We start from the raw sequence: 57671 nt of genomic DNA on the forward strand, positions 1-57671 counted from the left end.
CGGGGCGAGGCGCGCGCCGCCGGCCTGCTGTACTCCAGCGACCAGGATGCGCGTGCGCCGGGCGCCAGTCATCCCGACGGCGTGCTGTGGGATTTCGGCCCGGACCCGCTGAAGACCTGGGATCAGCTGGGCGCCGTGCGCCAGCGCGCGCTGGCCAGCTTCTCGCCAGACGTGCTGCCGGACGCCCGCCAGATCGGCGAGCTGGAAGCGCGCCTGGTCCCAGTCTACCTGTTGCAGCGCTATCAGGGCGAAGCGGTGGCGCGCTTGATCGCTGGCGGAGAGTTCGATTACACCAGCGCTGGCGACGTCAAGTCAGGTATCGCGAAAGCTGGTGTGCGCACCACGCCAGCGGCCGTGCAGCGCCAGGCCATTGCGCGCTTGACTGACACGCTGCGCGCCGAATATCTGGCGTTGCCGGCCAATGTGCTGGACGTGCTGACGCCACCGGCTGCCGGCCATGAACGCAGCCGCGAATACTTCCTGACCCGTATGGACTCGGTATTCGATGCATTCTCGATCGCCGAAGCCGGCGCCGCGCAGACCACCGGCTTCCTGCTGGACGCCGGCCGCCTCAATCGCCTGGCCTGGCAGCACGCGCGCGACGCGCAGCAGCCGGGCGTACAGGATGTGCTGGTGCAATTGCTGGACAAGACCTGGAAGCGCGCCACGGTGCCGGCCAGCGTCGTCGGCGGCGAAGCGGTACAACTGTCTGCCAACTGGGTGGTGCTGGACAGCATGCTCGGCCTGCTAGGCACCGGTAAGCTGCATCCGCAGGTGGCGGCGGAAGTGCGGCAGTCGACGGTGGAGTTATCGCAGTGGCTGCAGAAAAATCCGGGCAAGGGCGTCACCGCCGCCAGCCGCAAACAGGCAGCCGAGCACATCGCCGCCTACATGAAAGATCCGCAAAGCGTGAAGCTGCGCAGCGGCTGGCCGGTTCCCCCTGGTGCGCCGATTTGAAGCTGGGCGCACCAAAATAATGCCTTGCTTTAGTGCGCACCGGGCCGGTGCGCATTTTTGCACCATTTGAAAATTCATTGAAATCAATCACTTAAAAATTGCACCAAATTGGAACGATTATTGCTTCTTGGATTAAACGTTTTTAATTTTTGCATTGTTTTGGGGAGTGATCTTGATGGATGCACACAAAGACGGCGCCAACGCGTTATTTATTCTGCTCGGCGCCATCATGATACTGGCCATGCACGCCGGCTTCGCCTTCCTGGAGCTGGGCACGGTGCGCAAGAAAAACCAGGTCAACGCGCTGGTGAAGATCCTGGTCGATTTCGCGGTGTCGACCATTGCATACTTCTTTATTGGCTACAGCATTGCCTATGGCATCAATTTCTTCTCCTCAGCCGATGTCCTGGCGGACAAGAACGGCTACGAGCTGGTCAAGTTCTTCTTCCTGCTGACGTTTGCGGCGGCGATCCCGGCGATTATCTCCGGTGGCATTGCCGAGCGCGCGCGCTTTCACCCGCAGACCATCGCTACTGCCTTGCTGGTCGGCCTGGTCTATCCTTTCTTTGAAGGCATCGCGTGGAATGGCCGCTTCGGCATCCAGGATTGGCTGACGCATACCTTCGGCGCCGCCTTCCACGACTTTGCCGGCTCGGTGGTGGTGCATGCTGTAGGCGGCTGGATCGCGCTGCCGGCGGTACTATTGCTGGGCGCACGTCGCGGCCGTTATATGAAGAACGGTGGCATGGCGGCGCATCCGCCATCGTCGATTCCCTTCCTGGCGCTGGGCGCCTGGATTCTTACTGTCGGCTGGTTCGGCTTCAACGTGATGAGCGCGCAGTCGCTGGACAAGATGAATGGCCTGGTGGCGGTGAACTCGCTGATGGCCATGGTCGGCGGCACGCTGGTGGCGCTCATGATGGGCAAGAATGATCCCGGCTTCGCCTACAACGGCCCGCTGGCCGGCCTGGTTGCCGTTTGTGCCGGCTCGGACCTGATGCATCCTCTGGGCGCCCTGGTAACTGGCGGCATCGCCGGTGCGGTATTCGTCTGGATGTTCACGCTGGCGCAAAACAAGTGGAAAATTGACGATGTGCTGGGCGTGTGGCCGTTGCACGGCCTGTGCGGCGCCTGGGGCGGCATCGCTGCTGGCATCTTCGGCCACGAGGCGCTGGGTGGAATAGGCGGCGTGTCGCTGTGGTCGCAGTTGGTCGGCACGCTAATGGGCGTGGCGATTGCGTTGTTGGGCGGCTACATCGTCTATGGATTGCTGAAAGCCACGATGGGCCTGCGCCTCGATCCGGAACAGGAATTTCAGGGGGCTGACTTGGCTATCCATCGCATCAGCTCGACACCAGAACGCGAAGCGGATTAGCTGTCAAGTTGATGAAAAGAAATTTTTTATTGTGTTGATTTCAATTGACAACTTGCTAAAGTTCAATGGATACTTAAATGGAAGTAAAACCATATTAATATGCATTCAAAGGTAACCACATGAACAAATTCTTTCGCGCGCCTCTAGCGTTTGCTTTCGCCGTCGGCATGATGTCGTCGGCTCAAGCAGTAAACTATGTTTCTGTTGCGGGCAACGACATCACATTCTATTACGATGCTGATTTTTGGGGCCTGAACGCGGGATCGGTAAGCGGGAATTCGATTTCATTTGGCGTCGATCCATCCTACTCCTTGCTCGCCAAGGTCGCGAGCAACAAGCCTGCTGGTACCAATGTCCAGACTTACGCTGACAGCGCATCCGCTGCAGTGATTGCTGTGGCACACAATGGTTATGTGCTGAATTCGGCCGTTGGATTCAATCTGCAAGGTAGCTATGGCGGCGTCAACGGCGGCTCCGCAATGACCACGACGGCCGGCGGCGATATTTACGGTGGTACGTTCGCGAGCGGAGTGTTCAACTCGGGCAACTACATCAATTCATACAGCGTCGGTTTTGCCAGCGACGCCCAGTCGCCAGCGGCTGGTAATATCAACGTGTCGCAATCCGGTGGCGACAATGGCATCCAATACTCTGCGTTGGGACTGGACGCCCTGATTTACGCTAACGTGTATCAACATGGCCCAGGCAACCTCTCGCTGGACGTGGCCTCGGCACGCTATGAATTTTCCGTTTCGGCAGTTCCAGAGCCGGAAACCTATGGCATGTTGCTGCTGGGACTCGGTGCGCTAGGCTTCATCGCCCGCCGCAAGCGCTCGGCTTGAGCGCTTGACGCCGCTGGCGTTCGTTAGCGGTGAATTACTATCAGCAGTGCCTTCGCTTCAGTTTTGCCGACGTTGCGAATGATGTGCTGCTGATCGGCTGGGTAGCGCGCGGTCGCTCCCAGCTTCACTTTCTTCTTACTCGTCCCCACCTCCAGTTCGACTGAGCCGTGCAGCAGCGTCAAGTGCTCCTGCGCGCCCGGATCGTGGCCTTGCGAGGCCAGTTCGCCGCCCGGCGACAGTGTCAGTTCATACCATTCATATTTGCTAGCCAGTTCCAGCGGCCCCAGGATGCGTAACACGTAGCCGGCGTGCAGGCCGGGCAGCGTGGGCGTCTCATGTGCCTCGACTACGCGGATGGTTTCCGTCGGCCGCTCGCTGGTGGCCAGCAATTCGCCGATCTGCACGCCCAGGGCGTTGGCCAGCCGCCAGGTAATCGCGATGGTCGGATTGGCCTTCTCGCGTTCTATTTGCGATAACATGGACTTGGAAACGCCGGCGATGCGCGACAGGTCTTCGAGCGTCAGGCCACGCGCCAGGCGCAGGCGTTGCAGGGCGGCGCCGACTTCCGGCGGGGCATTATTTGGGGCAGGTGTTGTCATTGTTATTGGGTTGCGGAGTTCACTGGATCGCTATAAAATTCAATATATCGAATTTGAATTCGACATAACGAATTTCGCATAAGATAGTGAAATCGTATCACACACAAGGACCATCATGAGCGATCAAAAAAGCAACTTCTACAGTGGCCTCCAGCAGAATCTGGAACAATTGCGCGAGCAGGGGCTGTACAAGCCGGAGCGCGTGCTGGCGTCGCGCCAGGGCTCGGAAGTGGTCAGCGAAGATGGTCGCACCCTGATTAATATGTGCGCCAACAACTACCTCGGCCTGTCGGGCCAGGAGTGGGTGGCGCAAGCCTCCATCGACGCAACCGAAAAGTACGGCTACGGCCTGTCGTCGGTACGCTTCATCTGCGGCACGCAGACTGTACACAAGCAGCTGGAGCAGGCGATCTCCAAATTCCTCGGCACCGAAGACACGATCCTGTACGCAGCCGCCTTCGACGCCAACGGCGGCGTGTTCGAGCCGCTGTTCGACGAAAACGACGCCATCATCTCCGATGCGCTGAACCACGCGTCGATCATCGACGGCATCCGCCTGTGCAAGGCGGCGCGCTTCCGCTACGCCCACAACGACATGGCCGACCTGGAGCAGCAGCTGCAAGCCGCCGCCGACAAGCGCCACAAGATCATCGTCACCGACGGCGTGTTCTCGATGGATGGCACGATTGCGCAACTGGACCAGATCGTGGCACTGGCCGACAAGTACGGCGCGCTGGTGATGATCGACGAATGCCACGCCTCCGGCTTCATGGGCAAGACCGGCCGTGGCACGCACGAGCACCACAATGTGGTCGGCAAGATCGACATCATCACCGGCACGCTGGGCAAGGCGCTGGGCGGCGCCATGGGCGGTTTTACCTCCGGCCGCAAGGAAGTGATCGAGATGCTGCGCCAGAAATCGCGGCCATACCTGTTCTCCAACACGCTGGCGCCATCGATCGCCGGCGCCTCGCTGGCGGTGCTTGAGCGCTTGTCCTCGTCGACCGAGCTGCGCGACCGCCTGCACGAAAATACCGCCTACTTCCGCAAGGAGATCGAGCGACTTGGCTTCACCATCAAGCCAGGCACGCACCCGGTGGTTCCTGTGATGCTGTTCGACGCGCCGGTGGCGCAAAAGTTCGCCGCCCGCATGTATGAGCTAGGCGTGCTGCTCAGCGGCTTCTTCTACCCGGTGGTGCCGATGGGCCAGGCGCGCGTGCGCGTGCAGTTGTCGGCCGCGCATACCCGCGAGCAGCTGGACACCGTGCTGAAAGCATTCGAACAGGCTGGCCGCGAACTGGGCCTGCTGAAGAACTAAACATCAGGAACAATGAAATGAGTCAGCAAAAAATTCTCGTCATCGGCGCCAATGGCCAGATCGGCAGCGAACTGGTGGAAGCACTGGCGGCGCAGCACGGCGCGCAGAACGTCATCGCCAGCGATGTCTCTCCCACCAACCTGTATGGCGCGGCGCGCTACACCACGCTGAATGTGCTGGATAAGCAGGCGCTGTGCGACCTGGTTACGTCAGAAGGCGTCACCCAGGTCTACCAGCTGGCGGCGATGCTGTCGGCCACCGGCGAAGCGGCGCCGCTGAAAGCGTGGACGCTGAACATGGACGGCCTGTTGAACATCCTGGAAGTGGCGCGCGAGCGCGGCACCATCGGCAAGCCGCTGAAAGTATTCTGGCCGTCGTCAATCGCCGCCTTCGGCCCGAACACGCCTGCCGCCGATACACCGCAGTTGACGGTGATGGACCCGACCACCATCTATGGCATCAGCAAGCTGGCCGGCGAGCGTCTATGCGAATACTACTTCCTGAAGTATGGCGTTGACGTGCGCTCGATCCGCTACCCAGGCATCATCAGCTACAAATCGCCTCCGGGTGGCGGCACCACCGATTACGCCATTGCGATCTTCCACTCGGCGCTGCGCGGCGAGCGTTATGAATGCTTCCTCGGTCCGCAGACCACGCTGCCGATGATTTACATGCCCGACGCCATCCGCGCCACCATCGAACTGATGGACGCGCCGGCGGAGCTGGTGAAAGTGCGTTCCTCGTACAACGTGGCCGGCGTGTCGTTCAATCCGGAACAGCTGGCGGAAGCGATCACCCGCAAGCTGCCGGACTTCAAAATCGCCTACAAGCCAGATAGCCGCCAGGCCATCGCTGACTCCTGGCCGCAAAGCCTGGACGATGCCGCCGCCACCGCAGACTGGGGCTGGAAAGCGCGCATCGGCGTGGATGAAATGGTTGACAGCATGCTGGCCAATATCGACGTCAGCCTGGGCAAGGCCGCCTGAGAGCGCGCCGCCAACGAGAAAGAGAGAGACAACAGATGGACATGAGCGTTTTTGATTTATTCAAGATCGGTATTGGTCCATCGAGCTCACACACTGTGGGCCCGATGGTTGCCGCGCGCCGGTTTTTGCAGGACAACGCTCCGCTGGATGACGTGGCCGAAGTGAAGGCCGAACTCTATGGCTCGCTGGCGCTGACCGGCATCGGCCACGCTACCGACAAGGCCGTGCTGCTTGGTCTGATGGGCGAAACGCCGCAAGGCGTCAATCCAACGCAGGTAGACGCGCAACTGGCCGCCGCCGAAGCGGCCGGCCAGCTCGCGCTGCTCGGCCAGCACGCCGTGCCGTTCAAGCGCGGCACGCATCTGGTCTTCCACATGGCCGAATCGCTGCCGGAGCACCCGAACGGCATGCGTTTCACGCTGACGCGCAAGGATGGCGGTGTGTCCAGCAAAGTGTATTACTCGGTCGGTGGCGGGTTTATCCGCGAAGAGGGCGAGGAAGCGACGGCGGTTGCGACGGTTGCCGTGCCTTACCCGTTCGGCACCATGGACGAACTGCTGGCGCACGGCGTGCGCAGCGGCCTGACCATCCCGCAGATGCTGCGCGCAAATGAGTGCGTCCGCATCAGTGACGAAGAGCTGAATGCCGGTCTGGATAAAATCTGGCGCGTCATGCGCGACTGCATCACGCATGGCCTCGAAACACCAGGGCAACTGCCGGGTGGCTTGAACGTCAAGCGCCGTGCCGCCAGCTTGTGGACGCAAGCGCAAGCCAACGCCGGCAATCCAAACAGCCTGCCGCACGATGCGCTGCATCAGGTGAGCCTGTACGCGATGGCGGTCAACGAGGAAAACGCCGCCGGCGGCCGCGTGGTCACCGCGCCGACCAACGGCGCGGCCGGCATCATCCCCGCCGTGCTGCGTTACTACGCGGAAGACTGCAAGCCGAGCGACCCGGCCACCGGCGTGCGCAACTTCCTGCTGACCGCTGCGGCCATCGGCATGCTGTGCAAGCGGAATGCTTCGATCTCCGGTGCCGAAATCGGCTGCCAGGGTGAAGTTGGCGTGGCCTGCGCCATGGCCGCTGCCGGCCTGGTGGCGGCACTGGGCGGCAGCAATGGCCAGATCGAGAACGCCGCCGAAATCGGCATCGAACATCATCTGGGCATGACCTGCGATCCCATTGGAGGGCTGGTGCAAATTCCCTGCATCGAGCGCAACGGCATGGGCGCCGTCAAGGCCATCACGGCCGCCTCGCTTGCTCTGAAAGGTGACGGCACCCACTTTGTCAGCCTGGACGAAGTCATCGAAACCATGCGCCAGACCGGCGCCGACATGCAGGCCAAATATAAAGAAACCTCGCTAGGCGGCCTGGCGATACACGTCATCACCGTCAATCACGCTGCCTGCTGAGACAGCGGTCCTTCAGCATAAAACATGAAATTGCCTTATAGTCACTAGCGTGAATAAGCGGTGAGAATAAGAATCATGTTGATTGCGATGAAAATCTGGTTGCGGTGCCTGTTGATAGCGCTGCTGGTAATTGGTACTGCAAACGCGCAGACGAGTGATTCCGCCGCCGGCGCCAGGCAGTTGTGGCAGTTGATCGACTACGTCGCGGTCGACTACGGTGGTGCGGTGGAAAACGGCAAGGTGGCAAGCACTTCCGAATATGCGGAAATGCTGGACTTCACCGACAACGCCGCCAGGCAGGCCGCAAGCTTGCCGCCGCATGCCTCTCAGTCGGCGGTGGTGGTGGCGGTTGCCGACCTGCGGGCGGCCGTCATGGCCAAGGCGGATGCGTCCGACGTGAAACGCCTGGCGCATCGGGCCAATGCCTTGCTGATTGCCGCCTATCCGATTCCGGTAGCGCCGAAAGCGTTGCCGGATCTGGCGCGTGGCGCGGCGCTGTATGCCGCGCAGTGCGCCTCCTGCCACGGTGTGAGCGGACATGGTGATGGCGCGCTGGCGGCATCGCTGGAGCCCAAGCCGATCGCCTTCTCGGATGCCGAACGCGCGCAGTCGCGCAGCCTGATGGCGCTGTACCAGGTGGTGTCGCAAGGTGTGGAGGGTACGTCGATGGCCAGCTTCGCCGCGTTGCCGGAAGCCGAGCGCTGGGATCTGGCATTCTTCATCGGCAACCTGTCCTTTGATGCTGCAGCCCGCTCACGCGGGGAGAAACTGTGGAAGGATGACCAGGCGCTGCGCGCGCAATTCCCGGATCTGGCCGCAGTCACCACGCTGACGCAGGAAGCCATCGCCGCGAAAATCGGTATGGAAAAGGCGCGTGATCTGACTGCCTACCTGCGCAGCCAACCCGCGCAGGCCGAAGCAAGCAAAGCAAACGGCCTGGCGCTGTCGCGTACGCGCCTGGCGGAAAGCCTGACCGCCCTGCATGCGGGCGACCGCGCCGCAGCGACCACACTGGGCTTGTCCGCTTATCTGGACGGCTTCGAGCCTATCGAGCCGGTAGTCGGCGCCCGTAACAAGTCGCTGCTCGTTGCCGTCGAAAGCGCCATGCTGGCGTATCGTTCGGCAGTCGGCAATGGCGATGTCGCCCAAGCTGACGCCGTCGGCAAGGAGCTCATGCAGCTCTTCACATTGGTCGAGGCCGAACTGGGTGATGCCAAGGCTGACCCGATGACCACCTTTGTCGGCGCGCTGACCATCCTGCTGCGCGAAGGCGTTGAGGCGCTGCTGATCGTGATTGGTATCATCGCCTTCCTGCGCAAGGCGCAGCGCAAGGACGTGATGGTCTATGTCCACGCCGGATGGGCGGGCGCGCTGGCGGCCGGTGTGCTGACCTGGGTGGTGGCGACCTACCTTGTGACGATTAGTGGCGCCAGCCGTGAAGTCAGCGAAGGCGTGGGTTCGGTGTTTGCCGCGCTGGTCTTGTTGAGTGTCGGCCTGTGGATGCACCAGAAGAGTAGCGCCGGCCGCTGGCAAGAATACCTGAGCGAGAAGCTGTCGGCGGCGATGAGCCGCAAGACCGCATGGAGCTTGTTCGCGCTGTCCTTCATCGCCGTGTACCGCGAAGTGTTCGAGACGGTGCTGTTCTACTCCGCGCTGGCAGCGGATGGCAACGGCAGCGCTCTGCTGGGCGGTTTTGCCGCAGCGGTGGTGTTGTTGGCGATCATCGGCTGGGTGCTGCTGCGCTCCAGCGCGCGTATGCCGATCGGGAAATTCTTCTCCTGGACCTCTGGCTTTGTTGCTGTGCTGGCGGTGATCCTGATGGGCAAAGGCGTGGCGGCCTTGCAGGAAGCCGGCTGGGTCGGCGTCACGCCGGTCAGCTTCCCACGCATCGACATCCTGGGCGTGCTGCCGACCGCCGAAACGCTGGGCACGCAAGGCTTGGTGCTGCTGATTTTGCTGGCCGGCTTTAGCTTCAACCGCTTCGCTGCACCGCGCCGCGTGAAGACTTAATTTTCCAGCAGGGCGCGGAAGGCGTCCGCCGCGAGCGGCTTGCTGAAGTGGTAGCCCTGCATCTCGTCGCAGTCCTGCTCGCGCAGGAACTCCAGCTGCTCCATGGTTTCCACGCCCTCGGCGATGGTGGTCAAGCCCAGGCTGCGCGCCATGTTGATGATGGCGCTGACGATGGCCTTGTCCTCGGCGTCGGTGCTGATGTCGCGCACGAAGGACTGGTCGATCTTCAGCTTGTAGACCTTGAACTTCTTCAGGTGGCTCAGCGACGAAAAGCCGGTGCCAAAATCGTCGATCGACATGCGGATGCCGCGGTCGTGCAGCTGGTTCATGGTGGCGATGGCGCCTTGCGGGTCCTGCACCGCCACGCCTTCTGTCAGCTCCAGTTCCAGGTATTCGGGCGGCAGGCCTTCTTCGTACAGGATCTGCGCCACGTGCGAGGGCAGGTCGGCGGTGCGGAACTGGATCGCTGACAGGTTCACCGCCATGACCAGCGGCGGCAGGCCGGCATCCAGCCAGTCGCGCGCCTGGCGCACCGCCTGGCGCAGCACCCAGTCGCCAATCGGGATAATGAGGCCGCTTTCCTCGGCCGCCGGAATGAATTCGGCTGGCGATACCGCGCCCAGCTCCGGTGTGGTCCAGCGCAGCAGTGCTTCTGCGCCGATGATGCGACCGGTTTTCAAGGACACCTGCGGCTGGTACACCACGTGCATCTGTTCGCGCTCCAGTGCATAGCGCAGCGCGTTCACTACTTGCAGGTGGCGCGCGGCGCGCTGCTGCATGGCGGCGGTGAAGAAGCGGAAGTCGTGGCGGCCGGCGCGTTTTACCTGGTACATGGCGGCGTCCGCCCGTTGCAGCAGGGTTTCCACATCCATGCCATCTTCCGGATACATGGCTATGCCTATCGAGGCCGATACCTTCAGATCGTGCAGGCCCACGGTGTAGGACTTGCCGGTCATGTCCAGCAGCTTGCGGGCGACGTCGCTGGCTTCGCTGCTGCCAACATTGCGCAGCACGAAGATGAATTCATCGCCGCCCAGACGCGCCACCAGGTCGCCGTCGCGCAGGCAGCTGGTCAGGCGCAGCGCCAGTTCGGACAGCAGCGAGTCGCCCACCGTGTGGCCCAGCGAGTCGTTGATGTCCTTGAAGTGGTCCAGGTCCAGCATCATCAGCGCCATCGGCGTGCGGCTGGTGCGGGCCTGCTCCAGCAGATGCCGCGCGCGCTCATGCAATTGCGAGCGGTTCGGCAGGCCGGTTAGCACGTCGTAATGCGCCAGGTAGTGCACGCGCTGGTCGGCTTGCTGGCGCACTGTTTCGCGGTCGAAGTTTTTCAGCGCAAACTCGATATCCAGCGTCATTTCCAGCAGCAGCTCGCGGACGTCGTGATCGAAGGCGTTGAGGGTGCTGGAGTAGGGCGCGAAGAAGCCGATGATCTCGCCGTCGCGGCGCAGCGGGATCGCCGCCGACGACGCCCAGCCATAGCGCGTGCCATGTGCGTGCCAGTAGGCCGTCTCCGGCGCGTGCTGATAATCCTGGCACCAGTACGGCTGGCCGCTGTGGTAGGACAGGCCAATCGGCCCGCGCCCCTCTGGCGTGCCTGGATCAAGCGATACCTCCAGCTGGTCGAGATACTCGATGCCGCCGCCAAACGAGGCAGCCACGTTGATGCGGCCATGCTCCTTGTCGATCAGGCCGATCCATGCCATCGCCATGCCGCCGTGGCTGACCACGTCGCGGCAGATGCGCTCAAACAGTTCGGCCTCGCTGTGGCTGCGCACGATGGCCTGATTGCACTGGCTGAGCGCCGAGTAGAGGCGGCTGATGCGCTGGATGCGTTCCAGCGCCTCGCTGCGTTCCGCATCCAGTCGCGTCAGCCCCTGCTGCGTGTGGGCCAGCCAGCCCCACACACTGTCGCGCGCTGTTTCGGGCACGCTCAGCGGCGTGGTGAAGTCGCCGCGCCCCAGTTTCTCCATGTCGGCGCGCAGCTGGTCGACCGAGCAGCCAAGCGCCGCGTCCAGCCGGCGCTTGGCGCGCCACACCAGCAGCACCAGCACGATGGCGCTGAACATGAAGGCGAAGCGGGCCAGGTTGGCGTCAAGCGCGGTTTCCTCGACCAGCAGCCGCGTGCGGCGGTCGACGCTGTCGTTGACGGCGCCGATCGGGCGCATGATGTCGGCCTTGGTGCGGTGGTACGCAGCGTCGTGCAGCATGGCGGTGGCGCCGGCCACGTCGCCCTGCGCGCGCAAATCCATGGCGGATGTCTCCAGGCCCACCAGCTTGTCCGACTCGTTTTTGGCGCTGGCCAGCAGCGCCAGCTCCTCCGGCGAGAAGTGCGCCTCGCGCATCAGTTCCATCAGCGGCGTGGTGATCTCGCCGCCGCGCGGCCGCTGGCCATTGGCCAGGACCAGGTCCCAGTAGACGTTTTCGTAATTGCGCGGGCGCGCGGCGCGGCCTTCGCGGATGTCGACGATTTCCTGGTAGTTCTTGCGGTAGCGCGGGTCGCCGGTGGCCACAAAGGTGCGCGCCATGCGCGTCAGGTCGTCGGAGGACTGGCGCAATTCCTCCACCAGGTTGTGCGAGGCGTAGCGCAGCTCATTGGCCTGGTCGATGCGTTTTTCAGTCCACACGTAGAACATGAACGCCGCCGCCACCAGCAGCAGCGTGCCACAGCAGGCCCACAGATAGCTGATAAATTGAGGTTGGGACGGCGGTACGGGCGACTTCATGATATTCAACGGCGATACTCTGAAGTTTGACAGTATAGGGCATGACCATAAAACAACGTGAATTTCACGGTATCGCCCGAGGCGCACTATAATAACCCCTCGCCTTTGAACCGTCCTGCAGCTCAACTGGAATTTTCTCATTTATGCAATACGTGTCTACTCGCGCCGCGTCGTCGGCCGCCGCCTCGTCTTCCCAACAATTTTCTGACATTCTGCTGGGTGGCCTTGCCACTGACGGCGGCCTGTTCCTGCCTGCGACGTATCCGCAAGTGACCGGCGCTGAGCTGGACGTGTGGCGCCAGTTGTCCTACGCCGACCTGGCATTTGAGATCCTGAAGAAGTTCGCGACCGACATTCCGGAAGCCGACCTGCGCGCGCTGACCGCCAAGACCTATACCAAGGAAGTGTATAAAAACGTCCGCCAGGGCGAGAAAGCCACCCAGATTACGCCGCTGCGCGTGCTCGAAGAGCGTGAGGACGGCACCAGGCTGGTATTGCAGGCGCTGTCCAACGGTCCGACGCTGGCGTTCAAGGACATGGCCATGCAATTGCTCGGCAACCTGTTCGAATACGCGCTGGCCAAGCAGGGCGCGGAACTGAATATTTTCGGCGCCACATCGGGCGATACCGGCAGCGCCGCCGAATACGCGATGCGCGGCAAGAAAGGCATCCGTGTCTTCATGCTGTCGCCGCACAAGAAGATGAGCACCTTCCAGACCGCGCAGATGTTCAGCCTGCAGGACCCGAACATCTTCAACATCGCCATCGAAGGCGTGTTCGATGATGCGCAGGACATGGTCAAGGCCGTGTCGAACGATCTGGAGTTCAAGAGCAAATACAAGATTGGCACGGTCAACTCGATCAACTGGGCGCGCGTGGTCGCGCAGGTGGTGTACTACTTCCGTGGCTATCTGAGCGCCACCACCTCGAACGAGCAGAAAGTCTCGTTCACCGTCCCGTCGGGTAACTTCGGCAATATCTGCGCCGGCCACATCGCCCGCATGATGGGCCTGCCGATCGACAAGCTGGTGGCCGCCACCAATGAAAACGACGTGCTGGACGAATTCTTCCGCACCGGCGTGTACCGCGTGCGCAAGTCGGCCGAGACCTACCATACCAGCAGCCCGTCGATGGACATCTCCAAGGCATCCAATTTCGAGCGCTTTGTCTACGAACTGGTGGGCCGCGACGGCGACCGCACCCGCGCGCTGTTCCAGAAAGTGGAAACCCATGGCGGCTTCGACCTGTCCGGCAAGCCAGGCAGCGATGGCGACGAGTTCAAGCTGGTGGCCAACTATGGCTTCAAGTCCGGCAAGTCGACCCACGACGACCGCGTCAACGTCATTCGCGACGTCGCCGATGATTACGACATCGTCATCGATACCCACACCGCCGACGGCATCAAGGTGGCGAAGGAAAACATGGAACCGGGTGTGACCATGATCGTGCTGGAAACCGCGCTGGCGGCCAAGTTCAACGAAACCATCCTGGAAGCGCTGGGCGTGGACGCCGAGCGTCCGGACGGCTTCGAGAACATCGAAGACCTGCCGCAGAAATTCGTGGTCATGAAGGCGGATGTCGCCGCCATGAAGGCCTACATCGCCGCCAACACGGGCCTGTGATGAGCGAGCCGCGTAAGCCGATGCTGTCGGTCAGCGAAGCGCTGGCGCAGATGCTGGGCGCCGCGCGCCCGGTGGCGGAGACGGAACTCATCCCGACCCTGGCAGCCAATGGCCGCGTGCTGGCCAAGGCGCAGGTCTCCGGCATGAATGTGCCGGGTGCCGACAACACGCAGATGGACGGCTACGCGGTGCGCGCCGCCGATTGCGCCAGTGGCAGCGCGTCGCTGACGGTCTCGCAGCGCATCCCGGCGGGTCACGTCGGCCAGCCTTTGCTGCCGGGGACCGCCGCCCGCATCTTCACCGGCGCGATGATACCGGAGGGCGCGGACGCTGTGGTCATGCAGGAGCAGTGCGAACTGGTGGGCAATGTGGTCACCATCAGGCATGCGCCCAAGTCCGGCGAATGGATACGCCGCGCCGGCGAAGACATCACCCATGGCAGCGTTGTGCTCCCGGCTGGCGCGCGTCTGCGTAGCCAGGAGCTGGGCCTGGCCGCATCGGTCGGCCTGGCGCAACTGCCGGTCAAGCGCAAGCTGCGCGTGGCGGTGTTCTTCACCGGCGATGAGCTGACCATGCCAGGCGAGCCTTTGGCGCCCGGCGCCATCTACAATTCCAACCGCTTCACGCTGCGCGCGCTGCTGGAAAACCTAGGCTGCGAAATCAGCGATTTCGGCATCGTGCCGGATTCGCTGGAGGCAACGCGCTCGGTGCTGCGCGAGGCGGCGCAGGGCAATGACCTGATCGTGACTTCAGGCGGCGTCTCGGTCGGCGAGGAAGATCACATCAAGCCGGCGGTGGAAGCCGAGGGTAAGCTGAATATGTGGCAGATCGCCGTCAAGCCGGGCAAGCCGCTGGCGTTTGGCGAAGTGGGGCAAGCCTTCTTTGTTGGCCTGCCGGGCAATCCGGTGTCCAGCTTCATTACGTTTATGCTATTTGTGCGGCCGTTCGTGCTGCGCCTGCAAGGTGTGGAGGGCGCAGTTGCGCCGCGCGCGTTCCATATGCGTGCTGATTTCGACTGGCCCAAGGCGGACAAGCGCAACGAATTCCTGCGCGCCCGTATCAACGAGGCGGGTGGCGTGGAGCTGTTCCGCAACCAGAGTTCCGGCGTGCTGACGTCGACGGTGTGGGGCGACGGCGTGATCGACAATCCGCCCAACAACCCGATCGCCGCCGGCGATGTGGTGCGATTTATACCGTTTAATGAGTTACTGTACTAATGGCTATTACCGTAAAATTTTTCGCCAGCGTGCGTGAGGCAGTTGGCGCCTCGTCGGAATCGCTGGTTTTACCGCAGGGCGTTGCCACTGTGGGCGCGCTGCGCGAGCACCTGGCCGCGCGTGGCGAGCAATGGCAGCAGGCGCTGGGCCATCCGGCGCTGCGCATGGCGTACAATCAGGTGATGTGCGGCGCCGATACGGCGATTGCCGACGGCGCCGAGGTGGCGTTCTTCCCGCCGGTGACCGGGGGCTGATTTACTTCTTCGCGTGCTTGTCCTTGTAGGTCGTGGTGACATCGTCGCACGCCGGGCAGGCCATGGCGTTGCGGAAGCGGCGCCACGCGGTGTAGGTGAATACGCCCGCCGCGATCAGTGCCCACACGGCGGCGCTGAGATAATCCTCTTTTGCGGTTGAGCCTTTGAACCACTCCACGGCAGCCAGTATCGCGAACAGCGGCACGGCGGCCAGCAGGAAGCGTTTAATCCAGAATATCGCGCCCATCGTCTCTCCCTTTGTTGATTGAATATTGGACCGAATGCATGCAGTCTAGTTTGACACCTTTTCGCGTCGCCGTCATCGGCGGCGGCCCCGCCGGGCTGATGGCCGCGCAGACGCTGGCGCAGGGCGGGGCTCAGGTGGACTTGTATGACGCCATGGCCTCGGTCGGCCGCAAGTTTCTGCTGGCAGGGCGCAGCGGCATGAATATCACCCATGCCGAGCCGTATGTTGATTTCGTCACGCGTTACGGTAATTCGTCAGGCGCGTTGCGGCCGATGCTGGATGCGTTTGGCCCGCAGGCCGTACGCGACTTTGTGCATGGCCTGGGGCTGGAGACTTTTGTTGGCACCTCGGGACGTGTGTTCCCAACCGATATGAAGGCGGCGCCGCTGCTGCGCGCGTGGGTGCATGCGGTGCGCGAGTGCGGCGTGCAGTTTCATATGCGTCACCGCTGGCTGGGCTGGCAGGATGGCGCGCTGCGCTTTTCCGTGCCGGACGGCGGCGAGGTGGTGGCGCGGCCGGATGCGGTGATTCTGGCGCTGGGTGGCGGCAGTTGGGCGCGTCTTGGATCGGACGGTAGCTGGATGCCGGTACTGGCCGGGCGTGGTGTGGACTTGTCGCCGCTGGCGCCGTCCAATTGCGGCTTCGACGTTGCCTGGAGCGAGCATTTCAGCAGCCGCCATGCAGGCGAGCCGCTGATGACGGTGGCGGTGATCGCGCGCGATGCGAACGGTCAGGAGATGCGCAAGCAGGGACAGTTTGTGGTGACGCAGGGCGGTGTTGAGGGCAGCCTGATTTATGCGCTGTCGGCCGCGTTGCGCGATCAGATTGCCGCCGAGGGCTCGACCACCATCTGGCTCGATCTGCTGCCCGATCTGAGCGCCGAGCGTGTCGCGGATGAGGTGGCGCGGCCGCGCGGTGCCCGGTCGATGGCCAGCCATTTGCAGAGCCGCCTGGGCATCAAGGGCGTCAAGGCGGGTCTGCTGCGGGAATGCCTGAGCAAGGAGCAGTTCAGCGACGAGGCGCAACTGGCGCGCGCGATCAAGCGTTTGCCGGTGCGCCTGGTGCGCGCGCGTCCGATCGATGAAGTGATCAGCACCGCCGGCGGCGTGCGCTGGGATGCTTTGCAGGGAACCATGTTGAAGGCGGCGCCGGGCGTGTTCGTTGCCGGCGAAATGATTGATTGGGAAGCGCCGACCGGCGGTTACTTGCTTACCGCCTGCTTTGCCAGCGGCATCGCTGCTGCCCGCGACGCGCTGGCATGGCGGACGGCCGCGTAGCTGGCGCCGTTGCGCGTGCCTGAGCGGCGGTGCGCTTGGCCGCTTGGCCAGTGCCGCCGCCTACACCCCGCGCGTCGGTGTGCTTGGTCGCTTGGCCAGTGCCGCCGCCTACACCCGCGCGTAGGTGCGCGCGGCCGCCTGGCCAGTGCTTCTGTCTACACCCGCGCGGCGATGCGACGGCTGTCGCTCACTCCCAACTGACCTCGCCGGAGCCGGTGCGGTTGACGTTGCGTTGGTTTGGATTGCCCAGCACACGAATATCGCCGCTGCCGCGCAGCGTCAGTTCCGCCGACTGCTTGGCAAACACATGGCTGGTGCCTGAGCCGCGCAGATTCACGGTTACGCTATCTGCCGCCAGGTGGCGCGCATTCAGGTCGCCGGAACCGGTCAGCTCCGCATTCAGCACCTTGCAGCTGCCGGACGCGGTGATCTGGCCCGAGCCCACCATCACCAGCTCCACTTTCTCCGTGCTGCCGGCATTCAGATTCAGGTTGCCGCTGCCGTGCGCGCTCGCATTCAGCTCGCGATAGCGCCCACTGAAATTCACATTGCCCGAGCCGTGCAGCTGGAGTTCCATCTGCTCGCCGTTGAAGCCGGACACCTTGGTGTCGCCGCTGCTGGTCACCACCAGCTCCTGCAGCGACGGCAACACCAGCTCGACCTGAAGGCGATGGCGTGGATTCAGCAGCATGCCCTTGGTACCGATGTGCAGGTCGCGGCCATCCTGAAGGGTTTCGACATTCGCCAGCGAGCGCTGCTCGCCGCGTACTTTCAGCGAGGCAGACTGGCCCTGGGTCAGTATCAGATCGATCGGGCCGCTCAGTTCCACCACGGTCGCCATGGCGTCGATCTTGCGCGTCTCGCTGCTCAGCGTGCGGCCGGCGGTGCTGGTCGGGCTGTTGCTGCCATAAGCCTTCAGCATGCTGTAGGTGGCGCCGACCAGCGCAAACGCCAGTACCAGCAGGCCGGCGCCGATTTTCATTAAAGCTCGCATGATGTCTCCCTCAACGTCCGCGCAGCAGCGACATATTCATCGCCGCGTAGCGCTTCAGGCCTATCATTGTGTAGCGCGTCAGCACAATGCTGATCAGGCACAGGCCGATGCCGCCCAGGATCAGGCCAAAGCCGATCAGCGACTGCGTGGTGCGCGCGCCGCTGTCGAAATCGGTGGTGATGAACACATCGCCGGTGGCCACGGCCTCGGCGCGGTTCAGCAGGCGTCCGCTGCGGCTCAGGCCTTCCTCGCCGGCGCGGACGGCGTCCGGATCGTCCTTGTTGACCTGCACGCCCATGCTGTCGATCGACACGCGCCATCCCTGGGCTTCCTCTTCCTCGGCCTGGGTGTCGAAGTGCGAGTTGGTGAACGCCATGATGTGACGCAGCGGGCCTTCCAGCGCCAGCTCGTTCTGGCCCGACAGGCCACTGGCGGTCAGCGCAACGCCGCCGATGTAGAAGGCAAACGCCGAGACATAGATCGCCCCCAGCAGGCTGGCGTAGACCATGGCCGGAATCACCATGAACAGGTTGAAGATGGCCAGGCCGATCAGGGAAACGCCGGCACGCGCCAGGTTAAACGGTGTTTTCTTTTGCTCGAAAGCGTTCAGGTGAGCGTTGGCGCGCAAGGTCATGGCGATCTTGCGCGGCTCGTCCAGCTCCTGATACACCTCGGCCTCGCTCCGTCCGGCCACCAGGCCGTCGATGAAGCGCTGCTCGTAATAGGCCAGGGTCTTGGCCACCGTTTCCGGTGGCAAACCCTGCATGGCCTGCTTGAGCGCATCGAGGTATTGCTGTTTAGTCATGATATCAAGTCCACAATATTGCTTGCCTTTTGGCCGATGATGTCACTGTACGCAGACGGACGTCCACCTGCCACCGGCATGTGACAGGCTGCATAAATGGCGGAACAGGCGACCAAAATGGGCTACTGGACGGCGCCGCGCCGAAGCAACGTGGCTGCGGCAACACCGCTGCGCACCGCCGATTCCAGCGTGGCGGGATAGTCGCCGGCGGTGTAGTCGCCGGCCAGCACCAGGCCCGGCAGGCCGGTGGCGTTGGCCGGGCGCGCCAGGCCAGGCGAACAGGCATAGGTGGCGCGTTTCTCCGTGATCACCTTGAACCAGGCGGGACGGCCCAGTTCCGGCCGCTGGAAATCCACCGCCAGTTGCACCGCGACTGCCTCGGCCAGCAATTCCTGCGGTTGGGCGGCGGCCGGGCCGGAGGCGCTGATGATGACCGCCAGCAAGCCCGCCTGCGCGGCATCCAGCTGGCCACGGTCGAACACGAACTGGCCGTAATGGTGGTTGAACGGATTGTCCTGCAATGCGTAAAACGGCAGGTCCAGCCGGGTGGCCGCATCGTATTGCAGGTAGACGGTGGTGATGGCTTCCGGCGCGAAGGCGGTCAGCTGGCAGCACAGTTGGGCTGTGTCATGGCCCGGAATGTCGTGCAGCAGCGCGGCCGCCTGGCTGGCGCCGGTGGCAATCACTACGCCGCTGAAATAGGTGCTCCAGGTGCCGCCGACGGCCGCGCCGCTGATGTCCAGCTGCCATAAACGGCCTTCAATGCAGCGGATGGCCTGTACCTTGGCGCCGCTGCGCACCGCACCGCCGCGCGCTTCGAGGTAGGCGCAGGCGGCTTCGGGGAACAGTTTGCTCAGGTCGACGCGCGGCAGCAGCATGTCGGAAGCGCGGCGCCGCCTGGCGCCCAGGCTGTCGCGCAGTACGTTGAGGAAAACCTGGGCCGACGCGCGTTCCGGCGGGGTGTTCAGCGCGGCCAGGCATAGCGGGCGCCACATCAGGCGGATCAGGCGCTCGGTCTGGTCGAAGCGTTGCAGCAGTTCGCTGACGCTGCAATCGGTGTTCAGCCGCCAGCCCATCCAGCGGGCGGCGGTCGAGAAGCGTCCCAGGCTGAGCTTGTCTTCGCGGGTCAGGCCCTTGGCCTTGAGCAGCGCGGCCAGCAGGTGCAGCGGCGCCGGCAGCGGCAGCGATGGCGCGACAAAGTCCATGCCATGGGTGTTGGCCGGGTAGCGCATCTGCAAAGGCAGGGTGAGCAGCGCCCGGTCGAGATCAACGCCGGCCAGCTTCATCAGCCGCAGCGATTCGCTGTAGGCGCCCAGCAGGATATGCTGGCCGTTATCCAGTTGGGCGCGATCGGTTTCCACGCGGCGTGCGCGGCCGCCGAGTGTGCGCCCGGCTTCCAGCAGCGTCACCTTGTAGCCGGCGCGCGCCAGTTCGATGGCGGCGGCGCAGCCGGCCCAGCCGGCGCCGATGACAGCGATGGCGCGGGATGTCAGGCTTGGGTCCGTGTGGCCGCGCTTGTCTGCTGGCGTGCCGGCGATATTGCTGTCAACCACGGATGTAGGTCTTCCATGCGAGCCACAGTTTGCGGATCGGCGTCAGCGAGATGCGATGTTGCAGCACATGGTAGCCATCGGCTTCCACTTCGGTCAGCAGCGTGCGGTAGATAGCCGCCATCATCAGGCCAGGGCGCTGGGCGCGGCGGTCTTCCTTGGGCAGCAGGGCGAAGGCTTCGTCGTAGGCGCGCTGCGCGCGTTCGATCTGGAAGGCCATCAGCTTTTCGAATTTGTCGGTGTGCTTGGCGTTGATGATGTCGGCGGCGGTCACATTGAATTGCTGCAGCTCGTTGATCGGCAGATAGATGCGGCCTTTGCGGGCGTCTTCGCCGACGTCACGGATGATGTTGGTCAGCTGGAAGGCAAGGCCCAGCTTTTCGGCGAACTGCAGGGTTTGCGGATTGCTGACGCCGAAGATACTGGCCGACAGGATGCCGACCACGCTGGCGACGTGCCAGCAGTATTTGCTGAGCGCCGCATAATCGAGATAGCGGGTCTGGTTCAGATCCATCTCCATGCCGTCGATGATGGCCTGCAGGTGTTCTTCCTTCAGCTTGTACGGCACGATGTGCGGTTGCAGCGCCTGCGTGACCGGGTGGGTCTGCGCGCCGGCATACATATTGTTGATTTCCTTGCGCCACCAGGCCAGCTTGATGCGGGCTACCGATTCATCGGTGCATTCATCGACGGTGTCGTCGACTTCGCGGCAAAAGGCATAGAGGGCGGTGATGGCGCGGCGACGCTCCTGCGGCAGGAACAGAAAGCTGTAGTAAAAACTGGAGCCGCTTTGCGCGGTCTTTTGCTGGCAGTAGTCGTCGGGAGACATGTATAAATAGCAATAGGCTGTTCGAAGCCGCTATTCTATAGGAAGGGGCAGCGATGTGGTCTGCAAACTGTATCGAATGAGGATACAATATGTTACCTTTGACCGGAATCTTCCTATATGAATCTCCAGATCGTTGCCGCCATGATCTTCCTCCCAGTGCTTGCTGGGTGTGAGGGCTCGTCTGCAGACGATACCGCGCCGATGAAGACGGCCACGTATTACACGCAGCATCTGGATGAGGCCAAGTCGGTGGCCAACCGCTGCAAGCTGATGTCCGATCAAAAATTGCGCACGCTGAACGCGGGCGATTTCCAGGAGTGGCAGATTTCCAATGAGGGCGTGAATTGCCAGACGGCGCAGTCGGTGGCGGAGGCGGCGCTGGTGCGCGAACTGGTGTTGCGACAGTCGAGGCCGTCTGTGCCGGTGGCGACGCCGAAATCCTCGCCGCCGCCATCCTCAGCCGTGCCAGCCATGCGCGACCGCACGGATAATCAGAAACTCAGCGCCGCCCAGACACTCGCTCCTGTTTGAGTTCGTCCAGTATCTGTTGAGTCTGGTCGTACTGCTTTTCCACCTTTTCCATTATCTGCCTGTTTTCCGCCAGCATCTGCCGGTTTTCGGTCAGCATCTGCCGATTCTCGGCCAGCATTTTGCGGTTCTCTTCGTTTTGCAGTTGCATGTCGCGCCGCCACTGGCCGGCTTCGGCGCCTGAATCAAATGAGGCGCGCATATTGCTCAGCAGCGCAGCGTTGAAAGCGGCGACGCCAAACACGGTAGCCAGCGTCGCGCTGATGCAGGTGATGATGATGGTTTTCTTCAGGTCGGCGATCATGATGCCGACGTCGTGCTTGAATTCACGCATGTCCTGATGGATGCGCGCCTCGAAGCGGTCCATGCGTTCGTTGAACGCGGCAAGCGTGTCGCGGAATGACGCCATCAGCGCCTCGCAGCGGGCGTCGCTGGTAGCGATCTTTACGTCAACTTCCTCTCTGGTCATGTCGCCCATGGTGCGGCTCCTGTCTGGTTTCCCAGTATAGGCTTCCTGCCACCAGCGTCAATTGATGCGCATCAGTCTTTTCATGCGCACCGACGACCAGAAAATACCCAGCCAGTCACGCTTGCTCAGTTTGGGGCGGTGCAGGAACACGTCGTACTCGACCGCCTCGATGGCGTCCAGGATGCGCATGCCGCCTTGCACCACCATGCGCAGCTCGAAGCCGATGCGGCCCGGCAGGCGCAAGGCCAGCGGCGCACCGCTCAACAGCAGCTTGCGTGCGCGCTCCACTTCAAAACGCATCATCGACCGCCAGCGCGGCCGCGCGCTGACATGGTCCAGCGCTGCTGGCGATACCGCGTAACGGTTCAGATCCTCCAGCGGGATATAGATACGTTCCTTGTGCAGATCGATCGCCACATCCTGCAGGAAATTAATCAGCTGCAGCGCCGAGCAGATCGCGTCCGAATCGCGTACGTTTTCCTCATCCGCCGCGCCATACAGGTGCAGCATCATGTAGCCGACCGGGTTGGCCGAGCGCGAGCAATAGTCCAGCAGTGTCTCAAAGGTCTGGTAGCGGGACACCATCACATCCTGCTTGAAGGCCGACAGCAGCTCATACATGGGCTTGAGTGGCATATCATATTCCCGTACCACCTGCGCCAGCCGTTCGAACATCGGTTCGTGGCTGGTGGCGCCTTGCTCGATGCGCGCCAGCGCCGCCTCGTAGGCAGCCAGCGCGGCCAGGCGTTCCTCTGGTGTGGCGTCGCCTTCATCGGCCAGGTCGTCGGCGCTGCGGGCGAAGGCATAGATGGCTTCAACCGCCGGGCGCAAACGCTTGGGCAGCAAAATAGAAGCGACAGGGAAATTTTCGTAGTGGTCGACCGGCATAGACGGAGCAGCGGCAGGTGCCGGTTTGATGTTTTTCCAGCGCGTAATAGTAGTGGGATCTTGAAACAAGAGCAAGGCTAAATAAATGACGCCAAGGTCATTTGCAAACATGGTTGTTCGGCTTATAATCAATAAATAACCCTTCAGTCATTAAAAGGATGCCGTCGTGTCTACTATGAAGAACGTGCTGGTTGCCGCTTCGGCGCTGGCTTTGCTGGGCGCCTGTTCCAAGCAGGTTGAGAAAACCGAAGATATCCGCCCGGTGCGCGCCATCAAGCTAACTGCCAGCGATGTTGACGTGAATGCCGAGTTTTCCGGTGAGGTGCGGGCGCGGGTGGAGTCGCAGCTGGGCTTCCGTGTTGGCGGCAAGATCGTCAGCCGCAAGGTGGATGTCGGCACGCTGGTGAAGAAGGGGCAGGTGCTGATGCAGCTCGATCCGCAGGACTTGCAGCTGTCGCAAGCCCAGGCACTGGCCAGCCTGCGCGCGGCTGAAACCAATCGCGACCTGGCCAAGGCCGAGTTGCAGCGCTATCAGGAGTTGCGCCGGCAGAGCTTCGTCAGCCAGGCGGTACTGGATTCCAAGGAGTCGACTTATAAAGCTGCGCAAGCGCAGGTTGACGCGTCGCAAGCAGGCTATCGCGGCCAGTCCAACCAGGCTGCCTACGCGGCGCTGCTGGCGGATGTGGATGGCGTGGTGACGGCGGTAAGCGCGGAGATCGGCCAGGTGGTCGCGGCCGGCACGCCGGTGGTCAAGGTGGCCAAGTCGGGCGAGAAGGAAATCGTCATCGGCATTCCGGAAGACAAGGTCGACACGCTGCGCCGCGTCGAAGACGTGCAGGTGCGCCTGTGGGCCGATCCAGGGAAAACCGCGCCGGGCAAGATCCGCGAGCTGTCGCCGGTGGCCGATCCATCTACCCGCACCTACACCGCCAAAGTATCGATCCCTGACACGCTGGCCGAGGCCAAGCTGGGCATGACCGCCGTCGTGCAGTTCGCTTCAAAAACCCCGGTGCCGCAGATCAAGGTGCCGCTGACCGCATTGTTCTATGAGAAGAAAGCCAGCTCGGTGTGGGTTGTGGAGCAGGGCGTGGTCAAGCTGGTGCCTGTCGCCATCGGCGGCGTGGCCGGCAACGATATCGTGTTGGCCGGCGGCGTCAAGCCCGGCCAGACCGTGGTGACGGCCGGCGTCAACCTGCTGAAGCCGGGTCAGAAAGTCACCATCCTGGGCAATGACCTGCCAGTGGCTGCCCCCGCACCCGCCGTTGCCGGGGCTGCCAAATGAAGGAAGGATTCAACCTCTCACGCTGGGCGCTGGAGCATATCCCGCTGACGCGCTACCTGATCGCGGTGCTGCTGATCGGCGGCTTCCTCAGCTATAGCAACCTCGGCCAGGATGAAGATCCGCCATTCACCTTCCGTGCGATGGTGGTGCAGGCACAGTGGCCGGGCGCCACCGCGCTGCAAATGGCCGAGCAGGTCACCGACAAGCTGGAAAAAAAGCTGCAGGAAACGCCGGGTATCGACGAAATCTCCAGCTATTCCAAGCCAGGCGAAACGCTGATCATCCTCAAGCTGCGCGAATCGACGCCGCCGAAAAACGTCGCGGAAGCCTGGTATCAGGTGCGCAAGAAGATCGGCGACATCAAGGGCACGCTGCCGTCCGGCGTGCAGGGGCCGTTCTTCAACGATGAATTCGGCGATACCTATGGTTCGATCTTCGCGCTGTCCGGCGACGGCTTTACCTATGCCGAGATGAAGGACTACGCCGACTTCGTGCGCCAGCGGCTGCTGAGCGTGCCGCTGGTGTCCAAGGTCGAGCTGTTCGGCGTGCAGGATGAGAAGATCAACATCGAGTTCTCGCACAAGAAGTTTGCGCAACTGGGCATTTCGTTCGAGGCCATCGTCAACCAGATCGCCACGCAGAACACGGTGGAATCCACCGGCGTGCTGGTGACGCCGACCGACAACCTGCAAGTACGCGTGACCGGCGCGCTGAAAACCGTCAAGGATCTGGAGGAGCTGGAGCTGCGCGCCAACGGCACCACGTTCCGCCTGGGCGACTTCGCCACCATCAAGCGCGAGTACCAGGACCCGCCGGGGAACAAGATGCGTTTCAATGGCAAGGAAGTGATCGGCCTTGGCGTGTCGATGGAGAAGGGTGGCAACATCATCCAGCTCGGCACGCACATGGAAAAGACCGTGACCGAGCTGAAAGCCAAGCTGCCGGTTGGCATCGAGCTGGAGCGCGTGTCCGACCAGCCTGAGGCGGTGAAGGCCTCGGTGGGCGAGTTCGTCCACACGCTGATCGAAGCGGTGCTGATCGTGCTGGGCGTCAGCTTTGTCGCGCTGGGCCTGCACAGCAAGCCCAAGCTGCGGCTGGACGTGCGTCCGGGACTGGTGGTGGCGCTGAGCATTCCGCTGGTGCTGTCGGTGACTTTCCTGTTCATGCGCATGCTAGACATCGACCTGCACAAGATTTCGCTGGGCGCGCTGATTATCGCGCTGGGCCTGCTGGTGGATGACGCCATCATCGCGGTTGAAATGATGGTGCGCAAGATGGAGGAGGGCATGTCGCGCTTCGACGCCGCCACCTTCGCCTACAAATCCACCGCGATCCCGATGCTGACCGGCACGCTGATCACGGTGGCAGGCTTCCTGCCGATCGGCCTGGCGAAATCGGCTGCGGGCGAGTACACCTTCTCGCTGTTTTCGGTCAACGCGCTGGCGTTGGTGATTTCGTGGGTGGTAGCGGTGACCTTCACGCCTTACCTTGGCTATGTGCTGCTGAAAGTGAAGCCGCACGCCGATGGCGGCAATGACCACGACCTGTTCGATACGCCAGGCTTCCGCAAGTTCCGCGCGCTGGTCAACTGGTGCGTCGAGTACCGCTGGATCACCATCGCCGCGACGCTGGCGGTGTTTGCGCTGGGCGTGTACGGCTTCAAGTTCATCGAGAAGCAGTTCTTCCCGGATTCCAGCCGTCCCGAGCTGATGGTGGAAATGTGGACGCCGGAGGGCACAACCTTTGCGGCCAACGAGGCGCAGGTGAAGAAGTTCGAAGCCTTCATCCGCAAGCAGGATGGTGTGCTGAGCGTGACCAGCTATGTCGGCACCGGCTCGCCGCGCTTCTACCTGCCGCTGGACCAGATTTTCCCGCAGACCAACGTCTCGCAAATCGTCGTGCTGCCGAAGGACCTGAAAGCGCGCGCCGCGCTGCGCGACAAGATTGTCGATGTGTTCAAACATGACTTCCCGGAAGTGCGCGGCCGCGTCAAGCTGCTGCCGAACGGGCCGCCGGTGCCGTATCCGGTGCAGTTCCGCGTCACCGGCACCGAAGTGGAGAAGGTGCGCGCCATCGCCGACCAGGTGAAGGACATCATGCGTGCCAATCCGAACACGGTCGGCGTCAACGACAACTGGAATGAATCGGTCAAGGTGCTGCGCCTGGACCTGGACCAGGACAAGATGCGCGCGCTGGGCGTGACCTCGCAAACGGTGATGCGCGCGGCGAATACCATCCTGTCCGGCACCACCATCGGCCAGTTCCGCGAGGGCATCAAGCTGATCGACATCCGCATCCGCCAGCCGCTCGATGAACGGGCGACGATCTCGGTGCTGAACGACACCAACATCCCGACCGCCAGCGGCAAGTCGGTGCCGATCAGCCAGCTGGCCCGTGCGCACTTTGTGTGGGAGCCAGGCGTGGTGTGGCGCGAAGGGCGCGACTGGGCGATCACCGTCCAGTCGGACGTCGGCGACCATATCCAGGGGCCAACCGTCTCCGGCCAGATCGAGCCGCAACTGAAGAAGCTGCGCGATGCGCTGCCGGCCGGCTATGCGATCACGGTCAAGGGCGCGGCGTCGGACAGCGGTGCGGCGGAAGCGTCGATCGCGGCCAACCTGCCGCTGGCGATCTTCCTGATCTTCACGCTGCTGATGCTGCAGCTGCATAGCTTCTCGCGTTCGCTGCTGGTGTTCCTGACCGGCCCGCTGGGCGTGGCGGGGGCGGCGATGGCCTTGCTGTTGCTGGGCCGGCCGCTGGGTTTTGTCGCCAACCTGGGCATCATCGCGCTGTTCGGCATGATTATCCGTAACTCGGTGATCCTGGTGGACCAGATCGAGCAGGACATCAAGGCCGGCCACGATCCCTGGACGGCGATTGTCGAGTCGGCGGTGCGCCGCTGCAGGCCGATCATCCTGACCGCCGCTGCGGCGGCGCTGGCGATGATTCCCTTGTCGCGCTCGGTGTTCTGGGGGCCGATGGCGGTCGCCATCATGGGCGGCCTGATTTTGGCCACCGCGCTGACCTTGTTGTTCCTGCCAGCGCTGTATGCAGCGTGGTTTAGAGTGAAAAAGCCTCTTAAATAGGCAAAAAATTGGTTTTTTGAGCGGAATGTTGGCGGCGTAGTAAAAATCGCCACCATTCCGCAAAAAACCCGTTAGAATATCGCGTTGAAGTTGAAAGCTTCCGCGAGCATACGCGGAAAGAGGGCGACCGTTTTCACTTAAAGGTCGCCCTTTGCTTTTGTGCAAACAAGCCGCGAGGATGGCGAAATTGGTAGACGCACCAGGTTTAGGTCCTGACGCCAGCAATGGTGTGGGGGTTCGAGTCCCCCTCCTCGCACCAACTGTATTTCTTATTTTTTGGACGATTTTTACATGGCAACTGCAGTCGAAACCTTGGGCAAACTCGAACGTCGTATCACGATCTCCTTCCCGCTGACCGAAGTCCGCGCTGAAGTTGAGAAGCGCCTGAAAGTGCAAGCCAAAACGGCTAAGGCACCAGGCTTCCGTCCGGGCAAAGTGCCTCTGAAAATGGTCGCAGCGCAATACGGTTACCAGATCGAAACCGAAGTGCTGAATGATAAAGTTGGTCGCGCTTTCAACGACGCCGCAAACGAAGCCCAACTGCGCGTTGCCGGCTTCCCGAACATCGAGCCTAAGCAAGAATCGCCAGCCGGCGTGCTGAGCTTTGACGCTACCTTCGAAATCTACCCGGACGTCGCCATCGGCGATCTGACCACCGTGGAAATCGAAACCGTCAAAGCCGACGTCAGCGATGCTGAAATCGACAAGACCATCGAAATCCTGCGCAAACAGCGCGTACACTTCCACACCAAGGGCGAAGCCGGTGAACACGGCGACGGCGGCGAAGCTGTTGCTGCCAATGGCGACCGCGTGACCGTGGACTTCGTCGGCTCGATCGACGGCGTGGAATTCCCAGGCGGTAAAGCGGAAGACTACCCATTCGTGCTGGGCGAAGGCCGCATGCTGCCAGAATTCGAAGCTGCCACCGTCGGCCTGAAAGTCGGCGAAGCCAAGACCTTCCCGCTGGCCTTCCCAGAGGACTACCATGGTAAAGACGTGGCCGGCAAAACCGCCTCGTTCACCATCACCCTGAAAAAACTGGAATGGGCGCACCTGCCGGAAGTTGACGGCGAGTTCGCCAAATCGCTGGGCGTGGCTGACGGCGACGTCGCCAAAATGCGCGAAGACATCAAAGTCAACCTGGAACGTGAAGTTGCTGGCCGCGTGAAAGCGCGCAATAAAGAAGCCGTGATGGAAGCGCTGGTCAAGACCGCCACCCTGGACGTGCCGAAATCGCTGATCGCCCAGGACACCGAGCGCCTGGCCGAAATGACCCGTCAGGACATGGCGCAGCGCGGCATGAACGTCAAGGACGTGCCATTCCCACCAGAACTGTTCGCAGAAAAAGCCGAGCGTCGCGTACGCCTGGGCCTGATCCTGTCGCAACTGGTTGGCGAGAACAACCTGCAAGCCCAGCCTGAGCAAGTCAAAGCGCAGATCGAAGACTTCGCCCAAAGCTACGAAGACCCACGCGAAGTGCTGAAGTACTACTACAGCGATCGCCGCCGTCTGGCTGAGATCGAAGCCCTTGTATTGGAAGAAAACGTCGTCAATTACGTCCTGGGCCTGTCGAAGACTTCGTCCAAGGCCATCGCCTTTGACGAACTGATGGGAAGCAACGCACAAGCGTAATTCAGTTTGGGCCGGATGATGTATTATTGTCACTCCGGCCTACATAGCTGCTTCACAAGGAAATAGAATGACTGGTATGAACCGTAATCCGGCACTGGATACCGAAATGCTCGGCCTGGTGCCGATGGTGGTGGAACAAAGCGGTCGCGGCGAGCGCTCGTATGACATTTACTCGCGCCTGCTGAAGGAACGTATTATCTTCATGGTCGGTCCGGTCAACGACCAGATGGCCAACCTGGTGGTCGCCCAGCTGCTGTTCCTGGAAAGCGAAAACCCGGACAAGGACATCTCGCTGTACATCAATTCCCCTGGCGGTTCGGTATCGGCCGGCCTGGCGATTTTCGATACGATGCAGTTCATCAAGCCAGACGTTTCGACGCTGTGCACCGGTATCGCCGCCTCGATGGGCGCCTTCCTGCTGGCGGCCGGCGCCAAGGGCAAGCGCTTCTCGCTGCCGAACTCGCGCGTCATGATTCACCAGCCTTCGGGCGGCTCGCAGGGCATGGCCTCGGACATCGAGATCCAGGCCAAGGAAATCCTTTACCTGCGCCACCGGCTGAACTCGATCATGGCTGAACGCACTGGCCAAAGCATCGAACAGGTCGCCAAAGATACTGATCGCGACCGCTTCATGTCAGCAGAAGAAGCGGTAGAGTACGGTCTGATCGACAAAGTGTTGACCAACCGGGCTTGATGCTTCCCCCGCAGCATTGCTAAAAAGACGCCCGGACGATTAATCGTTCGGGCGTTTCGTTTTTATTTCGGGTAGCATGTGGTTGTAGGCGGATTTTTTCCGGTCTTCAAACTTGCTACCCAGCAACGGCTAAGCCATTCTGTAACCAAAGAAAACTGCCCATGTCAGACAAAAAATCCTCCAGCGGTGAAAAACTTCTGTACTGCTCGTTCTGTGGCAAAAGCCAGCACGAGGTGAAGAAGCTGATCGCCGGCCCGTCGGTCTTCATCTGCGACGAGTGTATCGATCTGTGCAATGACATCATCCGCGACGAGACCTCGGCCATCGAGTCGGTCGCCGGCGCCAAGTCGGACCTGCCAACCCCGCACGAAATCAAGGACTTGCTGGACCAGTACGTGATCGGCCAGCAAACGGCCAAGCGCATCCTGTCGGTCGCGGTGTACAACCACTACAAGCGCCTCAAGCACCTGGGCAAGAAAGACGAAGTCGAACTGGCCAAGTCCAACATCCTGCTGGTCGGCCCGACCGGCTCGGGTAAAACCCTGCTGGCGCAGACGCTGGCGCGCATGCTGAACGTACCGTTCGTGATCGCCGACGCCACCACGCTGACCGAGGCCGGCTACGTCGGTGAAGACGTCGAAAACATCATCCAGAAACTGTTGCAGAGCTGCAACTATGATGTGGACAAGGCGCAACGCGGCATCGTCTACATCGATGAGATCGACAAGATTTCGCGCAAGTCGGACAATCCGTCGATCACCCGAGACGTCTCGGGCGAGGGCGTGCAGCAGGCGCTGCTGAAGCTGATCGAGGGCACCATGGCCTCGGTGCCGCCACAAGGCGGGCGCAAGCACCCGAACCAGGACTTCGTGCAGATCGACACCACCAACATCATGTTCATCTGCGGCGGCGCGTTTGACGGCCTGGCCAAGGTGATCGAGAACCGTTCGGAAAAATCCGGCATCGGTTTCGGTGCCTCGGTGAAGAGCAAGTCCGATCGCAGCGCCAGCGAAGTGCTGCTGGAAGCCGAACCCGAAGATCTGATCAAGTTCGGCCTGATCCCTGAACTGGTCGGCCGTCTGCCGGTGGTGGCCACGCTGAACGAACTGACCGAAGAAGCACTGATCCAGATCCTGGTTGAGCCGAAGAATGCGCTGATTAAGCAGTATTCCAAGCTGCTCGAAATGGAAGGCGCGGAACTGGAAATTCGTCCGGCCGGCCTGCATGCCATCGCCAAGAAAGCGCTGGCGCGCAAGACCGGCGCCCGTGGCCTGCGCTCGATCCTGGAACACGCGCTGCTGGATACCATGTATGAACTGCCAAATGAAACCAATGTTACTAAAGTGGTTATTGATGAGAATACCATCACCAGTGGCGCAAAACCTTTATTGATTTACGAGGAGCCTGCCAAGGCTTCTGGTGAGAATTAAATAACTTGTGCACACTTGCTCCGCGTCACAGCAAAATTCATTTCGCATCCGTGGGGCAAGGCGGTACAATCAAAATCAATAAAAGAATACAGGCTTCAGTCGGAAAGCCACTCGTGACGCCAAGTCGCGCGTGGCTTTTTTATTTAGCTTTTCTTTTAGAGTGAAGAAAACATTCTTTAATATGAGAATTATTTCTTGCAGATCGGTCTTGTGATTTGGCGGAATAGCGCCCACATCATAATCACGCTTTCACATAAGGTACGCCATGACAACTTCCAAATTAACTGAGCAAACTCAACTGCCGTTATTGCCGCTGCGGGACGTCGTCGTATTTCCGCATATGGTGATACCGCTGTTCGTAGGGCGCCCAAAATCGATCAAGGCGCTGGAAGCCGCTATGGAGCAGGGCAAGAGCATCATGCTTGCCGCGCAAAAAGCCGCTGCCAAGGACGAACCTTCTGCTTCCGATATCTATGAAATCGGCTGCGTGGCCAATATTCTGCAAATGCTGAAGCTGCCTGACGGCACCGTGAAGGTGCTGGTCGAAGGCGCCCAGCGCGCCCGCATCAACAAGATCACTGACACGCCGACGCACTTCGTGGCCGACCTGACGCCGCTTGATTCCGAGCTGGGCGACGATTCGGAAATCGAAGCGATGCGCCGCGCCATCGTTCAGCAGTTCGACCAGTACGTCAAGCTGAACAAAAAAATTCCACCCGAGATCCTGGCTTCGCTGTCCGGCATCGACGACGCCGGCCGCCTGGCCGATACCGTGGCCGCCCATCTGCCGCTGAAACTGGAGCAGAAACAGGTGATCCTGGAGATCTTCAGCGTCGCCAAGCGCCTGGAGCATCTGCTGGGCCAGCTGGAAGGCGAGCTGGACATCCTGCAAGTCGAAAAGCGCATCCGTGGCCGCGTCAAGCGCCAGATGGAGAAGTCGCAGCGCGAGTACTACCTGAACGAACAGGTCAAGGCCATCCAGAAAGAACTGGGCGAGGGCGAAGACGGCGCCGACCTGGACGAGCTGGAGAAGAAAGTCGCGCTGGCCAAGATGCCGAAAGAGGCACTGGACAAAGCCACTGCCGAGCTGAAAAAACTGAAGTTGATGTCGCCGATGTCGGCCGAAGCCACCGTGGTGCGCAACTACATCGACACCCTGGTCAGCCTGCCATGGAAGAAAAAATCCAAGGTCAACAACGACCTGACCAACGCTGAAAAAGTGCTGGAAGGCGAGCACTATGGCCTGGAGAAGGTCAAGGAACGCATCCTGGAATACCTCGCAGTGCAACAGCGCGTCGATAAGTTGAAAGCACCGATCCTGTGCTTCGTTGGTCCGCCAGGCGTGGGTAAAACCTCGCTGGGCCAGTCGATCGCCCGCGCGACGAACCGCAAGTTCGTGCGCATGGCGCTTGGTGGTGTGCGCGACGAGGCCGAAATCCGCGGTCACCGTCGTACCTACATTGGCTCGATGCCAGGCAAGGTGCTGCAATCGCTGGCGAAAGTCGGCGTGCGCAACCCGCTGTTCCTGCTGGACGAGATCGACAAGATGGGCGCGGACTTCCGTGGCGATCCATCGTCGGCGCTGCTGGAGGTGCTGGATCCTGAACAGAACCACACCTTTGCCGACCACTACATCGAAGTCGACTTTGACCTGTCGGACGTGATGTTTGTGGCGACCTCGAACTCGTTCAACATCCCGCCAGCGCTGCTGGACCGGATGGAAGTGATCCGCCTGTCGGGTTACACCGAGGACGAGAAAACCAGCATCGCCCAGCGCTACCTGCTGCAGAAGCAGATCAAGAACAACGGCCTCAAAGAGGAAGAGATCTCGATCAGCGAAGCGGCCCTGCGCGACATCATCCGCTACTACACCCGTGAAGCCGGCGTGCGTTCGCTGGAACGCGAAGTGTCGAAGATCTGCCGCAAGGTGGTAAAGATGCTGCTGCTGAAGAAGTCGGAGAAGAAAGTGATCGTCACGCCGAAAAACCTGGACAAGTTCCTGGGCGTGCGCCGCTACGACTTCGGCGTGGCCGAGAAAGAGAACCAGATTGGCCAGGTGGTGGGTCTGGCATGGACCGAGGTGGGTGGCGATCTGCTGACCATCGAGGCCGTGTCGATGCCGGGCAAGGGCAACGTCATCCGCACCGGCACGCTGGGCGACGTGATGAAGGAATCGATCGAAGCGGCCCGCACCGTGGTACGCAGCCGCGCGCAGCGCTTGGGCATCAAGAATGAAGTGTTCGAGAAATCCGACATGCACATTCACGTGCCGGAGGGGGCGACGCCGAAGGATGGTCCGTCTGCCGGTATCGCCATGACCACCGCCATGGTGTCGGTGTTCACCGGCATCCCGGTCCGTGCCGATGTTGCCATGACTGGCGAGATCACGCTGCGCGGCGAAGTCCTGCCGATCGGCGGCCTGAAAGAGAAACTGCTGGCGGCGCAGCGCGGTGGCATCAAGACCGTGCTGATCCCTGAGCAGAACGTCAAGGACCTGGCCGAGATTCCGGACAATGTCAAAAACAAGCTGGAGATCGTGCCAGTGCGTTGGATCGACAAAGTGCTGGAAGTGGCGCTGGAGCGCCAGCCTGAACCGCTGGCGGATACCGCGCCAGTGGAAGCGGTGGCAGCTGCCGCCGCCAAGCCGGACGGGCAGGGTGAAGTGGTAAAACACTAACTTTCAGCGGTAATATACTGAAAACAGGCGCTTATATAGCGCCTGTTTTTTTATTTTTACTTCTTTTTCTATTGTGTAGCCTTGACATGATAGTGGGCTGGCTTGTTTAATACGGCCTGAATTTTTCGCGTTGCCGTATTTTAAGCGGGAACAGATATAACCTTTGTGACGGGGAATTGCTTTGAATAAGACTGAATTGATCGACCATATCGCCACCACCGCTGATATTTCGAAAGCGGCTGCTGCTCGCGCACTGGACGCAGTGATTGACGGTGTTACCACCACCCTGCAAAAGAACGACAGCGTGACCCTGGTAGGCTTTGGTACCTTCTCCGTGAGCGAACGCGCTGCCCGTACCGGCCGCAATCCGCGCACCAAGGAAGAGATCACCATCGAGGCAGCTAAAGTTCCTAAATTTAAAGCTGGTAAAGCTTTGAAAGATGCTGTAAACTAACGGACTTCGGTGAGTAGCAGCGGTAACAAAGCTGCTCACTCAGGCAAATGGGCGGTTAGCTCAGTTGGTAGAGCGGAGCCCTTACAAGGCTTAGGTCGGGAGTTCGAGCCTCTCACCGCCCACCAAAAACATTTGCCAGAAATTAAGTTTTACTGTAGTATGTAGCACCTTGATATTCAACTGGAGCGGTAGTTCAGTTGGTTAGAATACCGGCCTGTCACGCCGGGGGTCGCGGGTTCGAGTCCCGTCCGCTCCGCCAACAATATCAAGACAAGTAGTACCAAGTTGTACCAACTAGGAGCGGTAGTTCAGTTGGTTAGAATACCGGCCTGTCACGCCGGGGGTCGCGGGTTCGAGCCCCGTCCGCTCCGCCAAGAACAAGATACCCCGCAGCTTATAATGAGCTGCGGGGTTTTTCTTTTTCCGGAACTGATAATTCAACATTGAATATCCGATATATTCCTTGTAAAATCCGGCAACCGGAATAGGCGAACGTGGGTTCGCCTTTTTTGTATGTGCAAGTCCTACTTAATCCGAATTGGCAGACCATGTTTGAATTTATTCGTACCCATCAACGCTTGATGCAAATCCTCCTGGCGATCGTCATCGTGCCGTCGTTTGCACTGGTCGGCGTCGGCAGTTACCAGAGCTTTGGCGACGACGCCAATACCATCGCCAAAATCGATGGCAAGCCGCTGACCCAGCAGGAATTCGACAATGCCGTGCGCAACCAGCTGGACACTTACCGCCAGCGCCTCGGCGCGCAGTTTGACCAGAAGATGTTCGACACGCCTGAGTTCAAGCAAAACGTGCTGGACCAGCTGATCGCGCAACGCGCCATCGCCGCCGAAGTGCTGCACAGCCACCTGAGCGTGACCGAGCCACAGCTGCAGAAAGTCATCATGGACCAGTTTGGTGGCCCTGGCGCGTTCGACATGGAGCGCTACAAGGCCATCCTGGCGCAGCAGGGCATGCGTCCGGAAGACTACGACGCGCGCCTGCGCCGCGACCTGGAACAGCAACAGCTGGCCACCGCCGTCGAATCGACCGGCTTTGCGCCACGTAGCGTGTCCAAAAACCTGTCGGACATCGTCGCGCAGGAACGCGAGGTGCAGGAGCTGCTGCTGCCGGTGGCTGATTTCGTGCCGCAGGTCAAAGTCACCGACGAGATGGTCAAAGCCTTCTACGAGAAGAACAGCAAGTTCTTCGAAGTGCCCGAGCAGGCCAAGATCGAATACGTGGTGCTGAACAACGACGTGGTCGCCGGCCAGGTGAACGTCAGCGACGCCGAAGTGTCGGACTACTACGCCAAGAACTCGGCGCAGTTCACCACGCCGGAAACCCGCCGCGCCAGCCACATCCTGATCGCCGTCAAGAAGGGCGCCAGCGCCGCCGACACTACGGCCGCCAAGGCCAAGGCCGACGCCATCGTTGCCGAGCTGCGCAAGAACCCGGCGGATTTCGCCAAGCTGGCAAAAGCCAAGTCGGAAGATCCGGGTTCGGCCGAGCAGGGCGGCGACCTGGGCGTGATCGAAAAAGGTTCGCTGGTCGCGCCGGTGGAAACCGCCATCGCCAAGCTGAAGCAGGGCGAGATCAGCGATGCCGTGCAGTCGGAATTCGGCTGGCACGTGCTGACCGTCACCGAGCTGAAGCCAGCCGTGGTCAAGCCGCTGGAAGTGGTGAAAGCCGACGTCGCCGACCTGCTGAAAAAGCAGAAGGCGTCGAAGAAATACTCGGAAATGGCCGAAACCTTCAGCAACACCGTCTACGAGCAAGCTGACAGCCTGAAACCGGCTGCCGAAAAGCTGGGCCTGAAAGTGGAAGCTGCAGCCGGCGTATCGCGCAACCCATCGCCAATGGCTGGCGCCGCGCTGTACAACAATCCGAAGTTCCTGACCGCACTGTTCTCGAACGACTCGATCAGCAGCAAGCGCAACACCGAAGCGGTGGAAATTGCGCCGAACACCCTGATCTCGGGCCGTATTGTCGAGTTCAAACCGGCTGCCAAGCGTCCGCTGGCCGAAGTGGATGCGCAGATCCGTCAGCGCGTGACCATCGAAGAAGCGGCCAAGCTGGCTGCCAAGGCTGGCGAAGAGAAACTGGCTGCCCTCAAGAAATCCGGCGATGCAAGCGGCTTTGGCGGCGCCAAGCTGGTATCGCGCGGCAAGCCTGAAGGCATCAATGGCCTGGCGCTGCAATCGGTCATGAAAGCAGACGCCAGCAAGCTGCCAGCCTATGTTGGCGTGGACGTGCCAGGCACCGGCTACGGCGTGTACCGCATCAGCAAAGTACAGCAACCTGCCAGCGTCGACGAAGCGCAGCGCAAGCAGGAAGCCGAGCAGATCAGCAACCTGGTCGCACAGCAGGAGATGGCGCAGTACGTTGAACTCCTGAAAGCCAAGGCCAAGGTGAAGATCCTGAAGCCGGTTGCTTCGACAACCACCGTCACCGAAGTCAAGTAATACAAAAAGAGCCGCTTCATGCGGCTCTTTTTACATGGGGCGCTTATCGGCTCAGGTGCCGGCGATCAGCTGGTGCGCCGCCTCGGCGAAGGCATGGTCGCTGATATCTGCCAGCGCCAACGGCTGCGCATGGGCGTAGCGGCTGAAATTGCGGTCAATTGAACGCAGGTAGGCGGGATCGTAATGTTGCGCCAGCAGCTCATCGACCAGCTCCGGCATGCGGCCTGCTTGCGACAGCGCCTGCCAGTGAGTGATCTTCTCCTTGCCGTGCAACTGTGTCAGATGCTCCAGCCGCGCATTCAAGGACTCCGGACTGTGCAGGAAGTGTGCATAGTCCGCCATCAGCAGATTGACGCGTTCGGCGCGCGGCAGCGTCAGCGCGATGCAATCGGCCGCGCGCATGGTCTCCATCAACGCTGCCGGCACGCGCAGGTTGCCGACCTTCTTGCTTTCCGCCTCCACGAACGCCGGCTGGGACGCATCAAAGCGGCGCAACACATCCCAGATGCGCGTTTCAAACGCCTTCTGGCTGGGCTGCTGCTGGCTGGGCAGGTGGCCCAGCACCGAGCCGCGATGCGCTGCCAGCTGTTCCAGATCCAGCACCTGCGCGCCTTGCGCTGCGAGCGTCTCCAGCAGGCGGCTCTTGCCGCTGCCGGTGGTGCCGCACACCACTTTAAAGGTCAGCGCCGGCGCCTGTTCTAGCGCTGCGTTGACTTCCTGGCGGAAGGCCTTGTAGCCGCCTTCCAGCTGCACCACCGGCCAGCCGACCTTGGCCAGGATATGTGCCATGGCGCCGCTGCGGTTGCCGCCGCGCCAGCAATAGATCAAGGGGCGCCACTCGCGCGGCTGATCGATCCACAACTCTTCAATGTGCCTGGCGATATTTTTGGCGACCAGGGCAGCCCCAAGCTTTTTTGCTTCAAAAGACCCTGTCTGCTTGTACATGGTGCCGACGCGGATGCGCTGCTCGTCGTCCAGCACCGGTGCATTGATCGCGCCCGGCAGATGATCCTGGGCGAATTCCACCGGACTGCGGGCATCGATGATGGCATCGAAGGTGTCAAGCTGGGCCAGCACCTGATCGATGCTTAAAACTTCGGGATACTTCATTTTGCCTTGATGGCTTTCTGTAATGTTGGCCAGATGTTGGCCAGGATAATCGGATGGGCCTCCGCCAGCGGATGCAGGCGGTCCGGCTGGAACAGCTGCGGCTTCTCGGCCACGCCATCCAGCATGAACGGCACCAGTGGTGCCTTGATCTCTTTGCTTAGCACGCCGAACATGGCGAAGAATTTGTCGGCGTAGTCACGGCCATAGTTGGGCGGCATGCGCATGCCGATCAGCATCACCCTGGCGTTGGCCTTGGCGGCCGCCTCGTTCATCGCCTGTAGATTGGCCTTGGCGGCGGCAACCGGCAGACCGCGCAAGCCATCGTTGGCGCCCAGCTCGATCACCACCAGGTCCGGCTTATGCTTGGCCAGCAGCGCAGGCAGGCGCGAGCGGCCACCGCTGGTGGTCTCGCCGGAAACGCTGGCGTTGACGACGACCGCATCGATGTTATTCTGCTTGAGTTTCTGTTCCGCCAGCGCCACCCAACCGGTGCCACGCGACAAACCATATTCGGCAGACAAACTATCGCCGAGCACAAGCACGGTTTTTGGTGCAGAATAGGCGCTCGTCGCGGCTGCCATGAAGAGCAGGGCGGCGAAGGTGCGCAGTATTTTTCCAGATAAACAATTAACCATATTCAGCATGCCCGATTTCCCTAAAGCGTCTACCCAATTCATGCCGGAAGGCCCGGCCCTGGCGCCGTCGCCGGTAGCGGCGGCTGGAGTGCAGCCAGCCATTGCCGTTCAAGGCCTGGCCAAGCGTGTTGCCGATGCCGCCGGCGAACTGACGATCCTGCACGAGGTGGATTTTACCGTGCAAAAGGCCGAGACGCTGGCGATTGTCGGCGCATCGGGCTCGGGCAAGTCCACCTTGCTTGGTCTGCTGGCCGGGCTGGACACGCCGAGTGCCGGCAAAGTGATACTGGACGGCGTCGACATCTACGCGCTGGACGAAGACGGCCGCGCCGCCCTGCGCAAGGAAAAGCTCGGCTTCGTGTTCCAGTCCTTCCAGCTGCTGGCGCACCTGACGGCGGTGGAAAACGTCATGTTGCCGCTGGAACTGGCGGGCGTGGCAGGCGCACGCGAAAGGGCCGAAGCGATGCTATCCCGCGTCGGCCTGTCGAGCCGGCTGAAGCACTATCCCAAATACCTGTCCGGCGGCGAACAGCAGCGCGTGGCACTGGCGCGCGCCTTCGTCACCGAGCCGCCGCTGCTATTTGCCGACGAGCCAACGGGCAGCCTGGACGCCGCCACCGGCGAAGCCGTAATCCAGCTCATGTTCGAGCTCAACCGCCAACACGGCTCAACACTGGTGCTGGTCACACACGACCAGTCAATGGCCGCCCGCTGCCGCCGCACCATCACCATCGCCGCCGGCCGCCTCGTCTAAAAAACCGGGGTCAGTTCTGCCAAATGTACATGAGCTCGTGTACGTTTGGCAGAACTGACCCCGGACTCTAGCGGGCTTGGTGGTGGATCATGCGGTTGAGGGCGGTGCGGATCGCGGGGATCAGTTCGCCGGCGGTGAGGCCGATCGGGCCGATGCCTTCGGTGACCAGTACGTCGGCCGCCATGCCGTGCAGCCAGACCGCTGCCAGTGCCGCCTCCCATTGCGGCCAGCCCTGCGCCAGCAGGGCGCCGCACACGCCTGCCAGTACGTCGCCGGTGCCGGCGGTGGCCAGCGCCGGGTTGCCGGTGGTGTTGATGACGGCCTGGCCGTCCGGCGCGGCAATGATGGTACCGGAGCCTTTTAATACCACCACAGCATGCAGCCGCGCGGCCAGTGTGCGCGCCGCGCTTAGCCGGTCGGCCTGGACGGCGCCGATGCTGCTGCCGAGCAGCCGTGCGGCTTCCAGCGGGTGCGGCGTGATGACGACTGCGGCCGAACGCTGCGCCAGCGCGCTTTGCAGCGCGGCGTCGCCCGCCAGCAGGTTGAGGGCGTCAGCGTCGGCCAGCAGCGCGCTGCCGCAGGCGATGGCGTCGGCCAGCAGGTCACGCGCGGCAGCCGAGTTGCCCAGGCCGGGGCCAATCACCAGCGTGGCCTGGCTAAGGTCGAAGTCTTGCGCGGCGCGGCACATCAGTTCCGGCTGGCCTGGATCGGCGGCCAGCGGATCTTCGACGAACAGCGTGTAGACACGTCCGGCGCCACTGTTGATGGCGGCACGCGACGCCAGTATCGGCGCACCGCTCATGCCGCGCGCGCCGCCGATCACCGCCACGTTGCCATAGCTGCCCTTGTGCGAGTTGTGCCGCCGCGCGCGCAGGTGGCGCGAAAAAAATTTGACGTCGTTCAGGTGCAGGGACGCCGGCATGTAATGGCTGGCGTCGATCTCCAGCCGCGCGATGTCGACCAGGCCTGCGTAGTCGCGGCCGTCGCAGGTGTGCAGCCCCGGCTTGTTGCCGATGAAGGTGACGGTGTGCGTGGCGCGGATGGCGACGCCGCCCGGCCCGACCACGCAGCCGGTATCCGCATCCAGCCCGCTGGGAACGTCCAGCGCCAGCACGCTGCAACGCAGCTGGTTGATGGCCTCGACCAGCGTGCGCAGGGCGCCGCCAATCGGCCGCTTCAAGCCGATGCCGAACAGGCCGTCGATGACCAGGTCCCACTCCGTGCCGGCGATGTTGGCGTCCTCCGCCTCGCGGAAGCGCGCGTCGCTGGACTGCGCACGCGCCAGCGCTGCCTTGCGCTCGGCCGAGGCGGCGTTGGCGTTCGGCGGCGCGTGATGAATCAGCGTGACCTGCGCGCCGGTAAAGGATAGATGCGCCGCCGCTTCCAGCGCGTCGCCGCCATTGTCGCCCGGGCCGGCCAGCACCAGCACCCTGGCCTGCGCGATGGTGATGGGCAGCAGGTCCAGCGCGGCGTTGGCGCTCGATTGGCCGGCGCGCTGCATCAATGCGCCCGGCGGCAGCGCGGCTGCGGCGGTGCGTTCGATGGTGCGGATTTCAGCAACGGTATAAAGTGGATTCATCGTGCCATTTTAGCATCTAAAAATTGTGCAAGCTCCGCTGGTGCGACGTGCATCGGCGGCACTACAATAGACGCTTCACAGCTTAGCGAGGCATGCATGGATTGGCAATTCTGGATAGACCGGGGCGGCACATTTACCGACATCGTGGCGCGTGCGCCGGATGGCCGGCTACGCACGCTGAAGCTGCTGTCCGAGAATCCTGAACATTACGCCGATGCGGCCATTGCCGGCATCCGCCAACTGATGGGCGTCGCCAAGGGGCGGCCGATTCCGGTGACGCAGATCGGCGCGGTGAAGATGGGCACCACCGTGGCCACCAACGCGCTGCTGGAGCGTAAAGGCGAGCCGACCGCACTGGCGATCACGCGCGGCTTCCGTGACGCGCTGCGCATCGCTTACCAGAACCGTCCCCGCCTGTTCGATCGACGCATCCTGCTACCGGAGCTTCTGTACAGCCATGTGATCGAAATCGATGAGCGCATTGGCGCACACGGCGAGATCGTCACAGAGCTGGATCCGGTGGCCGCGCGCGCCGGCCTGCAGCACGCTTACGATCAGGGCCTGCGCTCGCTGGCGGTGGTGTTCATGCACGGCTACCGCTATCACGCGCATGAGGCCAAGGTGGCCGATCTGGCGCTGGAAATCGGCTACACGCAAGTCTCGGTGTCGCACGAAATCAGCCCGATGATGAAACTGGTGGCGCGCGGCGATACCACCGTGGTTGATGCCTACCTGTCACCGATCCTGCGCCGTTATGTCGACCAGGTGGCCAGCGAGCTGCCAGGCGTGAACCTGCAATTCATGCAGTCCAACGGCGGCCTGACCGACGCGCGCGCGTTCCAGGGCAAGGACTCGATCCTCAGCGGCCCGGCCGGCGGCATCGTCGGCATGGTACGGGCGTCCAAGCTGGCTGGCTTCGACAAAATCATCGGCTTCGACATGGGCGGCACCTCGACCGATGTGTCGCACTACTCGGGCGAATTCGAACGCGTGTTCGAAACCCAGGTGGCCGGCGTGCGCATGCGCGCGCCGATGATGAGCATTCATACCGTGGCGGCAGGTGGCGGCTCCATCCTGCATTTCGACGGCAGCCGCTATCGCGTCGGCCCGGACAGCGCGGGCGCCAATCCCGGCCCTGCCAGTTATCGTCGCGGTGGTCCGCTGGCGGTCACCGACTGCAACGTCATGCTGGGTAAAATCCAGCCGCAGCACTTCCCGCAACTGTTCGGCGCCGACGGCAATCAGCCGCTGGATGCCAGCGCAGTGCGCGAACGCTTCAGCGAGATGGCCGGCGAGATCGCTGCCGCCACCGGTACGGAAACCACGCCGGAACAGGTGGCAGAAGGCTTCCTCGATATCGCGGTCGGCAATATGGCCAACGCCATCAAGCAGATTTCGGTGCAGCGTGGCCATGATGTGACCGAATACGCGCTGACCAGTTTCGGTGGCGCCGGCGGCCAGCACGCCTGCCTGGTGGCCGATGCGCTGGGCATGAAGACGGTCTTCGTTCATTCGCTGGCCGGCGTGATGTCGGCTTACGGCATGGGCCTGGCCGACCAGACGGCGATGCGCGAAGCCGCCGTCGAAACGCGTCTCAGCGCCGACGATGTCGCCAGTCTGGAAGCGCGGCTGGACGCGCTGGGCCGCCAGGCGCGCGCGGATCTGCATCACCAGCAGGTGGAAGATGCGCGCATCTCGCTGATCCGCCGCGTGCATCTTCGCTACGAAGGCACGGATACTGCGCTGATCGTGCTGTTCGATACGGTGGAGGCGATGCAGCGGCAGTTCGAGGCGGCGTATCGCAAGCGCTATTCCTTCCTGATGCAATCGCGTGCGTTGATTGTGGAGGCGGTGTCGGTGGAAGCGGTTGGCAAATCCGATGCGCCTTCGGAGACGGTGGAGCCGGCGACGCGCCGGGTGTCCGGCCTGATGCCGCATGCGGTGGTGCCGATGTACAGCGGCGGCAAGTGGCGCCAGACCAGCCTCTATCAGCGCTCGGCCACGCGCATTGGCGACATCATCAAAGGCCCGGCGATCATCGCCGAGGCGAACGCCACCACCATTGTGGAGTTGGGCTGGCAGGCGCAGGTATCGCTGCACGACCATCTGGTGCTGAAGCGTGTGGCGGCCTTGCCTGAGCGGCGCGCCATCGGTACCACCGCCGATCCGGTGATGCTGGAGATTTTCAATAACCTGTTCATGTCGATCGCCGAGCAAATGGGGCTGCGGCTGCAGAACACTGCGTACTCGGTCAATATCAAGGAGCGGCTCGACTTCAGCTGCGCCATCTTCGATGCCGACGGCAACCTGATCGCCAACGCGCCGCACATGCCGGTGCACCTTGGCTCGATGGGCGAAAGCATCAAGACCGTGATGCGCGAGAACGCCGGCCGCATGCGCGCCGGCGATGTCTTCATGCTCAACGATCCGTACAACGGCGGCACGCACCTGCCGGATGTCACGGTGATTACGCCGGTATTTGATGAGGCGGGCGCGCAGATCCTGTTCTACGTCGGCTCGCGCGGCCACCATGCGGACATCGGCGGCACCACGCCGGGCTCGATGCCGCCTGATTCGCGCGTGATCGAGGAAGAGGGCGTGTTAATCAATAACTTCAAGCTGGTCGATGTTGGCCAGTTGCGCGAAGCCGAAACGCGCGCCTTGCTGGCCAGCGCGCAGTACCCGGCGCGTAATCCGGACCAGAACCTGGCCGACCTGCGCGCGCAGATCGCCGCCAACCAGAAAGGCGTCGAGGAGCTGCACAAGATGGTGGCGCACTTCGGCCTCGATGTAGTCCAGGCTTACATGGGCCATGTACAGGATAACGCCGAAGAGGCGGTGCGGCGCGTCATCAGCGCCTTGAAGGATGGCGCTTTCACGCTGCCGCTGGATAACGGCGCGCAGATCCAGGTAGCTGTGCGCGTGGACCAGGCAGCGCGCAGCGCGGAGATCGATTTCACCGGCACATCGGCGCAGCTGGAGAACAACTTCAACGCGCCGTCGGCGGTATGCATGGCGGCGGTATTGTATGTATTCCGCACGCTGGTGGATGACGAGATTCCGCTGAATGCCGGCTGTCTGAAGCCGCTGAAGGTGCTGATTCCACAAGGCTCGATGCTGAATCCGCGCTATCCGGCTTCTGTCGTTTCCGGCAACGTGGAAACCTCGACCTGCATCACCAATGCGCTTTACGGCGCGCTGGGCGTGATGGCGGCGGCGCAGGGCACGATGAACAACTTCACCTTCGGCAACGCCAAGTACCAGTATTACGAAACCATCAGCGGCGGTTCCGGCGCCGGCGAGGGCTTCGACGGCACGTCGGTGGTGCAAACCAATATGACCAACTCGCGCCTCACCGATCCCGAGATACTGGAGTTCCGCTTCCCGGTGCGGCTGGACAGCTACGAGATCCGCGCCGGCAGCGGCGGAGCAGGGCGCTGGCACGGCGGTAATGGCGGCGTACGCAAGGTGCGCTTCCTGGAACCGATGACGGCGGCGATCCTGTCCAACAACCGCATCCACGCGCCATTCGGCATGGATGGCGGCGAACCGGGTGCGCTGGGCCGCAACAGCGTGCAGCGCGCGGATGGTTCGGTTGAAGTGCTGGGCCATATCGGCAAGACGGATATGCAGCCGGGCGATGTATTCATCATCGAGACGCCCGGCGGCGGCGGCTTTGGTTCGTCAACCTAAGTTGACAAACGCGGGTGCGTCAATTAAAGTTGACGCATGACCGATCTCCATCACATCAAGATTCCGGACGAACCCGGCGACGCCATGGCGGCGGCGCTGGCGTTGCGCGCGCTGGCGGATCAAATTGAGCGCAATGCTGTCCGGAAGGCGTTGGAGACGGGCTGGACCTGGGCCCAGATTGCTGAAGCACTTGGCGTGACCAAGCAAGCCGCCCACAAGAAGCATGCCGCCGCGATCGCACGCGGCTAACCGGAGATCGATGATGTTCGCCAAGCTGAAGCAACGCTGGAAAGACACACGCACTATCATGGCCTTGTCGCTTGACGCGGAACGGCGCGCCTTGCAGGAAGGACAGCGCCATCCGGGTGCGGAACATTACATGCTGGCGGCGCTCGATCTGCCTGATGGCAGCGCGCGCCGCGTGTTCGAGCGTCTCGGCGCCGATCCGGATGCTTACCGCGCCGCGCTCGCCAATCGCCACACCGCCGCGCTCAACGCGATGGGCTTGCACGTGGACGCCGCCGCCCCATCAGGCGCCGCCGCAGCAGACCAGGCGTCCGCATCCGCCACTGCGTCCGGCCGCAGGTCGCTGGACGGCGCCGAGGTCGGCGACGCATCCGCCGCTGCGTCCGGCCACACGTCGCTCAATGGCGCCCAGGCGGGTGACGCCTCCGTCACCGCCGCAATCGCGCCGTGCACGCCATCGGTGCTGTTTGATGCCCAGCCGTCCGGTCAGTCGCTGATGCAGAGCCTGCCCGAGTTGCAGCGCCGCTTGCCGGCGCCTTTGTGCGGCGCGCACGTGCTGCTGGCTGCTGCGACGATGGCGCACAGCGCTGCCGGCCGCGCATTCAACACCATCGACATCGACCTGCAAGCCCTTGGCAACGCCGCCGAGGCGGAACTGCAAGCCACCATGGCATCCTGACAGACCAGGCAGGCGATACCCTCAGTACCGGAATCCGCCACCTGCCATTCGGGGCTTGTCCGCCGCTTGCCTGGCAACGTACAGTTGAATTTTTGACAGGCAAGAGGAAGGCACCATGCGCACACTACTGAGGATATTCCAGTCCCGCAGCTCGCCACGCGCCGCCATCCTGTCGGCCTTCCTGCTGTGCGGTTTGTATTTCGTCTCCTGGTACTTCATCAGCCATTGCCTTTCCAATGGCCTCATCGCTTTCTGAAAACGGATCCCATGCTCAAACGCTTGCTGCCCACGCTATGTCTGCTTCTGCCTCTGTCCGCCGCGCTGGCGCAAGAGGAGGCACCTCCGCCAGCCGACGCTGAAACCGTGCTGCTGGTTGGCCAGCGTCCCGGTCCGGGCCTGTGGAAAGTCAGCAAGGGCGATCATGTGTTGTGGATCTTCGGCACCTATTCGCCGCTGCCGGACAAAATGGAATGGCGCTCGCAGCAGGTGGAAAGCATCCTGGCCCAGTCGCAGGAATACCTGACGCCGCCGCGCGCGCAGTTCAAGGTCGGCTTTTTCAAAGGCATCACCATGCTGCCAACCTTGATCGGCATCGAGAAAAATCCGGACGGCGCCACCTTGCAGGACGTGCTGCCGGCCGACATCTACGCTCGCTGGCAACCGCTGAAAACCAAGTATCTCGGCAAGAACAACGGCATCGAGCGCGAGCGCCCGATTTTTGCCGCGCAGAAGCTGTATGAGGCTGGCCTCAAACAATCCGGCCTGACGCGCGGCTACGCGGTCGATAAGAAAATCGACGACATCGTCAAGCAGCACAAGATCAAAGTGACCGACACCGGCATCAAGCTCGACACCAGCAACGCCTCCGAAGCACTGGGCGAATTCAAGAAGGCGCAGCTGGCCGACACTGCCTGCTTCACCAGGACGCTGGACCGCCTGGACGCCGATCTCGACGCGATGCGGGTGCGCGCCAACGCCTGGGCCAAGGGCGACATCGAAGTCATCCAGAATCTCAGCTATCCCGACCAGAAAGCCGCCTGCGACGACGCCATGCTCAACGCGGAATTCGTCAAGAAGCATCCGGAATTGCAGAACGTCAAAGAGCGCGTACAGACCGCCTGGCTGGCAGCGGTGGACAAGGCGCTGGACAGCAATGCTACCAGCTTTGCCATGCTGAATATGTCGGACATCCTCGGCAACAGCAGCTACCTGAATGCGCTCAAGGCCAAAGGCTATGAGGTGGTCAGTCCGGACTAAGGCTAGGCGGTCGCCGAAATGCCGTACTTGCGCTGGGTGTGGTGATACTGCGCCGTCAGCGTTTCCAGTGATGGGTGGGCCGGGTCGAGGCGGCGCATGCGTTCCAGCAGGAACAGGCATTGTTCGCCCAGCGGCGCCTCCCAGCCCAGGTCGTCCAGCTGCTTGAGGATGGCCGAGGTGGCCGCCGGCAGCAGCGACATATTGCCCGGCGCCTTGCGCAGCCCGGCATTCAGCGTGTCCACCGCCGCCCGCAGATCGCCATGCGAACGCTGCTCGGAAGCGTGTGCGATCAGCTCGTCGACCTGGATCTTGATCTGTTCGCCCATGCCTTGCGCCAGGTCGTGACGGCCGGCTTTTTCAAACACCTGCACCGCGTCGTCCATCGAAACGCCGCTCTCGTTATCGTTCATCAGGTTCAGCATCAGGTCGGATGCCTGCTGGTCGAGCTTGACACCGAGGCAGCTGTGCACCAGCCCGATTTTCAGCCCGGTCGACAAGCCCCGGCTGGCGGCCACCGAATTCACGGCGTTGGTCAGTTCGGTTGCTGCCGCCGTCAGGTTGCCGGCCATCTCCTGCACCAGTCCGGCGGCGATCGCACGGCAGACATCGACGTTGGGACTGCTGCGCAGCGACCGCTCCATGTCGCGGATCACGCCGGTGGCCTGGTTGGCATCGCCTTTCTTGACCAGCGTTTTGACCAGCTTGACGTGGTCCTCGGGATCGCGGAATTCTGAATACTTGGCCTTGGCCACCACTTGCTTGAACGCTTTCTCGGCGACGCCGACGTCGCCGGTTTCAAACGCCACCTCGCCCAGATGACGCAGCCGGCGCACCATGTGCGGGGAAATCTGTACCGCGTCCTCCAGGATCTTCTTGGCGGATTCCTGCTGGCCCAGCGCTTCGTGGGTGCGCGCCAGCAAGTCGTACGCCGCCATATAGCGTGGATTCTGCTCCAGCAGCTGTTGCAGCGTTTCCTGTGCCTCGGCGTACTTGGCCAGGCCGTAGCGGCAGCGCGCCAGGCCCAGATGCGCCCAGGCGATAGGGCGGGTCATCAGTATCCACTGGTAGACCATTTCGGCATCGGCCAGGTCGTTGACGGAGAACATCAGCTCGGCGCGCAGGCGGGCGAAATCGATGGCGTAGCGCGGACTCTTGTCCTGCGCTGTCAGGCATTCGGTGATGGCCTTGCGCACATTGCCCATTTCGATGGTCTGGTAGATCGGCAGGAAGTGCGTGCGGCGGTCGACCGCGCGGCTGATGCGCTGTAGCAGGGAGTCGACGGTGAAGGGCTTCAGCAGATAGTCGGTCGGGGTCAGTTCGGCGGCGCCGATCACCTTGCTGTACTCGCCTTCGGAAGTCAGCATGATGAAAATCGTCCACGGCGAGATCAGTTTGTGGTGGCGCAGGTCTTCCAGCAATTGCTGGCCGTCCTGGCCATTGGCCTCGCCGCTGCCGTTGCCGAGGTCGTATTCGCACAAAATAATGTCGAACGGCTTCTTGGCGAGCTGACGGATCGCCGTGCCTGAGCTGACTGCATACTCGATCTTGGTGATCGACGACTGGCTCAGCATATTGTGCAGGTTGCCGCGCATGCCCGGATTCGGGTCGACGATCAGCACCGACAAGTCGCTATTTTCTGCCATTGTTCACCATCCACGCTAAGATGTGCTCAGCATACTCCATGGCAAATGAAAATACCTTATTTTCGGCGCAAAATGTTGCTTCCATGGCAGCTTTTGCACGGTGTAAGCACTATATGGCAACGCTGATAGCGGGTATAATGTCGGCAAAGGAAAATCTGCAAGACCAGTATCTCGTGCCTCATTCCCCTTTAAACCGCAGCCTAGCTGCATCAACTATCTTCCAACCATGCTGATTCTGCCGGGCTCTAACGCCCTGTCCGCATTCCGTAGCCAACGCCTGTTGAACCAACTGCAAGCTGTGCTGCCGTCCGTTGCCGCTGTCCAGGCGCGCTATGTCCACTTCATCGATGCCGGCGCACCGCTGTCGGCCGACGACAGCAACAGCCTGCAAGGCCTGCTGACCTACGGCGAGCCGGCCCACGCCGAGAATACCGAAGGCGCTGTCGAAGAGTTCTTCGTCATCCCGCGCTTCGGCACGATTTCGCCATGGGCGTCGAAAGCCACCGACATTGTCCACAACTGCGGCATGGTGCACATCAAGCGCGTCGAGCGCGGCGTCGCGTACCGCATCAACCTGAAGACCGGCATCCTCGGCAGCTCGATCGGCGCGCCGAAGAAGCTGAGCGACCAGGAAGTACAGGCGGTGATCGCGCTGCTGCACGACCGCATGACCGAGTCGGTGCTGCGTTCGCCGGACGATGCAGCCGGCCTGTTCCGCGAACTGCAAGCCCGCCCGCTGGAAAGCGTCGACGTGATCGGCAGCGGCAAGGCTGCGCTGGACAAGGCGAATACCGACCTCGGCCTGGCCATGTCGGATGATGAGGTGGAATACCTGGATGCCGCTTTCACCAAGGCCGGCCGCAATCCGACCGACGTGGAACTGATGATGTTCGCGCAGGCCAATTCCGAGCACTGCCGCCACAAGATCTTCAACGCCGACTGGACCATCGACGGCGTCGCCCAGCCGAAGTCGCTGTTCGGCATGATCAAGAACACCCACCAGCTGCAACCGAAAGGCACCGTGGTCGCCTACAGCGACAACTCGTCGATCATGGAAGGCGCTGAAGTGATGCGCTTCTTCCCGCAGGATGGCAGCAACGAATATGCGCCGATGACCGAGTTGACGCACACGCTGATGAAGGTCGAGACGCACAATCACCCGACCGCGATCTCGCCGTTCCCAGGCGCCTCGACCGGCGCCGGTGGTGAAATCCGCGACGAAGGCGCGACCGGCCGTGGTGCCAAGCCGAAAGCGGGCCTGACCGGCTTCACCGTGTCCAACCTGCTGCTGCCGGGCGCCGTGCGTCCGTGGGAAAGCGATGCGGTGGTCACCGCGCCAGTCAACGGCGCTGATTACCGCGATACCGGCACGCCATACGGCAAGCCTGAGCGCATCGCCTCGCCATTGCAGATCATGATCGACGGCCCGCTGGGCGGCGCCGCGTTCAGCAATGAATTCGGCCGTCCGGTGCTGGGTGGTTATTTCCGTACCTACGAACAGAACATCGGCAAGCAGTTCGCCGGCGCACATGACACCGTGTTCGGCTATCACAAGCCAATCATGATTGCCGGCGGCATCGGCAATATCTCGTCGCAACACACGCACAAGAACGATATCCCGGTCGGCAGCCTGCTGGTGCAGCTGGGTGGTCCCGGCATGCGCATCGGCATGGGCGGTTCGGCCGCATCGTCGATGGCGACCGGCACCAACACCGCCGACCTGGACTTCGATTCGGTCCAGCGTGGCAATCCGGAGATGGAACGCCGCGCGCAGGAAGTCATCAACGCCTGCTGGCAACTGGGCGCGAAGAATCCGATCATCTCGATTCACGACGTGGGCGCTGGCGGCTTGTCGAACGCTTTCCCGGAAATTACCAACGACGCCAAGCGCGGCGCGATTTTCGACCTGCGCAAGATTCCGCTGGAAGAGAGCGGCATGGCGCCGAAAGAAATCTGGTCCAACGAATCGCAGGAACGCTATGTGCTGGCGATTTCGCCGGACGACCTGCCCTTGTTCCAGTCGATTTGCGAGCGTGAGCGCAGCCTGTTCGCCGTGGTCGGCACGGCCACCGAAGAACGCCAGCTGAAGCTGATCGATCCTGAACTGGGCAACGAGCCGGTCGACATGCCGATGGACGTCCTGCTGGGCAAACCGCCTAAGATGCAGCGCGACGTGCACCACGTGCAGAACGATTTCCCGGCCATCGACCTGACCGGCATGGATCTGGGAGAAGCCGCCAAGCGCGTGCTGCTGCTGCCGACTGTCGGCGACAAGTCCTTCCTGATCACCATCGGCGACCGTACCGTGGGCGGCATGTCCGTGCGCGACCAGATGGTCGGTCCATGGCAGGTGCCGGTGGCTGATTGCGCCGTCACAGCCATGAGCTTTGAAGGCTACCAGGGCGAGGCGATGGCGATGGGCGAGCGCACGCCGCTGGCCGTCATCAACGCCGCCGCCTCGGGCCGTATGGCCGTTGCCGAAGCGGTGCTGAACATCGCTGCTGCGCCGATCCGCTCGATCGAAGACATCAAGCTGTCGGCCAACTGGATGGCAGCCTGTGGCCAGCCTGGCCAGGATGCCGCGCTGTACGACACCGTGAAGGCGGTCGGCATGGAGCTGTGCCCGGCACTGGGCATTTCCATCCCGGTCGGCAAGGATTCGCTGTCGATGCGCACCACCTGGAAAGAGGGCGATGAGGCCAAGGCTGTGTTGTCGCCGGTCTCGCTGATCGTTTCCTCGTTCGCGCCGGTATATGACGTGCGCAAGTCGCTGACGCCACAACTGCGCACCGATGTGGGTGACACCTCCATCATCCTGATCGACCTGGGCCGTGGCAAGAACCGCCTGGGCGCCTCGTCGCTGGCGCAAGTCATGGGCCAGCTGGGTAACTCGGTGCCGGACGTCGACAATCCGGAAGACATCAAAGCCTTCTTCGCCGCCATCCAGCAACTGAACGCGGATGGCAAACTGCTGGCTTACCACGACCGTTCGGACGGCGGCCTGTACGGCACGCTGACCGAAATGGCCTTCGCCGGCCGCGCCGGCCTGTCGATCAACCTCGACATCCTGACGCTGGAAGAGGGACATGGCGCCGACCAGGGCGACGCCAAGAACTGGGCCACCCAGATCGCCGAACGCCGCAACGAGCAGACGCTGCGCGCGCTGTTCTCGGAAGAGCTGGGCGCCGTCATCCAGGTGCGCGCCGAAGAGAAATCGGTGGTGATGGACGTGCTGCGTTCGTTCAACCTCGGCGCTTGCAGCCACATCATCGGCAAGACCAATGACCGTGGCGTGATCGAATTCACCCGCGACGCCAAGGTCATCTACAACAAGCCCCGTGTCGAGTTGCATCGCCTGTGGAGCGAAACCAGCTGGCGCATCGCCCGCCTGCGCGACAATCCGGCCTGCGCCGACGCCGAATACGACCGTCTGCTGGACGAACAGGACCCGGGCATTACGCCAAAAGTCACGTTCGACCTGAGCGAGAACGTTGCCGCGCCATTCCTGGCCACCGGCGTGCGTCCACGGGTAGCCATCCTGCGCGAGCAGGGCGTCAACTCGCACATCGAAACCGCCTACGTCATGCACCAGGCTGGCTTTGCCGCGATCGACGTGCACATGAGCGACCTGATCTCGGGCCGCGCCAAGCTGGATGACTTCCAGGGCGTTATCGCCGTCGGCGGCTTCTCGTACGGCGACGTTCTGGGTGCGGGCGAGGGCTGGGCCAAGACCATCCTGTTCAACAGCGCGCTGTCGGATCAGTTCGCCAAGTTCTTCGAGCGCAAGGATACCTTCGGCCTGGGCATCTGCAACGGCTGCCAGATGATGAGCAACCTGAAACCGCTGATTCCTGGCGCGCATGCCTGGCCGAAGTTCACCACCAACAAATCGGAGAAATTCGAAGCCCGCTTCGCGATGGTGGAAGTGCTGGATTCGCCGTCGATCTTCTTCAGCGGCATGGCCGGCACGCAGACGCCGATCGCCATCGCGCATGGCGAGGGCTATGCGGACTTCTCGCAGACCGGCAACATCGGCGAAGCCGTGCACGCGATGCGCTTTGTCGACAACCGTGGCGCCGCCACCGAAGCCTACCCGTACAACCCGAACGGCTCGCCGCAAGGCCTGACTTCGGTAACGACTCCGGACGGCCGCTTCACGGTGATGATGCCGCATGCCGAGCGCGTATTCCGTACCGTCCAGCAGTCGTGGGCACCGGAAGCCTGGGGCGAAGAATCGCCGTGGATGCGCATGTTCCGCAACGCCCGCAAATTCGTCGCCTAAGTTTTATAGGTGTTTATTTGCTTCACGGAAGGAGAGCGGCGCAAGCCGCTCTTTTTCTTTGTGGGTAAATAAGCGGACCGCGTCCGGCGCGTGGCGGGCATAATCTCTTAACGCCCAGCCGATCGCTTTTTGAATAAAGAATTCCTTTTCGTGCGCCAGCGCCAGGCAGTAATCAAATAAGCGCTGCGGATCGGTTTTATCTCGCCAGCCTAATTGGTGTAATAAGGCGATGCGCCTTACCCACATATTGTTATCTCGTAACGCGTTATCCATATAATCGTGCTGGTGGCGTAATACGTCGCCAATAATGCCGGCTAATGCATCCACTGTGTCCCACCACGATTTATCCTGTACCAGTTCCATGAGTGCGGGAATATCCGCGATGTTTAATTCTTTCCAGTGCATCGCCAGCATGTCCAATGCCACGTATTGATATTCGCGCTCCGGTAGTTGCCATAGCGCGCGGGCGTGGGCCAGCAGCGTTTTGGTGCCTCGGCCTTTCAAGACGCGCAGCAGCGGTTTGCCGGCGGCGCGGCGTTCGGGTGTGCCGACGCCCAGGAAGATGAACTGGTCACGCATGTAGGCGCGCATGGCTGGCGCACGCTTTGCGTCGATGGCTGAGGTGAGGGCGGCTGCCATATCGGCCAGGAAGGCCGGGTTTATGCTGGTTGTTGGCATGATCGCGCTGGTTTTGAGTCTACAGAGGACGTAAAAAAAGCGCCTGCAAGCAGGCGCTTCGTTGGAGCCGGTCCAGATTACTGGATCTTGGCTTTCTTCAGCAGCTCTTCGCGGTAGGCTGCGATCTTGCGCTGTTGCAGCGCTTCAGCAACCTGGCCTTTAACTTCAGCCAGCGGAGGCAGCTGGGTTGGACGCGATTCTTCCAGCTTGATGACGTGGAAACCGAATTCGGTTTTCACCGGGGTCTGGGTGATTTCACCGTTTTTCAGTGCGATCATGGCGTCGGCAAATGGTTTAACCAGTTTGCCTGGGGTCATCCAGCCCAGATCGCCGCCGTTATTGGCGGAACCGTCTTTCGATACCTTGGCCAGTTCTTCGAATTTACCGCCGGCTTTCAGCTTGGCGATAATATCTTTGGCTTCCTGTTCAGTAGCGACCAGAATATGACGCGAGTGATATTCGGTTGGGCCGACAGCAGCTTTATACTTGTCGTATTCAGCCTGGATTTCAGCATCTTTAACCGGGTTTTTCTTCACATAATCAGCCAGCATCGCATTGATAATAATGCTTTGACGGGCGTTATCGATAGCGGAGGTCACTTCGGCCTTTTTGCCGTAACCCTGTTTATCGGCTTCCTGCAGCATCACTTCGCGGCTGATCAGTTCTTTTTTCACAGCTTCGCGCAGTTGCGGCGAATCTGGCTGCTGGCCCTGGGCGACAACTTGTTTGACCATTTGATCAACCTTGGCAGCTGGAATGGCCTTGCCGTTGACGGTGGCGGCATTCTGGGCGAAAGCTGGTGCTGCCACGACAGCGATCAGGGCTAACATCAGGCGGGCTGGCTTCAACATCATTATTTCAATCCTTAAAAAATTACACTCTGAAGGTGCATCATACCTACGCAGAATCAAAAACGGCGCCCCGCAGGGCGCCGCCTTTCATAACATTACTGCACTTTTGCTTTCTTTACCAGTTCTTCCTGATAAGCTTGCACTTTCTTCTGGACCAGTGCTTCAGCCACTTGCGGCTTCACTTCTTCCAGGGTAGGCAGTTTGGCTTGACGGACATCGTCTACCTTGATCACGTGGAAACCGTTCGGGGTTTGCACTGGCTTCTCGGTAACCTGGCCTTTTTGCAGGGCCACGAAAGCTTGCGAGAACACTGGTGGGAAGGACGAAGGCGAAGCCCAGTCCAGATCGCCGCCATTGGCTGCCGAGCCGGTGTCTTTCGACTGCTTGGCCAGCTCTTCGAACTTGGCGCCGCCCTTGATCTTGGCGATCACGTCGTTGGCTTCCGCTTCGGTACCCAGCAGGATGTGGCGCACGTGGTATTCCTTGTCGCCAGCTTGTGCGACGAATTTGTCGTACTCAGCCTTGATGTCGGCGTCCGACACCGGGTTTTTCTTCACGTATTCACCCAGCAGGGCATTGACCATGATGGCCTGGCGGGCGTTTTCGATGGCGGTCTTGACGTCGGCATTCTTGGCATAGCCTTGCTTGTCCGCTTCCTGAACCAGCACTTCGCGGCTGATCAGGTCTTTCTTGATCATGTCACGCAGTTGCGGCGAATCAGGCTGCTGGCCTTGGGCTACAACTTGCTTGACGACGGCCTCGACGCGCGAGGTTGGGATCGCCTTGCCATTTACAACGGCAACGTTTTGCGCAAAAGCTGGTACAGCGACAACGAGAAGTGCAATCAGCAACTTGGCTGGCTTGAAAGTCATTATTAATTCCTGTAAAGGGAAAGATTTAGCGAATGTAAGCTTGGACGGCTATGTCTTCAATTATTTTTAATAAAAGCCGATAGCGGCCGCAACCGCATCAGACTTCTGACGGCGCCAATGCGGTAATGGCCAATGCATGAATTTCTTTGTGCATCATATCGTGCACGGAATCATACACGAGTCGATGTCTCGTGACGAGTTTCAGGCCTTCGAATTGTAACGAAACAATTCTGACATTGTAATGGCCGCCGCCAGAGGCCGCGCCGGCATGGCCGGCGTGGGAGGCAGAGTCGTCTTCCAGCACCAGTTCAAGCGGTGCCAGCCTGGCCTCGAAGGCTGCACGCATGCGAGCCAGGCGGGTATCTTGAATCCCGCTCATGCCTGGTCCTTCATATGGCGCGACAAATACACCGTTTGCGCGATGATAAATACAAACATGATGCCGGTAACGCCAAAGGTTTTGAAATTGACCCAGGCATCGGTGTCACCTTTAAACAGTACAAAGGCCAGATACCAGTTCAGCACGCCCATGGCGGCAAAGAAAATCACCCAGGCCAGATTCAGGCGCGACCAGATCAGGTCCGGCAATTCGATAATTTCCTTCATCGACTGGCGCATCAGGTTCTTTTTGAACAGCAGATCGCTGGCCAGCAGGCCGACAGCGAACAGCCAGTACAAAATGCTCAGTTTCCACTTGATGAAGGCTTCATCATGCAGATAGATGGTCAGCCCGCCGAACACCGAGAACAGCACCAGCGTCACCCACAAGGTGCCAGTGACTTTCTGCCCGCGCAGCTTGACCCAGGCAATCTGCGCCACCGTGGCGAGGATGCCGATGACCGTGGCCAGCACGATCGGCGATTGCTCCGACGTGACCGAACCGCCGGACACCACGCCGCTCATATAAGTGTTGATGAAGTGCTGGGCCGCGTCGGCCTCCATGCCAGCCAGCTTGTAGGCGGCGAAGAAGCAGAGGACCGGGAGCCAATCGAACAGGAATTTCATGATGTCTTTATTAGTCTTGTGGGTCGAAACGTAAGGATGCCGAGTTGATGCAATAACGCAAACCGGTCGGCGGCGGGCCGTCCGGGAATACATGGCCCAGGTGCGCGTCGCACACGCCACAGATGGTTTCGGTGCGCAGCATACCATGGGAACGGTCGACTTTTTCCACTACATTGGCCGGATCGATCGGTTCAAAGTAGCTTGGCCAGCCGCAACCGGAATCAAACTTGGTATCGGAACGGAACAGCGGCGTGTTGCAGCATACGCAGGTGTAGATCCCATGCTCGTGATGATCCCAGAACTTGCCGGTAAAAGCACGTTCGGTGGCGGCATGGCGCGTCACCTGATATTCCATCGGATCGAGTTCGGCGCGCCATTCGGCGTCGGTTTTGACAACTTTATTGCTCATGGCTTATTTCTCGCTTAAGAAGAACAGCTAACTTCCAGGTGACTTGCCCAGTCCGGCGGCAAGGCGGCATATTGCTCGTGCTCGGGCTGTTCGTCGTAGGGGCGCTGCAACACGGTCAACAGGCGCTCCACCTCGGAAAAGTCCTTGTTTTGCGCCTTTTCAATGGCCACCTGGGCCAGATAGTTTCGCAGCACGTATTTGGGGTTGGTTTGATTCATCGCAACCGTGCGCACGGCGTCGTCGCTGCCTTCAGCGCGCAGCCGCGCGCGATAGCGTTCGGCCCAGGCATCGAAGGCAGGGCGCTCGATGAACAGGTCGCGCAGCGCTTCGTCGCCACTGGTGTCGGCCGCGCGCACGCCGCTCAGGCGGCGGAAGAACAGCGTGAAATCCACGCCTTCCAGCATGCCGAACAGGTCGTCGAACAGCGCGCGGTCGTCGTCGGCGTGCTGGTCCAGCATGCTCAGGCCGAGCTTGGCGTGCAGCAGTTCGTCCATCTTGCGGGCGAATTCCGGCTGGTAGACATCCAGCGCCGCCTGTGTCGGCTCGACTTCGCCGATCAGCGGCAGCAGCGCCTGCGCCAGCGCGTAGCAGTTCCAGTGGCCGATCTGCGGCTGGTTGGCATAGGAGTAGCGGCCTTGCTGGTCGGTGTGGTTGCAGATGTGGTTGGCGTCGAACGCTTCCATGAAGCCATACGGACCGTAATCCAGCGTCAGGCCGAGGATGGACATATTGTCGGTGTTCATCACGCCATGCATGAAGCCGACCGCCTGCCAGTGCGCGATCATGTGCGCGGTGCGGCGCGTGACTTCTTCCAGCAGCGCGGCGTAGGGATTTTCCGCCGTCCGCAGCGCCGGGTAAAAGCGCTCGATGACGTAGTCGGCCAGCAGCTTCAGCTGATCGTTTTGCTTGCGGTAGTACCAATGCTCGAACGAGCCGAAGCGCACGAAGCTGGGCGCCATGCGCACCACCACCGCCGCGCTTTCAACCGTCTCGCGCACCACGCCCTGGTCCGAGCCGGCCACCGACAGCGCACGCGAGCTTGGAATGCCGAGCGCATGCATGGCTTCCGAGCACAGGAATTCGCGGATCGACGACCGCAGCACGGCGCGGCCATCGCCCATCCGCGAGTAGGGCGTCAGGCCTGCGCCTTTCCATTGCAGTTCCATCGGCCCCTCGGCCGTGGCGACATCGCCGAACAGGATGGCGCGGCCATCGCCCAACTGGCCGGCCCATACACCGAACTGGTGGCCGGAATAGACCGCAGCCAGCGGTTGCGCGCGCTCCGGCACGGTGTTGCCGATCAGGATGTCCAGGCTGGCGGCGACGTCGTCTGGCGCCAGGCCGATCAGCTGCGCGGCC

47 protein-coding genes and 4 tRNA genes (2 of these 51 cut by a window edge) are annotated in these 57671 nt (G+C 61.6%); 31 read left to right on the top strand and 20 right to left on the bottom strand.

Annotated elements, in window-relative coordinates; all coding sequences use genetic code 11:
* From BLS51_RS20685 to BLS51_RS30320, 3 genes are all read left to right on the top strand, one after another.
* Window positions 1-957 carry the final stretch of a zinc-dependent metalloprotease gene (locus tag BLS51_RS20685; RefSeq protein WP_090187703.1) on the top strand. It extends 1539 nt beyond the left edge of the window, so only the last 957 of its 2496 coding nucleotides appear in the window; its start codon lies off the left edge, out of view; the stop codon is at window positions 955-957.
* 175 nt (window positions 958-1132) lie between these two features.
* Entirely contained in the window at window positions 1133-2332 is a 1200-nt protein-coding gene (locus tag BLS51_RS20690) for an ammonium transporter (protein ID WP_090187708.1), read from the top strand.
* A 119-nt stretch (window positions 2333-2451) separates the two neighbouring features.
* Window positions 2452-3174, top strand: a complete 723-nt coding sequence (locus BLS51_RS30320) for a PEP-CTERM sorting domain-containing protein (protein WP_229207666.1) — start codon at window positions 2452-2454, stop codon at window positions 3172-3174.
* Between the two features lie 23 nt (window positions 3175-3197).
* Here BLS51_RS30320 and BLS51_RS20700 read toward each other — a convergent pair whose 3' ends face one another.
* Window positions 3198-3773 carry a helix-turn-helix domain-containing protein gene (locus BLS51_RS20700; RefSeq protein WP_090187711.1) on the bottom strand — a complete coding sequence of 192 codons (576 nt, stop codon included), beginning with the start codon at window positions 3771-3773 and terminating at the stop codon, window positions 3198-3200.
* A 115-nt stretch (window positions 3774-3888) separates the two neighbouring features.
* Between BLS51_RS20700 and kbl the strand changes: the two genes are divergently transcribed.
* The 4 genes from kbl to BLS51_RS20720 all read left to right on the top strand — a co-directional run bounded on the left by kbl (window position 3889) and on the right by BLS51_RS20720 (window position 9499).
* Entirely contained in the window at window positions 3889-5091 is a 1203-nt protein-coding gene (gene kbl / locus BLS51_RS20705) for a glycine C-acetyltransferase (protein ID WP_090187715.1), read from the top strand.
* Window positions 5092-5108: 17 nt separating this feature from the next.
* The gene (locus BLS51_RS20710) at window positions 5109-6077 is read left to right on the top strand and encodes an NAD-dependent epimerase/dehydratase family protein (RefSeq protein ID WP_090187719.1); all 969 of its coding nucleotides are present in this window, start codon (window positions 5109-5111) and stop codon (window positions 6075-6077) included.
* Window positions 6078-6112: 35 nt separating this feature from the next.
* Complete coding sequence (locus BLS51_RS20715) at window positions 6113-7489, top strand: L-serine ammonia-lyase (protein WP_090187725.1); 1377 nt, start codon at window positions 6113-6115, stop codon at window positions 7487-7489.
* Between the two features lie 75 nt (window positions 7490-7564).
* Window positions 7565-9499: a cytochrome c/FTR1 family iron permease gene (locus BLS51_RS20720; RefSeq protein ID WP_229208070.1), complete on the top strand. Its 1935-nt coding sequence runs from the start codon at window positions 7565-7567 to the stop codon at window positions 9497-9499.
* On the opposite strand, the gene BLS51_RS20725 is transcribed toward BLS51_RS20720, so the two are convergent.
* Window positions 9496-12222, bottom strand: a complete 2727-nt coding sequence (locus BLS51_RS20725) for a putative bifunctional diguanylate cyclase/phosphodiesterase (RefSeq protein ID WP_090187730.1) — start codon at window positions 12220-12222, stop codon at window positions 9496-9498. The genes BLS51_RS20720 and BLS51_RS20725 overlap by 4 nt on opposite strands.
* A gap of 143 nt (window positions 12223-12365) precedes the next feature.
* Here BLS51_RS20725 and thrC point away from each other — a divergent pair, with 143 nt between their 5' ends.
* The 3 genes from thrC to moaD are packed head-to-tail and all read left to right on the top strand — an operon-like array spanning window position 12366 to window position 15315.
* Complete coding sequence (thrC, locus tag BLS51_RS20730; protein WP_090187734.1) at window positions 12366-13844, top strand: threonine synthase; 1479 nt, start codon at window positions 12366-12368, stop codon at window positions 13842-13844.
* Window positions 13844-15061, top strand: a complete 1218-nt coding sequence (glp, locus tag BLS51_RS20735) for a molybdopterin molybdotransferase MoeA (protein ID WP_090187740.1) — start codon at window positions 13844-13846, stop codon at window positions 15059-15061. The genes thrC and glp overlap by 1 nt, the downstream gene beginning before the upstream one ends.
* Window positions 15061-15315 carry a molybdopterin converting factor subunit 1 gene (gene moaD / locus BLS51_RS20740; RefSeq protein WP_090187746.1) on the top strand — a complete coding sequence of 85 codons (255 nt, stop codon included), beginning with the start codon at window positions 15061-15063 and terminating at the stop codon, window positions 15313-15315. The genes glp and moaD overlap by 1 nt, the downstream gene beginning before the upstream one ends.
* Before the next feature lies 1 nt (window position 15316).
* Here the strand turns inward: moaD and BLS51_RS20745 are convergent, their stop codons facing one another.
* Window positions 15317-15562 (bottom strand): hypothetical protein, encoded by a 246-nt coding sequence (locus BLS51_RS20745; RefSeq protein WP_090187749.1) that lies wholly within the window; start codon window positions 15560-15562, stop codon window positions 15317-15319.
* Between the two features lie 38 nt (window positions 15563-15600).
* Here BLS51_RS20745 and BLS51_RS20750 point away from each other — a divergent pair, with 38 nt between their 5' ends.
* Window positions 15601-16839, top strand: a complete 1239-nt coding sequence (locus BLS51_RS20750) for a TIGR03862 family flavoprotein (RefSeq protein WP_090187751.1) — start codon at window positions 15601-15603, stop codon at window positions 16837-16839.
* Window positions 16840-17026: 187 nt separating this feature from the next.
* Here BLS51_RS20750 and BLS51_RS20755 read toward each other — a convergent pair whose 3' ends face one another.
* From BLS51_RS20755 to hpnD, 4 genes are all read right to left on the bottom strand, one after another.
* Window positions 17027-17833: a head GIN domain-containing protein gene (locus tag BLS51_RS20755; protein WP_090187755.1), complete on the bottom strand. Its 807-nt coding sequence runs from the start codon at window positions 17831-17833 to the stop codon at window positions 17027-17029.
* 10 nt (window positions 17834-17843) lie between these two features.
* The gene (locus BLS51_RS20760) at window positions 17844-18638 is read right to left on the bottom strand and encodes a DUF1700 domain-containing protein (RefSeq protein ID WP_090187758.1); all 795 of its coding nucleotides are present in this window, start codon (window positions 18636-18638) and stop codon (window positions 17844-17846) included.
* A 122-nt stretch (window positions 18639-18760) separates the two neighbouring features.
* Window positions 18761-20191: a hydroxysqualene dehydroxylase HpnE gene (gene hpnE / locus BLS51_RS20765; RefSeq protein ID WP_373994347.1), complete on the bottom strand. Its 1431-nt coding sequence runs from the start codon at window positions 20189-20191 to the stop codon at window positions 18761-18763.
* Window positions 20184-21017, bottom strand: coding sequence for a presqualene diphosphate synthase HpnD (gene hpnD / locus BLS51_RS20770; RefSeq protein ID WP_090187761.1), 834 nt, complete (start codon window positions 21015-21017; stop codon window positions 20184-20186). Before hpnD ends, hpnE begins: the two co-directional genes overlap by 8 nt.
* A 117-nt stretch (window positions 21018-21134) precedes the next feature.
* Here hpnD and BLS51_RS20775 point away from each other — a divergent pair, with 117 nt between their 5' ends.
* Window positions 21135-21548, top strand: a complete 414-nt coding sequence (locus BLS51_RS20775) for a hypothetical protein (protein ID WP_139168748.1) — start codon at window positions 21135-21137, stop codon at window positions 21546-21548.
* On the opposite strand, the gene BLS51_RS20780 is transcribed toward BLS51_RS20775, so the two are convergent.
* Entirely contained in the window at window positions 21517-22023 is a 507-nt protein-coding gene (locus BLS51_RS20780) for a hypothetical protein (protein ID WP_090187770.1), read from the bottom strand. The genes BLS51_RS20775 and BLS51_RS20780 overlap by 32 nt on opposite strands.
* 48 nt (window positions 22024-22071) lie before the next feature.
* The gene (gene hpnC, locus BLS51_RS20785; RefSeq protein WP_090187775.1) at window positions 22072-22902 is read right to left on the bottom strand and encodes a squalene synthase HpnC; all 831 of its coding nucleotides are present in this window, start codon (window positions 22900-22902) and stop codon (window positions 22072-22074) included.
* 175 nt (window positions 22903-23077) lie between these two features.
* Between hpnC and BLS51_RS20790 the strand changes: the two genes are divergently transcribed.
* The 12 genes from BLS51_RS20790 (at window position 23078) to BLS51_RS20845 (ending at window position 36619) form a co-directional block, all read left to right on the top strand.
* A complete protein-coding gene (locus tag BLS51_RS20790) occupies window positions 23078-24184 on the top strand; it encodes an efflux RND transporter periplasmic adaptor subunit (protein WP_090187779.1) in 1107 nt (368 codons plus the stop codon).
* Window positions 24181-27270: an efflux RND transporter permease subunit gene (locus tag BLS51_RS20795; protein WP_090187783.1), complete on the top strand. Its 3090-nt coding sequence runs from the start codon at window positions 24181-24183 to the stop codon at window positions 27268-27270. The genes BLS51_RS20790 and BLS51_RS20795 overlap by 4 nt, the downstream gene beginning before the upstream one ends.
* 172 nt (window positions 27271-27442) lie before the next feature.
* Window positions 27443-27529: transfer RNA gene (locus BLS51_RS20800), tRNA-Leu, on the top strand.
* A 32-nt stretch (window positions 27530-27561) separates the two neighbouring features.
* Window positions 27562-28902: a trigger factor gene (tig, locus tag BLS51_RS20805; protein ID WP_090187786.1), complete on the top strand. Its 1341-nt coding sequence runs from the start codon at window positions 27562-27564 to the stop codon at window positions 28900-28902.
* Between the two features lie 76 nt (window positions 28903-28978).
* Complete coding sequence (gene clpP / locus BLS51_RS20810; protein ID WP_373925132.1) at window positions 28979-29596, top strand: ATP-dependent Clp endopeptidase proteolytic subunit ClpP; 618 nt, start codon at window positions 28979-28981, stop codon at window positions 29594-29596.
* A gap of 161 nt (window positions 29597-29757) precedes the next feature.
* Window positions 29758-31026 (top strand): ATP-dependent Clp protease ATP-binding subunit ClpX, encoded by a 1269-nt coding sequence (clpX, locus tag BLS51_RS20815; protein ID WP_090187793.1) that lies wholly within the window; start codon window positions 29758-29760, stop codon window positions 31024-31026.
* Window positions 31027-31291: 265 nt separating this feature from the next.
* Entirely contained in the window at window positions 31292-33703 is a 2412-nt protein-coding gene (gene lon / locus BLS51_RS20820) for an endopeptidase La (protein WP_090187799.1), read from the top strand.
* A 181-nt stretch (window positions 33704-33884) separates the two neighbouring features.
* Complete coding sequence (locus BLS51_RS20825; protein WP_070266615.1) at window positions 33885-34157, top strand: HU family DNA-binding protein; 273 nt, start codon at window positions 33885-33887, stop codon at window positions 34155-34157.
* Window positions 34158-34206: 49 nt separating this feature from the next.
* Window positions 34207-34282, top strand: a tRNA-Val gene (locus tag BLS51_RS20830).
* Window positions 34283-34339: 57 nt separating this feature from the next.
* Window positions 34340-34416 (top strand) — tRNA-Asp (locus tag BLS51_RS20835).
* Between the two features lie 38 nt (window positions 34417-34454).
* A tRNA-Asp gene (locus BLS51_RS20840) sits at window positions 34455-34531 on the top strand.
* 174 nt (window positions 34532-34705) lie between these two features.
* Window positions 34706-36619: a SurA N-terminal domain-containing protein gene (locus BLS51_RS20845; protein WP_090187803.1), complete on the top strand. Its 1914-nt coding sequence runs from the start codon at window positions 34706-34708 to the stop codon at window positions 36617-36619.
* Window positions 36620-36670: 51 nt separating this feature from the next.
* Here BLS51_RS20845 and mnmH read toward each other — a convergent pair whose 3' ends face one another.
* Together mnmH and BLS51_RS20855 are read right to left on the bottom strand one after the other, a co-directional pair.
* Window positions 36671-37729: a tRNA 2-selenouridine(34) synthase MnmH gene (gene mnmH, locus BLS51_RS20850; RefSeq protein WP_090187806.1), complete on the bottom strand. Its 1059-nt coding sequence runs from the start codon at window positions 37727-37729 to the stop codon at window positions 36671-36673.
* Complete coding sequence (locus BLS51_RS20855) at window positions 37726-38310, bottom strand: arylesterase (RefSeq protein WP_373994348.1); 585 nt, start codon at window positions 38308-38310, stop codon at window positions 37726-37728. Before BLS51_RS20855 ends, mnmH begins: the two co-directional genes overlap by 4 nt.
* Before the next feature lie 94 nt (window positions 38311-38404).
* Between BLS51_RS20855 and BLS51_RS20860 the strand changes: the two genes are divergently transcribed.
* A complete protein-coding gene (locus BLS51_RS20860) occupies window positions 38405-39118 on the top strand; it encodes an ABC transporter ATP-binding protein (protein WP_090187816.1) in 714 nt (237 codons plus the stop codon).
* Between the two features lie 67 nt (window positions 39119-39185).
* Here the strand turns inward: BLS51_RS20860 and BLS51_RS20865 are convergent, their stop codons facing one another.
* On the bottom strand, window positions 39186-40697 hold the full coding sequence (locus BLS51_RS20865; RefSeq protein WP_090187820.1) for an NAD(P)H-hydrate dehydratase: 1512 nt from the start codon (window positions 40695-40697) through the stop codon (window positions 39186-39188).
* 96 nt (window positions 40698-40793) lie between these two features.
* Here BLS51_RS20865 and BLS51_RS20870 point away from each other — a divergent pair, with 96 nt between their 5' ends.
* The 5 genes from BLS51_RS20870 (at window position 40794) to BLS51_RS20890 (ending at window position 46572) form a co-directional block, all read left to right on the top strand.
* Window positions 40794-44390, top strand: coding sequence for a hydantoinase B/oxoprolinase family protein (locus BLS51_RS20870; protein WP_090187823.1), 3597 nt, complete (start codon window positions 40794-40796; stop codon window positions 44388-44390).
* A 36-nt stretch (window positions 44391-44426) separates the two neighbouring features.
* Entirely contained in the window at window positions 44427-44639 is a 213-nt protein-coding gene (locus tag BLS51_RS20875; protein WP_090187826.1) for a hypothetical protein, read from the top strand.
* A 10-nt stretch (window positions 44640-44649) separates the two neighbouring features.
* The gene (locus BLS51_RS20880) at window positions 44650-45315 is read left to right on the top strand and encodes a Clp protease N-terminal domain-containing protein (protein WP_175472640.1); all 666 of its coding nucleotides are present in this window, start codon (window positions 44650-44652) and stop codon (window positions 45313-45315) included.
* A 115-nt stretch (window positions 45316-45430) separates the two neighbouring features.
* Complete coding sequence (locus tag BLS51_RS29770; protein WP_175472641.1) at window positions 45431-45571, top strand: hypothetical protein; 141 nt, start codon at window positions 45431-45433, stop codon at window positions 45569-45571.
* Between the two features lie 11 nt (window positions 45572-45582).
* Window positions 45583-46572 carry a TraB/GumN family protein gene (locus tag BLS51_RS20890; RefSeq protein ID WP_090187836.1) on the top strand — a complete coding sequence of 330 codons (990 nt, stop codon included), beginning with the start codon at window positions 45583-45585 and terminating at the stop codon, window positions 46570-46572.
* 2 nt (window positions 46573-46574) lie between these two features.
* Here BLS51_RS20890 and BLS51_RS20895 read toward each other — a convergent pair whose 3' ends face one another.
* Window positions 46575-48215 carry a response regulator gene (locus tag BLS51_RS20895; RefSeq protein ID WP_090187841.1) on the bottom strand — a complete coding sequence of 547 codons (1641 nt, stop codon included), beginning with the start codon at window positions 48213-48215 and terminating at the stop codon, window positions 46575-46577.
* 226 nt (window positions 48216-48441) lie between these two features.
* Between BLS51_RS20895 and purL the strand changes: the two genes are divergently transcribed.
* Entirely contained in the window at window positions 48442-52497 is a 4056-nt protein-coding gene (gene purL / locus BLS51_RS20900; RefSeq protein WP_090187845.1) for a phosphoribosylformylglycinamidine synthase, read from the top strand.
* A 3-nt stretch (window positions 52498-52500) separates the two neighbouring features.
* Here purL and BLS51_RS20905 read toward each other — a convergent pair whose 3' ends face one another.
* The 7 genes from BLS51_RS20905 to BLS51_RS20935 all read right to left on the bottom strand — a co-directional run.
* Entirely contained in the window at window positions 52501-53175 is a 675-nt protein-coding gene (locus BLS51_RS20905; RefSeq protein WP_090187849.1) for a DNA alkylation repair protein, read from the bottom strand.
* Window positions 53176-53252: 77 nt separating this feature from the next.
* A complete protein-coding gene (locus tag BLS51_RS20910) occupies window positions 53253-54029 on the bottom strand; it encodes a peptidylprolyl isomerase (RefSeq protein WP_090187852.1) in 777 nt (258 codons plus the stop codon).
* 92 nt (window positions 54030-54121) lie between these two features.
* The gene (locus BLS51_RS20915; RefSeq protein WP_090187856.1) at window positions 54122-54898 is read right to left on the bottom strand and encodes a peptidylprolyl isomerase; all 777 of its coding nucleotides are present in this window, start codon (window positions 54896-54898) and stop codon (window positions 54122-54124) included.
* Between the two features lie 97 nt (window positions 54899-54995).
* The gene (locus BLS51_RS20920) at window positions 54996-55277 is read right to left on the bottom strand and encodes a BolA family protein (protein ID WP_090187860.1); all 282 of its coding nucleotides are present in this window, start codon (window positions 55275-55277) and stop codon (window positions 54996-54998) included.
* Window positions 55274-55903, bottom strand: a complete 630-nt coding sequence (locus tag BLS51_RS20925) for a septation protein A (RefSeq protein WP_090187864.1) — start codon at window positions 55901-55903, stop codon at window positions 55274-55276. The genes BLS51_RS20920 and BLS51_RS20925 overlap by 4 nt, the downstream gene beginning before the upstream one ends.
* Window positions 55904-55913: 10 nt before the next feature.
* The gene (gene msrB / locus BLS51_RS20930; protein WP_090187869.1) at window positions 55914-56312 is read right to left on the bottom strand and encodes a peptide-methionine (R)-S-oxide reductase MsrB; all 399 of its coding nucleotides are present in this window, start codon (window positions 56310-56312) and stop codon (window positions 55914-55916) included.
* A 14-nt stretch (window positions 56313-56326) separates the two neighbouring features.
* Window positions 56327-57671, bottom strand: partial view of a protein adenylyltransferase SelO gene (locus tag BLS51_RS20935; protein ID WP_373994349.1) — the 3' portion only. 47 nt of this gene lie beyond the right edge of the window; the window shows 1345 of its 1392 coding nt (coding positions 48-1392); the start codon falls outside the window, past its right edge; the stop codon is at window positions 56327-56329.

It is taken from the genome of Duganella sp. OV510 (genome assembly GCF_900100205.1).
Taxonomy (GTDB): domain Bacteria; phylum Pseudomonadota; class Gammaproteobacteria; order Burkholderiales; family Burkholderiaceae_D; genus Rugamonas.

Bases quoted from the DNA above. Each gene is read 5' to 3' on its own strand.
- purL (WP_090187845.1), top strand. From the start codon at position 48,442: ATGCTGATTCTGCCGGGCTCTAACGCCCTGTCCGCATTCCGTAGCCAA.
- BLS51_RS20915 (WP_090187856.1), bottom strand. From the start codon at position 54,898: ATGACTTTCAAGCCAGCCAAGTTGCTGATTGCACTTCTCGTTGTCGCT.
- BLS51_RS20700 (WP_090187711.1), bottom strand. From the start codon at position 3,773: ATGACAACACCTGCCCCAAATAATGCCCCGCCGGAAGTCGGCGCCGCC.
- BLS51_RS20720 (WP_229208070.1), top strand. From the start codon at position 7,565: ATGTTGATTGCGATGAAAATCTGGTTGCGGTGCCTGTTGATAGCGCTG.
- BLS51_RS20905 (WP_090187849.1), bottom strand. From the start codon at position 53,175: ATGCCAACAACCAGCATAAACCCGGCCTTCCTGGCCGATATGGCAGCC.
- BLS51_RS20865 (WP_090187820.1), bottom strand. From the start codon at position 40,697: ATGAATCCACTTTATACCGTTGCTGAAATCCGCACCATCGAACGCACC.
- BLS51_RS20710 (WP_090187719.1), top strand. From the start codon at position 5,109: ATGAGTCAGCAAAAAATTCTCGTCATCGGCGCCAATGGCCAGATCGGC.
- BLS51_RS20690 (WP_090187708.1), top strand. From the start codon at position 1,133: ATGGATGCACACAAAGACGGCGCCAACGCGTTATTTATTCTGCTCGGC.
- lon (WP_090187799.1), top strand. From the start codon at position 31,292: ATGACAACTTCCAAATTAACTGAGCAAACTCAACTGCCGTTATTGCCG.
- BLS51_RS20775 (WP_139168748.1), top strand. From the start codon at position 21,135: ATGAATCTCCAGATCGTTGCCGCCATGATCTTCCTCCCAGTGCTTGCT.
- BLS51_RS20910 (WP_090187852.1), bottom strand. From the start codon at position 54,029: ATGATGTTGAAGCCAGCCCGCCTGATGTTAGCCCTGATCGCTGTCGTG.
- clpX (WP_090187793.1), top strand. From the start codon at position 29,758: ATGTCAGACAAAAAATCCTCCAGCGGTGAAAAACTTCTGTACTGCTCG.
- BLS51_RS20760 (WP_090187758.1), bottom strand. From the start codon at position 18,638: ATGACTAAACAGCAATACCTCGATGCGCTCAAGCAGGCCATGCAGGGT.
- BLS51_RS20890 (WP_090187836.1), top strand. From the start codon at position 45,583: ATGCTCAAACGCTTGCTGCCCACGCTATGTCTGCTTCTGCCTCTGTCC.
- msrB (WP_090187869.1), bottom strand. From the start codon at position 56,312: ATGAGCAATAAAGTTGTCAAAACCGACGCCGAATGGCGCGCCGAACTC.
- hpnD (WP_090187761.1), bottom strand. From the start codon at position 21,017: ATGTCTCCCGACGACTACTGCCAGCAAAAGACCGCGCAAAGCGGCTCC.
- BLS51_RS20780 (WP_090187770.1), bottom strand. From the start codon at position 22,023: ATGGGCGACATGACCAGAGAGGAAGTTGACGTAAAGATCGCTACCAGC.
- BLS51_RS20845 (WP_090187803.1), top strand. From the start codon at position 34,706: ATGTTTGAATTTATTCGTACCCATCAACGCTTGATGCAAATCCTCCTG.
- BLS51_RS20925 (WP_090187864.1), bottom strand. From the start codon at position 55,903: ATGAAATTCCTGTTCGATTGGCTCCCGGTCCTCTGCTTCTTCGCCGCC.
- BLS51_RS30320 (WP_229207666.1), top strand. From the start codon at position 2,452: ATGAACAAATTCTTTCGCGCGCCTCTAGCGTTTGCTTTCGCCGTCGGC.
- kbl (WP_090187715.1), top strand. From the start codon at position 3,889: ATGAGCGATCAAAAAAGCAACTTCTACAGTGGCCTCCAGCAGAATCTG.
- moaD (WP_090187746.1), top strand. From the start codon at position 15,061: ATGGCTATTACCGTAAAATTTTTCGCCAGCGTGCGTGAGGCAGTTGGC.
- BLS51_RS20715 (WP_090187725.1), top strand. From the start codon at position 6,113: ATGGACATGAGCGTTTTTGATTTATTCAAGATCGGTATTGGTCCATCG.
- BLS51_RS20860 (WP_090187816.1), top strand. From the start codon at position 38,405: ATGCCGGAAGGCCCGGCCCTGGCGCCGTCGCCGGTAGCGGCGGCTGGA.
- BLS51_RS20855 (WP_373994348.1), bottom strand. From the start codon at position 38,310: ATGGCAGCCGCGACGAGCGCCTATTCTGCACCAAAAACCGTGCTTGTG.
- clpP (WP_373925132.1), top strand. From the start codon at position 28,979: ATGAACCGTAATCCGGCACTGGATACCGAAATGCTCGGCCTGGTGCCG.
- BLS51_RS20725 (WP_090187730.1), bottom strand. From the start codon at position 12,222: ATGAAGTCGCCCGTACCGCCGTCCCAACCTCAATTTATCAGCTATCTG.
- BLS51_RS20750 (WP_090187751.1), top strand. From the start codon at position 15,601: ATGCAGTCTAGTTTGACACCTTTTCGCGTCGCCGTCATCGGCGGCGGC.
- BLS51_RS20880 (WP_175472640.1), top strand. From the start codon at position 44,650: ATGATGTTCGCCAAGCTGAAGCAACGCTGGAAAGACACACGCACTATC.
- glp (WP_090187740.1), top strand. From the start codon at position 13,844: ATGAGCGAGCCGCGTAAGCCGATGCTGTCGGTCAGCGAAGCGCTGGCG.
- mnmH (WP_090187806.1), bottom strand. From the start codon at position 37,729: ATGAAGTATCCCGAAGTTTTAAGCATCGATCAGGTGCTGGCCCAGCTT.
- BLS51_RS20755 (WP_090187755.1), bottom strand. From the start codon at position 17,833: ATGCGAGCTTTAATGAAAATCGGCGCCGGCCTGCTGGTACTGGCGTTT.
- BLS51_RS20790 (WP_090187779.1), top strand. From the start codon at position 23,078: ATGAAGAACGTGCTGGTTGCCGCTTCGGCGCTGGCTTTGCTGGGCGCC.
- BLS51_RS20745 (WP_090187749.1), bottom strand. From the start codon at position 15,562: ATGGGCGCGATATTCTGGATTAAACGCTTCCTGCTGGCCGCCGTGCCG.
- BLS51_RS29770 (WP_175472641.1), top strand. From the start codon at position 45,431: ATGCGCACACTACTGAGGATATTCCAGTCCCGCAGCTCGCCACGCGCC.
- BLS51_RS20875 (WP_090187826.1), top strand. From the start codon at position 44,427: ATGACCGATCTCCATCACATCAAGATTCCGGACGAACCCGGCGACGCC.
- thrC (WP_090187734.1), top strand. From the start codon at position 12,366: ATGCAATACGTGTCTACTCGCGCCGCGTCGTCGGCCGCCGCCTCGTCT.
- hpnC (WP_090187775.1), bottom strand. From the start codon at position 22,902: ATGCCGGTCGACCACTACGAAAATTTCCCTGTCGCTTCTATTTTGCTG.
- BLS51_RS20870 (WP_090187823.1), top strand. From the start codon at position 40,794: ATGGATTGGCAATTCTGGATAGACCGGGGCGGCACATTTACCGACATC.
- BLS51_RS20895 (WP_090187841.1), bottom strand. From the start codon at position 48,215: ATGGCAGAAAATAGCGACTTGTCGGTGCTGATCGTCGACCCGAATCCG.
- BLS51_RS20795 (WP_090187783.1), top strand. From the start codon at position 24,181: ATGAAGGAAGGATTCAACCTCTCACGCTGGGCGCTGGAGCATATCCCG.
- tig (WP_090187786.1), top strand. From the start codon at position 27,562: ATGGCAACTGCAGTCGAAACCTTGGGCAAACTCGAACGTCGTATCACG.
- BLS51_RS20920 (WP_090187860.1), bottom strand. From the start codon at position 55,277: ATGAGCGGGATTCAAGATACCCGCCTGGCTCGCATGCGTGCAGCCTTC.